Source organism: Enterobacter sp. 241F3 (assembly GCF_034106785.1).
Classification (GTDB): domain Bacteria; phylum Pseudomonadota; class Gammaproteobacteria; order Enterobacterales; family Enterobacteriaceae; genus Enterobacter; species Enterobacter vonholyi.
Window position 1 is genome coordinate 57,672 of the sequence record NZ_JAWNDD010000008.1, and the last position, 55,516, is coordinate 113,187.

The 55,516-nt window shown below is 55.5% G+C and carries 56 protein-coding genes (1 of these 56 running past the window's edge); 34 read left to right on the top strand and 22 right to left on the bottom strand.

The genetic code is table 11. The features are described 5' to 3' along the window. The 4 genes in view from ugpA to ugpQ are tightly spaced (at most 1 nt apart) and all read left to right on the top strand, a layout consistent with a single transcriptional unit that may run on beyond the window. Positions 1-218 carry the 3' portion of a sn-glycerol-3-phosphate ABC transporter permease UgpA gene (ugpA, locus tag UR504_RS18345; RefSeq protein ID WP_133293578.1) on the top strand. 670 nt of this gene lie to the left of the window's left edge, so 218 of the gene's 888 nt are visible here — the last part of the coding sequence; its start codon lies off the left edge, out of view; its stop codon occupies positions 216-218. Then, positions 215-1,060, top strand: coding sequence for a sn-glycerol-3-phosphate ABC transporter permease UgpE (ugpE, locus tag UR504_RS18350; protein ID WP_274241723.1), 846 nt, complete (start codon positions 215-217; stop codon positions 1,058-1,060). The genes ugpA and ugpE overlap by 4 nt, the downstream gene beginning before the upstream one ends. A 1-nt stretch (position 1,061) precedes the next feature. After that, positions 1,062-2,132: a sn-glycerol-3-phosphate import ATP-binding protein UgpC gene (locus UR504_RS18355; protein ID WP_274241724.1), complete on the top strand. Its 1,071-nt coding sequence runs from the start codon at positions 1,062-1,064 to the stop codon at positions 2,130-2,132. After that, positions 2,129-2,875: a glycerophosphodiester phosphodiesterase gene (gene ugpQ, locus UR504_RS18360; protein WP_274241725.1), complete on the top strand. Its 747-nt coding sequence runs from the start codon at positions 2,129-2,131 to the stop codon at positions 2,873-2,875. Before UR504_RS18355 ends, ugpQ begins: the two co-directional genes overlap by 4 nt. Here the strand turns inward: ugpQ and UR504_RS18365 are convergent. Then, on the bottom strand, positions 2,859-3,236 hold the full coding sequence (locus UR504_RS18365; RefSeq protein ID WP_111964217.1) for a DUF2756 family protein: 378 nt from the start codon (positions 3,234-3,236) through the stop codon (positions 2,859-2,861). The two genes, ugpQ and UR504_RS18365, sit on opposite strands and share 17 nt — an antisense overlap. A gap of 123 nt (positions 3,237-3,359) precedes the next feature. On the opposite strand from UR504_RS18365, the gene ggt reads away from it, so the two are divergent. Continuing rightward, positions 3,360-5,105 (top strand): gamma-glutamyltransferase, encoded by a 1,746-nt coding sequence (gene ggt, locus UR504_RS18370; RefSeq protein ID WP_274241726.1) that lies wholly within the window; start codon positions 3,360-3,362, stop codon positions 5,103-5,105. 86 nt (positions 5,106-5,191) lie between these two features. On the opposite strand, the gene yhhY is transcribed toward ggt, so the two are convergent. Then, the gene (gene yhhY, locus UR504_RS18375; RefSeq protein WP_021242744.1) at positions 5,192-5,680 is read right to left on the bottom strand and encodes an N-acetyltransferase; all 489 of its coding nucleotides are present in this window, start codon (positions 5,678-5,680) and stop codon (positions 5,192-5,194) included. A 255-nt stretch (positions 5,681-5,935) separates the two neighbouring features. Between yhhY and UR504_RS18380 the strand changes: the two genes are divergently transcribed. The 5 genes from UR504_RS18380 to gntU all read left to right on the top strand — a co-directional run bounded on the left by UR504_RS18380 (position 5,936) and on the right by gntU (position 10,887). Further along, a complete protein-coding gene (locus UR504_RS18380) occupies positions 5,936-6,973 on the top strand; it encodes an oxidoreductase (RefSeq protein WP_274241728.1) in 1,038 nt (345 codons plus the stop codon). A gap of 123 nt (positions 6,974-7,096) precedes the next feature. After that, on the top strand, positions 7,097-7,792 hold the full coding sequence (locus UR504_RS18385) for a pirin family protein (RefSeq protein WP_008503360.1): 696 nt from the start codon (positions 7,097-7,099) through the stop codon (positions 7,790-7,792). 101 nt (positions 7,793-7,893) lie between these two features. Beyond that, positions 7,894-8,889, top strand: coding sequence for a gluconate operon transcriptional repressor GntR (gene gntR / locus UR504_RS18390; RefSeq protein ID WP_021242747.1), 996 nt, complete (start codon positions 7,894-7,896; stop codon positions 8,887-8,889). Positions 8,890-9,015: 126 nt separating this feature from the next. Beyond that, entirely contained in the window at positions 9,016-9,543 is a 528-nt protein-coding gene (gene gntK, locus UR504_RS18395; RefSeq protein ID WP_008503362.1) for a gluconokinase, read from the top strand. 3 nt (positions 9,544-9,546) lie between these two features. Then, positions 9,547-10,887 carry a gluconate transporter gene (gene gntU, locus UR504_RS18400; protein ID WP_127729256.1) on the top strand — a complete coding sequence of 447 codons (1,341 nt, stop codon included), beginning with the start codon at positions 9,547-9,549 and terminating at the stop codon, positions 10,885-10,887. Between the two features lie 115 nt (positions 10,888-11,002). On the opposite strand, the gene plsB is transcribed toward gntU, so the two are convergent. After that, a complete protein-coding gene (plsB, locus tag UR504_RS18405; protein WP_115876928.1) occupies positions 11,003-13,423 on the bottom strand; it encodes a glycerol-3-phosphate 1-O-acyltransferase PlsB in 2,421 nt (806 codons plus the stop codon). 154 nt (positions 13,424-13,577) lie between these two features. Here plsB and UR504_RS18410 point away from each other — a divergent pair, with 154 nt between their 5' ends. The 4 genes from UR504_RS18410 to UR504_RS18425 all read left to right on the top strand — a co-directional run bounded on the left by UR504_RS18410 (position 13,578) and on the right by UR504_RS18425 (position 16,393). Further along, positions 13,578-13,946, top strand: coding sequence for a diacylglycerol kinase (locus UR504_RS18410; protein WP_111964212.1), 369 nt, complete (start codon positions 13,578-13,580; stop codon positions 13,944-13,946). A 108-nt stretch (positions 13,947-14,054) separates the two neighbouring features. After that, positions 14,055-14,663: a transcriptional repressor LexA gene (lexA, locus tag UR504_RS18415; RefSeq protein WP_111964211.1), complete on the top strand. Its 609-nt coding sequence runs from the start codon at positions 14,055-14,057 to the stop codon at positions 14,661-14,663. A 62-nt stretch (positions 14,664-14,725) separates the two neighbouring features. Further along, positions 14,726-16,063, top strand: coding sequence for an MATE family efflux transporter DinF (gene dinF, locus UR504_RS18420; RefSeq protein WP_302237964.1), 1,338 nt, complete (start codon positions 14,726-14,728; stop codon positions 16,061-16,063). 120 nt (positions 16,064-16,183) lie between these two features. Next, positions 16,184-16,393, top strand: a complete 210-nt coding sequence (locus tag UR504_RS18425; protein ID WP_024906712.1) for a CsbD family protein — start codon at positions 16,184-16,186, stop codon at positions 16,391-16,393. A 47-nt stretch (positions 16,394-16,440) separates the two neighbouring features. On the opposite strand, the gene zur is transcribed toward UR504_RS18425, so the two are convergent. Next, on the bottom strand, positions 16,441-16,953 hold the full coding sequence (gene zur / locus UR504_RS18430; RefSeq protein ID WP_008503369.1) for a zinc uptake transcriptional repressor Zur: 513 nt from the start codon (positions 16,951-16,953) through the stop codon (positions 16,441-16,443). Positions 16,954-17,068: 115 nt separating this feature from the next. On the opposite strand from zur, the gene UR504_RS18435 reads away from it, so the two are divergent. From UR504_RS18435 to pspG, 4 genes are all read left to right on the top strand, one after another. Further along, entirely contained in the window at positions 17,069-17,557 is a 489-nt protein-coding gene (locus tag UR504_RS18435; RefSeq protein WP_115876925.1) for a cupin domain-containing protein, read from the top strand. A gap of 172 nt (positions 17,558-17,729) precedes the next feature. Beyond that, complete coding sequence (locus UR504_RS18440) at positions 17,730-19,040, top strand: conjugal transfer protein TraF (RefSeq protein ID WP_302237960.1); 1,311 nt, start codon at positions 17,730-17,732, stop codon at positions 19,038-19,040. Between the two features lie 82 nt (positions 19,041-19,122). Then, on the top strand, positions 19,123-20,118 hold the full coding sequence (gene dusA, locus UR504_RS18445) for a tRNA dihydrouridine(20/20a) synthase DusA (protein WP_271369644.1): 996 nt from the start codon (positions 19,123-19,125) through the stop codon (positions 20,116-20,118). A gap of 136 nt (positions 20,119-20,254) precedes the next feature. Beyond that, a complete protein-coding gene (gene pspG / locus UR504_RS18450; RefSeq protein ID WP_111964222.1) occupies positions 20,255-20,497 on the top strand; it encodes an envelope stress response protein PspG in 243 nt (80 codons plus the stop codon). Positions 20,498-20,681: 184 nt separating this feature from the next. Here the strand turns inward: pspG and UR504_RS18455 are convergent, their stop codons facing one another. Continuing rightward, positions 20,682-21,665 carry a quinone oxidoreductase gene (locus tag UR504_RS18455; protein ID WP_133293585.1) on the bottom strand — a complete coding sequence of 328 codons (984 nt, stop codon included), beginning with the start codon at positions 21,663-21,665 and terminating at the stop codon, positions 20,682-20,684. A gap of 66 nt (positions 21,666-21,731) precedes the next feature. Here UR504_RS18455 and dnaB point away from each other — a divergent pair, with 66 nt between their 5' ends. Beyond that, the gene (dnaB, locus tag UR504_RS18460) at positions 21,732-23,144 is read left to right on the top strand and encodes a replicative DNA helicase (RefSeq protein WP_023310046.1); all 1,413 of its coding nucleotides are present in this window, start codon (positions 21,732-21,734) and stop codon (positions 23,142-23,144) included. 16 nt (positions 23,145-23,160) lie between these two features. Beyond that, entirely contained in the window at positions 23,161-24,240 is a 1,080-nt protein-coding gene (gene alr / locus UR504_RS18465) for an alanine racemase (protein ID WP_127729266.1), read from the top strand. Between the two features lie 51 nt (positions 24,241-24,291). Here alr and UR504_RS18470 read toward each other — a convergent pair whose 3' ends face one another. Further along, positions 24,292-25,434 (bottom strand): ENY2 family protein, encoded by a 1,143-nt coding sequence (locus UR504_RS18470; protein ID WP_240741471.1) that lies wholly within the window; start codon positions 25,432-25,434, stop codon positions 24,292-24,294. Positions 25,435-25,738: 304 nt separating this feature from the next. On the opposite strand from UR504_RS18470, the gene UR504_RS18475 reads away from it, so the two are divergent. Beyond that, positions 25,739-26,332 (top strand): response regulator transcription factor, encoded by a 594-nt coding sequence (locus UR504_RS18475; RefSeq protein ID WP_240741472.1) that lies wholly within the window; start codon positions 25,739-25,741, stop codon positions 26,330-26,332. Between the two features lie 80 nt (positions 26,333-26,412). On the opposite strand, the gene UR504_RS18480 is transcribed toward UR504_RS18475, so the two are convergent. The 6 genes from UR504_RS18480 to UR504_RS18505 form a co-directional block, all read right to left on the bottom strand. Beyond that, positions 26,413-26,703: a hypothetical protein gene (locus tag UR504_RS18480; protein WP_111967849.1), complete on the bottom strand. Its 291-nt coding sequence runs from the start codon at positions 26,701-26,703 to the stop codon at positions 26,413-26,415. Then, positions 26,704-27,111 (bottom strand): hypothetical protein, encoded by a 408-nt coding sequence (locus UR504_RS18485; RefSeq protein WP_115876918.1) that lies wholly within the window; start codon positions 27,109-27,111, stop codon positions 26,704-26,706. It lies immediately after the preceding gene. A 65-nt stretch (positions 27,112-27,176) separates the two neighbouring features. Then, positions 27,177-27,659 carry a ribonuclease domain-containing protein gene (locus UR504_RS18490; RefSeq protein WP_271369642.1) on the bottom strand — a complete coding sequence of 161 codons (483 nt, stop codon included), beginning with the start codon at positions 27,657-27,659 and terminating at the stop codon, positions 27,177-27,179. A 17-nt stretch (positions 27,660-27,676) separates the two neighbouring features. Beyond that, on the bottom strand, positions 27,677-28,126 hold the full coding sequence (locus UR504_RS18495) for a lysozyme (RefSeq protein ID WP_274241748.1): 450 nt from the start codon (positions 28,124-28,126) through the stop codon (positions 27,677-27,679). Beyond that, the gene (locus UR504_RS18500; RefSeq protein WP_271369641.1) at positions 28,126-28,728 is read right to left on the bottom strand and encodes a DUF2589 domain-containing protein; all 603 of its coding nucleotides are present in this window, start codon (positions 28,726-28,728) and stop codon (positions 28,126-28,128) included. The genes UR504_RS18495 and UR504_RS18500 overlap by 1 nt, the downstream gene beginning before the upstream one ends. A gap of 75 nt (positions 28,729-28,803) precedes the next feature. Continuing rightward, positions 28,804-29,361 carry a DUF2589 domain-containing protein gene (locus UR504_RS18505; protein ID WP_045335167.1) on the bottom strand — a complete coding sequence of 186 codons (558 nt, stop codon included), beginning with the start codon at positions 29,359-29,361 and terminating at the stop codon, positions 28,804-28,806. A gap of 206 nt (positions 29,362-29,567) precedes the next feature. Here UR504_RS18505 and tyrB point away from each other — a divergent pair, with 206 nt between their 5' ends. The 4 genes from tyrB to UR504_RS18525 all read left to right on the top strand — a co-directional run bounded on the left by tyrB (position 29,568) and on the right by UR504_RS18525 (position 32,607). Beyond that, entirely contained in the window at positions 29,568-30,761 is a 1,194-nt protein-coding gene (tyrB, locus tag UR504_RS18510) for an aromatic amino acid transaminase (protein WP_115876914.1), read from the top strand. A gap of 246 nt (positions 30,762-31,007) precedes the next feature. Beyond that, positions 31,008-31,721, top strand: a complete 714-nt coding sequence (aphA, locus tag UR504_RS18515; RefSeq protein ID WP_133293590.1) for an acid phosphatase AphA — start codon at positions 31,008-31,010, stop codon at positions 31,719-31,721. Positions 31,722-31,834: 113 nt separating this feature from the next. Next, on the top strand, positions 31,835-32,251 hold the full coding sequence (locus tag UR504_RS18520) for a secondary thiamine-phosphate synthase enzyme YjbQ (RefSeq protein ID WP_111964202.1): 417 nt from the start codon (positions 31,835-31,837) through the stop codon (positions 32,249-32,251). A 2-nt stretch (positions 32,252-32,253) separates the two neighbouring features. Further along, positions 32,254-32,607: an MmcQ/YjbR family DNA-binding protein gene (locus UR504_RS18525; protein WP_008503382.1), complete on the top strand. Its 354-nt coding sequence runs from the start codon at positions 32,254-32,256 to the stop codon at positions 32,605-32,607. A gap of 3 nt (positions 32,608-32,610) precedes the next feature. On the opposite strand, the gene uvrA is transcribed toward UR504_RS18525, so the two are convergent. Next, a complete protein-coding gene (uvrA, locus tag UR504_RS18530; RefSeq protein ID WP_045328845.1) occupies positions 32,611-35,433 on the bottom strand; it encodes an excinuclease ABC subunit UvrA in 2,823 nt (940 codons plus the stop codon). Between the two features lie 250 nt (positions 35,434-35,683). Here uvrA and ssb1 point away from each other — a divergent pair, with 250 nt between their 5' ends. Next, positions 35,684-36,214, top strand: coding sequence for a single-stranded DNA-binding protein SSB1 (ssb1, locus tag UR504_RS18535; protein ID WP_023310055.1), 531 nt, complete (start codon positions 35,684-35,686; stop codon positions 36,212-36,214). 60 nt (positions 36,215-36,274) lie between these two features. Here the strand turns inward: ssb1 and UR504_RS18540 are convergent, their stop codons facing one another. Beyond that, complete coding sequence (locus UR504_RS18540; RefSeq protein ID WP_008503385.1) at positions 36,275-36,556, bottom strand: YjcB family protein; 282 nt, start codon at positions 36,554-36,556, stop codon at positions 36,275-36,277. A gap of 644 nt (positions 36,557-37,200) precedes the next feature. On the opposite strand from UR504_RS18540, the gene UR504_RS18545 reads away from it, so the two are divergent. Beyond that, entirely contained in the window at positions 37,201-38,766 is a 1,566-nt protein-coding gene (locus UR504_RS18545) for an EAL domain-containing protein (protein ID WP_111964200.1), read from the top strand. A 6-nt stretch (positions 38,767-38,772) separates the two neighbouring features. On the opposite strand, the gene soxS is transcribed toward UR504_RS18545, so the two are convergent. Then, positions 38,773-39,099: a superoxide response transcriptional regulator SoxS gene (soxS, locus tag UR504_RS18550; protein ID WP_008503387.1), complete on the bottom strand. Its 327-nt coding sequence runs from the start codon at positions 39,097-39,099 to the stop codon at positions 38,773-38,775. A gap of 98 nt (positions 39,100-39,197) precedes the next feature. Between soxS and soxR the strand changes: the two genes are divergently transcribed. From soxR to UR504_RS18570, 4 genes are all read left to right on the top strand, one after another. Then, positions 39,198-39,656 (top strand): redox-sensitive transcriptional activator SoxR, encoded by a 459-nt coding sequence (soxR, locus tag UR504_RS18555; protein ID WP_008503388.1) that lies wholly within the window; start codon positions 39,198-39,200, stop codon positions 39,654-39,656. A gap of 288 nt (positions 39,657-39,944) precedes the next feature. Beyond that, positions 39,945-40,616, top strand: coding sequence for a glutathione S-transferase family protein (locus UR504_RS18560; RefSeq protein WP_111964199.1), 672 nt, complete (start codon positions 39,945-39,947; stop codon positions 40,614-40,616). A 293-nt stretch (positions 40,617-40,909) separates the two neighbouring features. Then, positions 40,910-42,259: a guanine/hypoxanthine transporter GhxP gene (gene ghxP / locus UR504_RS18565; protein WP_115876909.1), complete on the top strand. Its 1,350-nt coding sequence runs from the start codon at positions 40,910-40,912 to the stop codon at positions 42,257-42,259. A 150-nt stretch (positions 42,260-42,409) separates the two neighbouring features. Beyond that, positions 42,410-44,056, top strand: coding sequence for a Na+/H+ antiporter (locus tag UR504_RS18570; RefSeq protein WP_111964197.1), 1,647 nt, complete (start codon positions 42,410-42,412; stop codon positions 44,054-44,056). A gap of 75 nt (positions 44,057-44,131) precedes the next feature. On the opposite strand, the gene UR504_RS18575 is transcribed toward UR504_RS18570, so the two are convergent. Further along, a complete protein-coding gene (locus UR504_RS18575; RefSeq protein WP_111964196.1) occupies positions 44,132-45,019 on the bottom strand; it encodes a LysR family transcriptional regulator in 888 nt (295 codons plus the stop codon). A gap of 102 nt (positions 45,020-45,121) precedes the next feature. On the opposite strand from UR504_RS18575, the gene UR504_RS18580 reads away from it, so the two are divergent. Both UR504_RS18580 and UR504_RS18585 read left to right on the top strand, forming a co-directional pair. After that, entirely contained in the window at positions 45,122-45,532 is a 411-nt protein-coding gene (locus UR504_RS18580) for a CidA/LrgA family protein (RefSeq protein ID WP_021242769.1), read from the top strand. Further along, positions 45,525-46,214: an LrgB family protein gene (locus UR504_RS18585; protein ID WP_320740008.1), complete on the top strand. Its 690-nt coding sequence runs from the start codon at positions 45,525-45,527 to the stop codon at positions 46,212-46,214. The genes UR504_RS18580 and UR504_RS18585 overlap by 8 nt, the downstream gene beginning before the upstream one ends. A gap of 32 nt (positions 46,215-46,246) precedes the next feature. On the opposite strand, the gene actP is transcribed toward UR504_RS18585, so the two are convergent. The 3 genes from actP to acs all read right to left on the bottom strand — a co-directional run bounded on the left by actP (position 46,247) and on the right by acs (position 50,248). Further along, a complete protein-coding gene (actP, locus tag UR504_RS18590; protein WP_274241769.1) occupies positions 46,247-47,896 on the bottom strand; it encodes a cation/acetate symporter ActP in 1,650 nt (549 codons plus the stop codon). Beyond that, on the bottom strand, positions 47,893-48,207 hold the full coding sequence (locus UR504_RS18595) for a DUF485 domain-containing protein (protein WP_008503396.1): 315 nt from the start codon (positions 48,205-48,207) through the stop codon (positions 47,893-47,895). The genes actP and UR504_RS18595 overlap by 4 nt, the downstream gene beginning before the upstream one ends. Positions 48,208-48,289: 82 nt before the next feature. Continuing rightward, on the bottom strand, positions 48,290-50,248 hold the full coding sequence (acs, locus tag UR504_RS18600; protein ID WP_274241772.1) for an acetate--CoA ligase: 1,959 nt from the start codon (positions 50,246-50,248) through the stop codon (positions 48,290-48,292). Positions 50,249-50,671: 423 nt separating this feature from the next. Here acs and gltP point away from each other — a divergent pair, with 423 nt between their 5' ends. Beyond that, complete coding sequence (gene gltP, locus UR504_RS18605) at positions 50,672-51,985, top strand: glutamate/aspartate:proton symporter GltP (RefSeq protein WP_024906735.1); 1,314 nt, start codon at positions 50,672-50,674, stop codon at positions 51,983-51,985. Between the two features lie 53 nt (positions 51,986-52,038). Here gltP and UR504_RS18610 read toward each other — a convergent pair whose 3' ends face one another. From UR504_RS18610 to fdhF, 3 genes are all read right to left on the bottom strand, one after another. Continuing rightward, on the bottom strand, positions 52,039-52,713 hold the full coding sequence (locus UR504_RS18610; protein ID WP_271369635.1) for a tetratricopeptide repeat protein: 675 nt from the start codon (positions 52,711-52,713) through the stop codon (positions 52,039-52,041). Between the two features lie 121 nt (positions 52,714-52,834). After that, positions 52,835-52,987 carry a Hok/Gef family protein gene (locus UR504_RS18615; RefSeq protein ID WP_045909184.1) on the bottom strand — a complete coding sequence of 51 codons (153 nt, stop codon included), beginning with the start codon at positions 52,985-52,987 and terminating at the stop codon, positions 52,835-52,837. Between the two features lie 322 nt (positions 52,988-53,309). Continuing rightward, a complete protein-coding gene (fdhF, locus tag UR504_RS18620; protein ID WP_302237863.1) occupies positions 53,310-55,457 on the bottom strand; it encodes a formate dehydrogenase subunit alpha in 2,148 nt (715 codons plus the stop codon). Positions 55,458-55,516: the final 59 nt, after the last annotated feature.

Below are 55,516 nucleotides of genomic sequence, written 5' to 3' on the forward strand. Positions count from 1 at the left end.
TTTACGCCTTCTTCGACACCTTCCCGGTAATCGATGCGGCCACCGCAGGCGGCCCGGTGCAGGCGACCACCACGCTGATTTACAAAATCTATCGCGAAGGCTTCGCCGGGCTGGATCTCTCCGCCTCTGCCGCGCAGTCGGTTGTGCTGATGTTCCTCGTCATCATCCTCACGGTGGTGCAGTTCCGCTATGTCGAAAGTAAGGTGCGCTACCAATGATTGAGAACCGTCGCGGGCTGACGATTTTCAGCCATACCATGCTGATTTTAGGGATCATCGTCATCCTCTTCCCGCTGTACGTGGCCTTTGTCGCCGCCACGCTGGACACCAAAGCGGTGTTCGATACGCCGATGACGCTGATCCCCGGCGGCCACCTCTTTGAGAACATGAAGACCATCTGGACCCAGGGCGTGGGCGTCAACAGCGCACCGTTCTGGCTGATGATGCTCAACAGCTTCATCATGGCGTTTGGCATTACGGTCGGCAAAATTACGGTGTCGATGCTTTCGGCGTTCGCCATCGTCTGGTTCCGCTTTCCGCTGCGTAACCTCTTCTTCTGGATGATCTTCATCACGCTGATGCTGCCGGTTGAGGTGCGTATCTTCCCGACGGTGGAGGTGATCGCCAACCTGAAGATGCTCGACAGCTACGCGGGCTTAACCCTGCCGCTGATGGCCTCGGCGACCGCCACCTTCCTCTTCCGCCAGTTCTTTATGACCCTGCCGGACGAGCTGATTGAAGCCGCGCGCATCGACGGCGCCTCACCGATGCGCTTCTTCCGCGACATCGTGCTGCCGCTGTCGAAAACCAACCTTGCGGCGCTGTTTGTGATCACCTTTATCTACGGCTGGAACCAGTACCTGTGGCCGCTGCTGATTATTCAGGACGTCAATCTCGGCACCGCCGTGGCGGGCATCAAAGGCATGATTGCCGTCGGCGAAGGCACCACCCTCTGGAACCAGGTGATGGCGGCGATGCTGCTCACCCTTATCCCACCCGTAGTCATTGTTTTAGCCATGCAGCGCGCGTTTGTCCGCGGCCTGGTCGATAGCGAGAAATAAGATGGCAGGTTTAAAACTTCAGGCAGTAACCAAAAGCTGGGACGGCAAAACCCAGGTGATCCAGCCGCTGACGCTCGACGTGGCGGACGGGGAGTTTATCGTGATGGTCGGCCCGTCCGGCTGCGGCAAATCCACCCTGCTGCGCATGGTGGCGGGGCTGGAGCGCGTGACGTCTGGGGACATCTGGATTGACCGCCAGCGCGTCACCGAGATGGAGCCGAAAGACAGAGGTATCGCGATGGTCTTCCAGAACTACGCTCTCTACCCGCACATGAGCGTGGAGGAGAACATGGCCTGGGGGCTGAAAATCCGCGGCATGGGCAAAGGCCATATCGAGGAGCGCGTGAAAGAAGCCGCCCGCATTCTGGAGCTGGACGGCCTGCTCAAGCGCCGCCCGCGCGAGCTCTCCGGCGGCCAGCGCCAGCGCGTAGCGATGGGGCGCGCCATCGTGCGCGATCCGGCGGTATTCCTGTTCGACGAGCCGCTCTCTAACCTCGACGCCAAGCTGCGCGTGCAGATGCGTCTTGAGCTGCAGCAATTGCACCGTCGTCTGAAAACCACCTCGCTGTACGTTACCCACGATCAGGTCGAAGCCATGACCCTCGCCCAGCGCGTGATGGTGATGAACAAAGGCGTTGCCGAGCAGATTGGTACCCCGGTGGAAGTGTATGAGAAACCGGCTACCCGCTTTGTGGCGAGCTTTATCGGCAGCCCGGCGATGAACCTGCTGGAAGGGCGTATCAGCAGCGCGGGCTCGCACTTTGAGCTGGAAAGCGGGATGGCATTGCCAATCAACTGGTACTATCGTGGCTACGCCGGGCGTAAGATGACGCTCGGTATCCGCCCGGAACATATCGGTTTAACCTCTCAGGCGGAAGGCGGCGTGCCGCTGATCATGGACACGCTGGAGATGTTGGGTGCAGATAACCTGGCGCACGGGCGCTGGGGCGAGCAAAAGATGGTGGTGCGTCTGGCACATCAGGAGCGCCCTAAAGCAGGCAGCACGCTGTGGCTGCACCTGCCGGAAAATCATCTGCACCTGTTTGACGGTGAAACAGGACAACGAGTATGAGCAACTGGCCTTATCCCCACGTCGTCGCCCACCGCGGCGGCGGTAAGCTGGCGCCGGAAAACACGCTGGCGGCGATTGACGTCGGCGCGCGCTACGGTCACACGATGATCGAGTTCGACGCCAAGCTGTCGAAAGACGGCGAAATTTTCCTGCTGCATGACGATAACCTTGAACGCACCAGCAACGGCTGGGGCGTGGCGGGCGAGCTGCCGTGGCGCGATCTGCTGAAAGTTGACGCCGGAAGCTGGTACAGCGGCGAATTTAAAGGCGAACCGCTGCCGCTGCTGGCGGAAGTAGCCGATCGCTGTCGCCAGCACGGCATGATGGCCAATATCGAAATCAAACCGACCACCGGCACCGGGCTGCTGACGGGCAAAGTGATTGCCCTTGCCGCGCGCGAGCTGTGGGAAGGGATGACCGCGCCGCTGCTCTCCTCGTTTGAAATTGACGCACTGGAAGCGGCACAGGCGGCCGTGCCGGAGCTGCCGCGCGGGCTGCTGCTTGACGAGTGGCGCGAGGACTGGCGCGAGCTGACGACGCGCTTAGCGTGCGTCTCTATTCATCTCAACCACAAGCTGCTGGATGAGACGCGGGTGAAGATGCTGAAGGACGCGGGTCTGCATATTCTGGTTTACACCGTCAATAAACCCCAGCGCGCGGCCGAACTGCTGCGCTGGGGGGTGGACAGCATCTGCACCGATGCAATCGACCTGATCGGCCCGGACTTTAGTTCTGCGGATTAAGCATACTGCCATTCGACTGCGGCGGCAGCATATGCTGCTGTCCGCTGCCTGACGACGTCATTCCCCCTAACATCCCGCCGTTTTTATTTGGCAACGGCTGCTCGCGCACCTGCCCCTGCTGCACGCGCTGGGTGTTGGCGTTCATCTGATTTTGCAGGCTTTGCTGCTGCACCTGGGTCTGCGTTCTCAGCTGCTGATTCAGCATCCCTTTTTGCTGCTGCTGCTGGCTCATCATCTCGGTCTGCATACGCTGCTGGCTCGGGATGACGTAACCCTGCTGATTCGGGTTATTCATGGTGTTGAGTGGCTGTGCGAGCGCGGCAAAGGGGATCAGCGCCGTAAGAATCAATAAGCGTTTCATTGTCATTTCCTCCTCTTGAGGTCTCTCTTAAGTTTACCCTGATTTCACCATGACGATGATTTTTTAGGAGTTGTGAACCAGGCTTAAGCGGGGAATATGGATCCCTTCACCTGGAGAACAATAATGATGAAACCAACGTTTTTGCGCTGGGTCGCCCTCGCCGCGCTGATGGCTGGCGGTACATTTAGCGTGGCGGCGAACCCGCCCGCGGCGCCTCCGGTCTCTTACGGCGTGGAGGAAGATGTTTTTCATCCCGTGCGGGCAACCCACGGCATGGTGGCATCCGTGGATGCGCTGGCGACCCGCGTGGGCGTCGATATTCTCAGACAGGGCGGTAACGCGGTGGATGCCGCGGTCGCCGTCGGCTACGCGCTGGCGGTGACGCACCCGCAAGCGGGGAACCTGGGCGGTGGCGGCTTTATGATGCTGCGCACCAAAGACGGGAAAACCACCGCCATCGACTTCCGTGAAATGGCGCCTTCTCAGGCGTCACGGGACATGTTCCTTGATGACCAGGGCAACCCGGACAGTAAAAAATCCCTGACCTCGCATCTCGCGTCCGGCACGCCGGGCACCGTTGCTGGCTTCTCGCTGGCGCTGGAAAAATACGGCTCGATGCCGCTAAACAAGGTGGTGCAGCCTGCCATCAAGCTGGCGCGGGAGGGCTTTGTGGTGAATGACGCGCTGGCAGACGACCTCAAAACCTACGGTAGCGAAGTCATTCCGAATCACGAAAACAGCAAGGCGATCTTCTGGAAAGATGGCGAGCCGCTGAAGAAGGGCGATAAGCTGGTGCAGAAGAACCTCGCCAAAAGCCTGGAGCTGATTGCGGAGCACGGTCCGGACGCCTTCTACAAAGGGGCGATTGCCGACCAGATTGCGGAAGAGATGCAGAAGAACGGCGGGCTCATCACCAAAGCGGATCTGGCGGACTACAGGGCGGTGGAGCGCGAGCCGATTAGCGGCACCTACCGCGGCTATGAGGTCTTCTCCATGCCGCCGCCGTCTTCCGGGGGCATTCACATCGTGCAGATCCTCAACATTCTTGAAAACTTCGATATGCACAAGTTCGGCTTTGGCAGCGCGGATGCCATGCAGATAATGGCGGAAGCGGAAAAACGCGCCTATGCCGATCGCTCGGAATATCTCGGCGACCCGGACTTCGTGAAGGTGCCGTGGCAGGCGCTGACCAACAAGGCGTACGCCAAATCCATTGCCGATCAGATCGACATCAACAAGGCTAAGCCGTCGAGCGAGATCCGCCCCGGCAAGCTGGCGCCGTATGAAAGCAACCAGACCACCCACTTCTCGGTGGTGGATAAAGACGGTAACGCGGTGGCGGTGACCTATACGCTCAACACCACGTTTGGCACCGGGATTGTGGCGGGCAATAGCGGCATTCTGCTGAACAACGAGATGGATGACTTCTCCGCCAAGCCGGGCGTGCCGAACGTCTACGGGCTGGTCGGCGGCGATGCGAATGCGGTAGGGCCGAAGAAACGTCCGCTGTCGTCCATGTCGCCCACCATTGTCGTGAAAGATGGCAAAACCTGGCTGGTAACCGGCAGCCCGGGCGGCAGCCGAATTATCACCACAGTATTGCAGATGGTGGTGAACAGCATTGACTTTGGGATGAACGTCGCCGAAGCCACCAACGCCCCGCGCTTCCATCATCAGTGGCTGCCGGACGAGCTGCGCGTCGAGAAGGGCTTTAGCCCGGACACCATTAAACTGCTTGAGCAGCGTGGGCAGAAGGTGGCGGTGAAAGAGGCGATGGGCAGCACCCAGAGCATTATGGTAGGGCCGGACGGAGCGCTGTTTGGCGCATCAGATCCGCGTTCGGTGGATGATTTGACGGCGGGGTATTGATGTATTGCCCGGTGGCGCTGCGCTTACCGGGCCTACAACTGCACGAACGTAGGCCGGGCAAGGCGAAGCCGCCACCCGGCAAATCACTACTTCATTCTCGCCATATAATACGCGTCCACATATTCGCCGTTGCGCAGGGCAAATTTCTTGCCGGTCCCTTCGATTTCAAAACCAAAATTTTTATAGAGGGCAACTGCCGCGGGGTTATCGGCAAAGACCGTCAGTTCGATACGTTCAATGCGCAACCAGTTGTCACACAGGTTGATCATCTCGCTCATGAGCCTGCGGCCTACGCCGCGTCCCTGCATATCCGCAGCCACGCTGATGCCGAATGTGGCAACATGGCTGCGACGCGGGTTTTCCATTACGTCCAGCGCCATATGTCCAATAACGCGCTGGTCAAGACAGGCAACGAGATGGCGCCGGCCTGGTTTTGTCGCAACGCGTTCGTGCCACATTTCCATAGAAGGATGAGGGAGTTGTAGCGTGTCGTGATACACATCAGGATGCGACATGATGTCACGTAAAGCTTCTGCATCGCTGGGTTCGATATGGCGTATCACTATCTCACTCATTCCTTGTTCCTCAGTCAGTTAAAAGTCCCTTCCAACATCAATGACTTTAAAATTTGAGTCAACCGCTATTTTTTGCAAAAAGTATTGGACAAGTGCGAATGAGAATGATTATTATTGCTCTGCATTCAGGAAGACTCCTACGGGAACCTGAAAGCACGACATTGCTCACATTGCTTCCAGTATTACTTTAGCCAGCTTTTAGCTGGCTTTTTTTTGTTATGGTTAGACTCAGTAACCTTCCAAAAGGACTGAGCCATGACACTACATTGCGCATTTATTGGATTTGGTAAAAGCACCACCCGCTATCACCTGCCGTATGTCCTCAACCGTAAAGATACCTGGCATGTGGCCCATATCTACCGCCGCCGCGCGAAGCCGGAAGAGCAATCTCCGCAGTATTCCCACATCCACTTCACCAGCGATCTCGACGAGGTGCTTAACGACCCGCAGGTGAAGCTGGTGATTGTCTGCACCCACGCCGACAGCCATTTTGACTATGCCAAACGCGCGCTCAATGCGGGTAAAAACGTGCTGGTAGAAAAGCCGTTCACCCCGACTATTGCCGAAGCGAAAGAGCTGTTCGCGCTGGCGAAAAGCAAAGGCCTGACCGTTACGCCGTACCAGAACCGTCGCTTTGACAGCTGCTTCCTGACGGCGAAAAAAGCGATTGAAAGCGGCAAGCTCGGCAACATCGTGGAAATCGAAAGTCACTTCGATTACTACCGTCCGGTGGCGGAAACGCAGCCCGGACTGCCTCAGGATGGTTCGTTCTATGGTCTGGGCGTGCACACCATGGACCAGATCATCTCCCTGTTTGGCCGCCCGGACCACGTGGCGTATGACATTCGCAGCCTGCGCAACAAAGCCAATCCGGACGATACCTTCGAAGCCCAGCTGTTCTACGGCGATCTGAAGGCCATCGTCAAAACCAGCCACCTGGTGAAGATCGACTACCCGAAATTTATCGTTCACGGTACCCGGGGTTCGTTCATTAAGTACGGCATTGACCAGCAGGAGACCAGCCTGAAGGCCAATATCATGCCGGGCGAGCCGGGATTTGCCGCAGGCGATTCCGTGGGCGTGCTGGAGTATGTGAACGACGAGGGCATGACGGTCAAAGAAACGCTGAAGCCGGAAAGCGGCGACTATGGCCGCGTCTACGATGCGCTGTTTGAGACCCTCACAAACGGCACGGCGAATTACGTCAAGGAATCTGACGTTCTGACCAACCTCGAAATCCTTGAACGGGCCTTCGAACAGGCTTCTCCTGCCACGATAACCCTCGCGAAATAAGCAAAAACGGCTCCTCTGTGCTTGTTCATAATTTTTGAACAGAGGAGTCAATTTTCACCCTCTATGATCCCAGGCCGTTTGCGTCCACACTTACTCCATCGAAACGAACTGAGGGTGAAAACAATGATCTACTTACGCAAAGCAAACGAACGTGGTCACGCGAATCATGGCTGGCTGGACTCATGGCATTCATTCTCGTTTGCCGACTACTACGACCCGAACTTCATGGGCTTCTCCGCGCTGCGCGTGATTAACGACGACGTGATTGATGCAGGCCAGGGCTTCGGTACCCACCCGCACAAAGACATGGAAATCCTGACCTATGTGCTGGAAGGCGCGGTTGAGCACCAGGACAGCATGGGCAACAAAGAGCAGGTTCCGGCAGGCGAGTTCCAGATTATGAGCGCGGGTACCGGGGTGCGTCACTCCGAGTACAACCCGAGCAAAACGGAAAAACTGCACCTGTATCAAATCTGGATCATTCCAGAAGAGACCGGCATCACGCCGCGCTACGAGCAGCGCCGCTTCGACGCGAAACAAGGCAAACAGCTGGTGCTGTCCCCGGATGCGCGTGAAGGCTCCCTGAAAGTGCATCAGGATATGGAGCTGTACCGCTGGGCGCTGGCGAAAGATGAACAGTCTGTGCACCAGATCGCCGCCAACCGCCGCGTGTGGATCCAGGTGGTGAAAGGGGAGGTGTCCATCAACGGGACCAAAGCGACAACCGCCGATGGTCTGGCCATCTGGGACGAGCAGGCGATCTCCGTGCATGCCGACAGCGAAAGCGAAATTCTGCTGTTTGACCTGCCGCCGGTGTAATAAAACATAAATAAATCCCCATCCTTCCCTTTGACAGGGGAAGGATGGGCTTTGTCCGTGGTAAACTGAGCAAATCTCTCACTTCAAGATTTCTCAGGACGATGAAAAAGAAACGCCCCGTACTTCAGGATGTCGCCGATCGCGTCGGTGTGACCAAAATGACGGTCAGCCGTTTTTTACGTAACCCGGAGCAGGTTTCCGTGGCGTTACGTGGCAAGATTGCCGCTGCCCTTGATGAACTGGGTTATATCCCCAACCGCGCGCCCGATATCCTCTCCAATGCGACCAGCCGCGCGGTGGGCGTCCTGCTTCCTTCTCTGACCAACCAGGTATTTGCCGAAGTATTACGTGGAATCGAAAGCGTCACCGATGCGTTTGGCTACCAGACCATGCTCGCCCACTACGGATACAAGCCGGAACTCGAAGAGGAACGTCTTGAATCGATGCTTTCCTGGAACATTGACGGCCTGATTTTAACCGAACGTACCCACACTGCCCGCACGCTCAAAATGATTGAAGTGGCCGGTATTCCGGTCGTGGAGCTGATGGATAGCCAGTCGCCGTGCCTCGACATCGCCGTGGGGTTTGATAACTTCGAAGCGGCGCGTCAGATGACGGCGGCCATCATCGCCCGTGGGCATCGTCATATCGCCTATCTGGGTGCGCGTCTTGATGAACGTACTATCATCAAACAGAAGGGATACGAGCAGGCGATGCTTGACGCGAACTTAACCCCCTACAGCGTGATGGTGGAGCAGTCCTCTTCCTATACGTCGGGTATTGAGCTGATGCGTCAGGCGCGACGCGAGTATCCGCAACTGGACGGTATTTTTTGTACCAACGATGACCTTGCGGTCGGCGCAGCGTTTGAGTGCCAGCGTCTGGGGCTGAAGATCCCTGATGATATGGCGATCGCCGGTTTCCACGGCCATGACATCGGTCAGGTGATGGAGCCGCGTCTGGCGAGCGTCCTGACGCCGCGTGAACGTATGGGCCGCATTGGCGCAGAACGCCTGCTGGCGCGCATTCGTGGCGAGACGGTTACCCCGAAAATGTTAGATTTAGGTTTCACCTTGTCACCGGGTGGATCTATTTGAACTGACAAATTTGAAGTAGCTCACACTTATTCACTTCGCGCACGTTTGGATATTGCTTCTCTTTTGCCCCAGCAGGACAATGTTACCGATAACTGTTACCCGTAACAATTGACTGAGGGACACCCTTTGAGCACGACTAATCACGATCACCACGTCTACGTCCTGATGGGCGTTTCCGGTAGCGGGAAATCAGCCGTGGCCAGCGAAGTGGCGCATCAACTCCAGGCTGCGTTTCTTGATGGCGACTTCCTCCATCCGCGCAGCAACATCATGAAAATGGCCTCCGGCGAGCCGCTGAACGACGACGACCGCAAACCGTGGTTGCAGGCGCTGAATGACGCCGCGTTCGCTATGCAGCGTACCAATAAAGTCTCCCTGATCGTCTGCTCCGCGCTGAAAAAAACCTATCGCGACCTGCTGCGCGACGGCAACCCAAACCTCTCTTTCATCTACCTGAAAGGGGATTTCGAGGTGATTGAAAGCCGCCTGAAGGCGCGTAAAGGTCACTTCTTCAAAACCCAGATGCTGGTAACGCAGTTCGAAGCGCTGCAGGAGCCGGGTGAAGACGAGAAAGACGTCTTAGTGGTTGATATCGATCAGTCACTGGAGGGTGTTGTTGCCAGCACCATCGAGGTCATTAATAAAAGGCAGTAAGTTTTGAGTACATTAACGCTAGTTTTGACAGCAGTGGGTTCGGTATTGCTGCTGCTGTTTTTAGTGATGAAGGCGCGCATGCACGCCTTTGTTGCTTTGATGGTGGTTTCTATTGGTGCTGGTCTCTTTTCCGGTATGCCGCTCGACAAGATCGCCGCGACGATGGAAAAAGGGATGGGCGGTACGCTGGGCTTCCTGGCGATTGTGGTCGCGCTGGGCGCGATGTTTGGCAAGATTTTGCACGAGACGGGCGCGGTCGACCAGATTGCAGTGAAGATGCTGAAATCCTTTGGCCACAGCCGTGCGCACTACGCGATTGGCCTGGCAGGGCTGATTTGCGCGCTGCCGCTGTTCTTCGAAGTGGCCGTTGTGCTGCTGATAAGCGTCGCATTCTCCATGGCGCGCCATACTGGTACTAACCTCGTGAAGCTGGTCATTCCGCTGTTTGCGGGGGTGGCGGCGGCTGCGGCGTTTCTGCTGCCGGGGCCTGCGCCGATGCTGCTGGCCTCCCAGATGCACGCCGACTTTGGCTGGATGATCCTGATTGGCCTGTGCGCGGCAATCCCGGGGATGATTATCGCCGGTCCGCTGTGGGGCAACTTCATCAGCCGTTACGTTGAGCTGCATATTCCGGATGACGTCACCGAGCCGCACCTGGGCGAGGGCAAAATGCCGTCCTTCGGCTTCAGCCTGTCGCTGATCCTGTTGCCGCTGGTTCTGGTGGGTCTGAAAACCATCGCCGCGCGCTTTGTGCCGGTGGGGTCCACTGCCTACGAATGGTTTGAGTTCATCGGTCACCCGTTCACGGCGATCCTGGTGGCCTGTCTGGTGGCGATTTACGGCCTGGCGATGCGTCAGGGGATGCCGAAAGACCGGGTGATGGAGATCTGCGGTGCGGCGCTGCAGCCTGCGGGCATTATCCTGCTGGTGATCGGTGCCGGCGGCGTGTTCAAGCAGGTGCTGGTGGATTCCGGCGTTGGCCCGGCTCTGGGTGAAGCGCTGACCGGGATGGGCCTGCCAATTGCGGTGACCTGCTTTGTGCTGGCTGCGGCGGTACGTATCATCCAGGGTTCTGCTACCGTGGCGTGTTTAACCGCCGTGGGTCTGGTGATGCCGGTGATTGAACAGCTGAACTACTCCGGTGCCCAGATGGCCGCGCTTTCTATTTGTATCGCGGGCGGTTCGATTGTGGTCTCTCACGTTAACGACGCCGGCTTCTGGCTGTTCGGTAAGTTTACCGGTGCCACCGAAGCGCAAACTCTGAAAACCTGGACGCTGATGGAAACCATACTCGGCACGACGGGTGCGATTGTCGGGATGATTGCCTTTACGCTGCTCAGCTAAATGCAATGATTTAACAAGGCAAAAAAAAGGCCCGGTAGCGTTAACGCTTACCGGGCCTTTTATTATGCAGAACGTCAGGCCGGGTCAGGTGAAACCATCACCCGGGTTTTTAACATCACTCGCCCTGCGTGGCGCTCTCAATCGTCAAGCGCACGTCCGAGGTAATCAGCTCTGCGAGCATCTGGTAAACCTTCAGCGTCTCTTCCGGCTCGGCATCGCCTGTATCGCTGATGAAGCCTTCATCACGCAGCGTCAGTACCAGAGAACTAAAGACTGCTTTGTCGAAGAATTCAGGGGCGTTAATGCCGTGCAGAACGGACAGGCGCTGGGCCAGCGTCCGGCTTTCTTTCTCCAGTGTACCGCGGTTGATGGACGGGTTCGCACTCAGCAGCCAGAACGTAATGGCGTAGCGCTGCAGCGTTTCACGCGCACCGGCCGCCAGCAGCTGCAGGGTACGGGAGCGTGACGGATTGATGTGCAGCTCGTCGTTTGAAACAGCGATCAGCCCCTGGCGACGCATCTCTTCCGTCATCTTATCCAGTTCTGTCGCCAGCTCATCCTTACTCCAGCGCAGGAACAGCTCCGCTTTCAGCATCGGATAGATGGTCTCAAGATGGCGCAATAGCTCCTGACGGGAGATATGACGATGCTGGGTAATAATGGCGGCCATGAGCGACGGCAGCATCAGCATATGCGTGATGTTGTTGCGGTAGTAGGTCATCAGCACCGCCTGCTCGCGCGGCAGAATGATGATGTCGCCGATCGTGTCCTTTTCGACTTCAAACTTGTTCATCTGAAGCGCGTGATCGATAAGCTCACTGGCGGTCGCAGAAGGTACGGTCGAATCAACCGAATACGGCACGTTCCGCATCATATCCAGATAGCAATCCAGCTGCTCTGTGAGCTGTTCACGGGTCAGCGAGCGTTGGCGCGAAGCCAGCAGTGCCGTACAGCACAGGTTCATGGCATTAGCCGCACCGGCGTTGTTAATGCGCACCATCAGCTCGGACGCGATGCCGTTAACCGTTGGCGTTAGCCAGGCCGGACGCACCGCTTCGATAGGATCGATGGACTCGCGCCACTCCGGAACGTGATGGTTCAGGTACGTCATCAGCGGCATCGGCTCGCCGAAGTTAACGTAGCCCTGACCAAGATTGCGCAACTTGCTCAAGCCGCGCAGCATCTGCGGCAGGCTCTCTTTCTCTTTGGTCGCGCCACGCAGCTCTTTCGCGTACGTGCCCACTTCCATCACGTGCTCGTAGCCAATGTAGATAGGCACCAGCGTAATCGGACGGGTACCTCCGCGCAGCATGGCCTGGATGGTCATCGACAGCGTGCCGGTCTTCGGATCGAGCAGACGACCGGTACGGGAACGCCCGCCCTCCACGAAGTACTCCACGGAATAGCCGCGGCTGAACAGCTCGCCCAGATACTCGCGGAACACGGTGGAGTAGAGCTTGTTACCCTTGAAGGTACGACGAATAAAGAACGCGCCCAGGCGGCGGAAAATCGGACCTGCTGGCCAGAAATTCAGGTTGATACCGGCAGCAATGTGCGGCGGTACCAGCCCCTGATGATAGAGCACGTAGGAAAGGAGCAGGTAGTCCATGTGGCTGCGGTGGCAGGGGACATAGACAATCTCATGGCCATCATGCGCCAGCTGACGCACGCGCTCGGCGTTATGGACGTTGATGCCCTGATACAGGCGGTTCCACGTAAAGCCGAGAATACGATCGGAAAGGCGAATCATCTCGTAAGAGAAGTTCGCTGCAATCTCTTCCATCAGCGCAATGGCGTTCTGCTGGGCTTTCTCATGCGAAATTTTCTTGCTGCGCGCTTCATCTTCAACGGCGCGGGCAATCGCTTTGGAAGCCAGCAGCTTGTTGAACAGATCCTGACGCGCCGGGAGGCGTGGCCCTACGGCAGCGAGGCGCTGACGGGCGAAGTGCATACGCGCCACGCGCGCCAGTTTTTGCGCGATGATCTTGTCGGTGCCGTGCTCGTCCGCCATGCGACGCAGCGAAACGGAAGGGGAGAAACGCACAAAGCTGTCGCGTCCCAGCCAGGAGACCGCGAAGAACTTCTGGATGCCGTTAAGCATGCGCAGCGGCGGATTCTCTTCACCTTTTTCGCGGCCCGGACGACGACCAAACATCACCGATACCGGCACCATCTGCACATCCAGATCGGGGTTGCTGCGGTGCAGGTCGAGATAGTCATGGAACAGCTTGATGGACTCTTCTTTCGGCGTGTAATAGGTAAACACGCGCGGCCCGCCGTGGATGAACACGTAGCGCGGCAGCAGCGTACCGTCAACTTCCAGCGGTTCAAGCGGATCTGGTAAGTCATGCGCCAGACACTGGGCGCGAAGCGTCAGTAAGTCAGCCTTCGAGTTATAAGGCAAAACGTACATAATGGGACGCGACGTATCGAGCCCCAGTTCCAGCGCGGGTTCTGCTGGGATAGACTTGCTTTTTACCAGGATGCTTAATGGTAAATTAAGTAATTTGTAGTAAATTCGTGGCCAGCCGGACATAAACGATGTAAAGCCTCTGGTTAATAATGCAATTGCGGCGCAAGGATAACAGAAAGCGCGCAAAATTTCTGTTGTTACCCGTCATACTTCAGGCTGTAGCGAAACGCGCTACGGCTCCTGTTACTGACGCTCTTTTTTAAAAAAGGTTCTTTTAATGGCCAATAATACCACTGGGTTAACACGTATCATCAAAGCCGCCGGCTATTCATGGAAAGGTTTCCGTGCCGCATGGGCCAACGAGGCCGCGTTTCGCCAGGAGGGCGTCGCCGCTATCATCGCGGTGATCGTCGCCTGTTTCCTTGATGTTGATGCTATTACCCGCGTACTTCTTATCGGTTCTGTACTTCTGGTGATGATAGTGGAAATTCTTAATAGCGCTATTGAGGCCGTTGTGGATCGCATCGGTTCCGATTTCCATGAGCTTTCTGGCCGCGCAAAAGACATGGGATCTGCTGCCGTATTACTGGCGATTATCACTGCCGTTATCACCTGGGTCACGCTGCTTTGGTCACATTTCCGATGAGCCTCGAGGAATAATTAAGTCCCTGGTTTTTTGTGCAGTTTTTGGTTCCAAAATCGCCTTTGACTGTATATACTCACAGCATAACTGTATATACACCCAGGGGGCGGAATGAAAGCGTTAACGACCAGGCAGCAAGAGGTGTTTGATCTCATCCGGGATCATATCGGCCAGACGGGTATGCCACCTACGCGTGCGGAAATCGCGCAGCGTCTGGGTTTCCGTTCTCCGAATGCTGCCGAAGAACACCTGAAAGCGCTGGCGCGTAAAGGCGTGATTGAGATTGTATCAGGCGCGTCACGCGGTATCCGACTGCTTGTAGAAGAAGAGACGGGCATTCCGCTGGTAGGTCGTGTTGCTGCCGGTGAGCCTTTACTGGCACAGCAGCATATTGAAGGTCATTACCAGGTCGATCCAGCCATGTTCAAGCCGAGCGCTGATTTTCTGCTGCGCGTTAGCGGCATGTCGATGAAAGACATCGGTATTCTTGACGGCGATCTGCTTGCGGTACATAAAACGCAGGATGTGCGTAACGGCCAGGTGGTTGTCGCGCGCATTGACGATGAAGTCACCGTCAAACGTCTGAAAAAACAGGGTAACACCGTTCAGTTGCTGCCTGAAAACAACGAGTTCACCCCAATTGTGGTCGATCTCCGCGAACAGAACTTCTCTATCGAAGGTCTGGCAGTAGGCGTGATTCGTAACGGTGAATGGCTGTAATCTCTTCCTGACAGGCTACGCTTCCGCTGTAGCCTGTTCATCTACCTTTCCCGGTATTTCGCATGTCACTACTGACGGCATCAGATAAGGCATTGTGGCGTCTTGCCCTGCCGATGATTTTCTCCAATATTACCGTGCCTTTACTGGGACTGGTTGATACTGCCGTTATAGGCCATCTTGATTCACCAGTTTATCTTGGCGGCGTGGCGATTGGCGCGACGGCAACCAGCTTCCTGTTTATGCTGTTGCTCTTTTTACGCATGAGCACCACCGGTCTTACCGCACAGGCTTATGGTGCGAAAGATCCGCTGCGTCTGGCGCGTGCGCTGGTGCAGCCGCTGATACTCGCGCTTGGCGCGGGTGCATTAATCGTTGTATTGCGGACACCCCTGATCGATCTTGCGCTTCATATCGTTGGCGGCAGCGAGGCGGTACTGGATCAGGCGCGACGTTTCCTTGAAATCCGCTGGCTCAGCGCGCCAGCGTCGCTGGCTAACCTGGTTCTGCTGGGGTGGCTACTGGGCGTTCAGTATGCACGGGCGCCAGTGATTTTGCTGGTGGTGGGCAACCTTCTCAACATTGTGCTGGATATCTGGCTGGTGATGGGCCTGCATATGAACGTGCGGGGCGCGGCGCTGGCGACGGCGATTGCCGAATACGGGACCTTTATCATTGGCTTGTGGATGGTCTGGCGCGTGCTGTCGATGCGCGGGATCTCTCTGGCGCTGCTCAAAACCGCATGGCGCGGCAATATCCGTAAGCTGCTGGCCCTCAACCGTGACATCATGCTGCGCTCGCTGCTTCTTCAGCTCTGCTTCGGCGCGCTGACGGTTTTCGGGGCTCGACTGGGGCCAGAAATCGTGGCGGTCAACGCGATATTGATGACGCTTCTGACCTTTACCGCCTATGCGCTGGACGGTTTTGCCTACGCGGTTGAAGCGCATTCCGGGCAGGCGTACGGTGCGCGAGAAAGCGGGCAGCTTCGGGCTGTCTGGCGGGCAGCCTGCCGTCAGTCGGGACTGGTGGCGCTGGCCTTTGGTCTGGTTTACGCCTGCTTTGGTGAGCAGATCGTTGCATTGCTGACGTCTATACCTGCTCTGCGCGAGCTGGCGAGTCACTATCTCCTCTGGCAAGTCATCTTACCGGTGGTCGGCGTCTGGTGTTATCTGCTGGACGGCATGTTTATTGGTGCGACGCGCGGAGCGGAAATGCGCAACAGCATGGCGGTCGCGGCGGCAGGGTTTGGTCTGACGCTGCTAACGCTTCCCTGGCTGGGTAATCACGGTTTGTGGCTGGCCCTGGCCGTCTTCCTCTCGCTGCGCGGGTTATCGCTGGCGTTTATCTGGCACCGCCACTGGCAAAACGATACCTGGTTCTCTTCGCGCCACGATATATCGTGACGGTTAAAGATTCCGAATATGAAATTAACTACGGAATCCTTAACTACAATAATTATCACGTCCAGCAGAAAAGAACGTAACGGACGTTACGACCCGACGCTTAACTAAGAGGACACGATGATGAATAAAGACGAAATCGGCGGCAACTGGAAGCAGTTCAAAGGTAAAGCGAAAGAAAAGTGGGGTAAGCTGACTGATGACGATATGACCGTCATTGAAGGTAAACGCGATCAGCTTGTCGGTAAAATTCAGGAACGTTACGGCTACGCGAAAGATCAGGCGGAAAACGAAGTCAAAGACTGGGAAACCCGTAACGACTACCGCTGGTAACGCTGAATAACCCACAGGGCGGCTCTAAGCCGCCTTTTCTTTTGCCGTTAACGCGGCTTTTTCTTCACCAGAATAGAGTGGTCGTGCTGACAGGCGTCCTGATGACGACAGGCTTCCACCTCCACGCACGCGGAACAGAGCCCGTGGGCTTCAATCACGTTATGACGCAGGGCAAAGCCCATTTTCGCTGCCAGCGTATGCATAATGTCTTCCACGCCTTCCGCAGCCTCTTCTTTCACCACGCCGCAGCGGTCACAGATAAACATCGCCGATGTGTGGGTGGGCTGATCGAACAGATGGCACAGCACATAGCTGTTGGTGGATTCCACCTTGTGCACGAACCCTTGTTCAAGCAGGAAATCCAGAGCGCGATAGACCGTCGGCGGCTTTGCCTGCGGCTCGCTTTCGCGGAGCAGGTCGAGCAGATCGTAGGCGCTGATGGCACCCTGCTGCAGGCTCATCAGGCGTAATACTTCAAGGCGCTGCGGAGTCAGGCGCACATTGCGTTGCGCACACAGCTTTTCGGCCTGCGCTAACAGCTCTTTTGTGGACTTATCCATGTAGCACCCCGGATGTTATAGGACGGAAAACCCTCACTTTATCATGTTCTGGTAAAAACGCCGAGATCCGCCAGTCTGTGCTATACCTGACCCATTACAAACCGGGAAATAAACAATGAAAAAACCTGACTGTATTCGACACTGGCGAGACGTAGAAGTCGCGGATGATTCGACCTATCCAGATAGCGATGAGCTTTTTTCTATCGGCGCCCCGCTGGCTCGAAAGCTTGGGCTCGGGCGCATTGGCATCCATCATGAGCGCCTGCCGCCCGGGCGCAGGACGTCCTATCCGCACGCGGAGAGCGACGAAGAAGAGTTTATTTACGTGCTTGAAGGCCACCCTGACGCCTGGATTAATGGCTACTTGTGGAAGCTGGAGCCTGGCGACAGCGTAGGTTTTCCCGCCGGTACCGGCATCTGTCATACCTTTATCAACAACACGGACGACGAGGTTCGGCTCCTGGTCGTTGGCGAGGCCAACAAGAAGCATAACCGCATATACTATCCGCTTAACCCGGTTTATGCCGCTACCCGAGAGGATCGCTGGGTAGACCACCCGCCCCAGTTTTTTGGACCGCATGATGGAAAACCTGGGAAAAAATAATTTCCTCTTCTATAAATATTGAGGGCCGTCACAAAATATAACAGGCCGTAAGGGAGTTTTACTTAGGGATAGAAATAGCGGGTCTTTTACTACTTATTCACAGCAATAGTTCGTTCCTGTTTGGGTGATAACAGACAGGGGTTATTTCATAACAGACTATAACGGGCATACTGTGAAAAAAAATTTAAAATTTTCGGTGGTTAGTATCGCTGTTTCCTTGTTTATGGCAAATCAGGCGGGAGCAGCCAATACCTGGACAGAATCACGGAGCGACGCAATGGGTGGCACTGGCGTTGCCTCCGGGAGCTATGGCAGTGGGGCATTAATCAACCCCGCGCTGCTGGCAAAGGCAAAACCTGACGATGATGTGACGGTTATTTTGCCGTCCGTTGGTGTACAGGTAACGGATGAGGACAATCTTCAGGACGAGATTGATACCATCAACGACAAAATCAATCACTACAAGGATGTGGTTGATAATCTCACGCCAAGAGAAATTATAACCAATCCATTAGGTTCCATTAATCAATTCCAGGGCGCGGCCAAAGATCTGGCCGATGAGCTGGACTATCTCAAAGGCAAAACCGCACGCGCAACGGCTGGTGCAGGGCTTGCGGTGAGTATCCCTAACGATGTCCTTTCGGTAGCCTTCATGGCGAAAGGCTATGCCCATGGCCGGGTGAGCTCGTCTATCGATCAGCAGGATATTGATTACCTGCGCGGTATTCAACGCAGTAATGTGGTGGCTGCCGGTGTCGCCCTGGACGCTGCGCTGAACGGCACGGATCAGATCACTAAAAACCTCAACTCAACCGCGTCTGGCCGGGCAGCGATTGTCTCAGACTATGGTGTTGCCGTTGCCCGCCAGTTTGACCTCGGCGGCGTCCCTGTTTCCGTGGGCGTGACGCCAAAGCTGCAAAAAACCTGGGTCTATAACTACACCACGTCAATCTACGATTACGACAGTAACAAGTGGAACGACAGCCGCTACCGCACTGACGATACGGGCTTTAACGTGGATGCCGGTATTGCGGCCGATTTTGGCGAACACTGGACCGTTGGCGTGAGCGGACAAAACCTGATGTCGCGCGATATCGACACCAAAGATATCCGTATCCGCAACGGCCGTACGGGAGAAGTGGTGAGCTATAAAGACACCTATCAGATCCGCCCGCTGGTAACCGCCGGTGCCGCCTGGCACAACGACCTGGTGACGCTGACCGCCGATGGCGATCTGACCGAAACCAAAGGCTTCAAGAGCGAAGATACGTCGCAGTACGTGGGTGTCGGTGCCGAGGTGACGCCGCTGAGCTGGCTGGCGGTGCGTGCGGGTTATCGTGCAGACGTGAAGGGTAACGACAGCAATGTCTTTACCGGCGGTGTCGGTTTCGCGCCGTTTAGCACCGTGCATGTTGACCTGATGGGCCTGTACGGTGAAGACGAAACCTGGGGCGCAGGGGCTCAGCTGAGCATGACGTTCTAAAGTCCACCGGAGGCGCTGCGCCTCCGGCTTTTCTTTGTGCTATAGTAGCGCCCCTTTTCCACCAGATGCTTAAAACTTCGCCATGTCGTCAGAATCACAGACCGCTTTCCCCGCACACCGTTTCTCCATTGCGCCGATGCTCGACTGGACGGACAGACACTGCCGCTATTTCCTGCGCCAGCTCTCCCGCCATACGCTGCTGTACACCGAAATGGTGACCACAGGCGCAATCATTCACGGGAAGGGCGACTATCTGGCCTATAGCGAAGAAGAGCATCCGGTTGCCCTGCAGCTGGGCGGCAGCGATCCGGCCGCGCTGGCGCAGTGTGCGAAGCTGGCGGAAGCGCGCGGCTACGACGAGATCAACCTGAACGTTGGCTGCCCGTCCGACCGTGTGCAAAACGGTATGTTCGGTGCCTGCCTGATGGGGAATGCCCAGCTGGTAGCGGACTGTATCAAGGCGATGCGCGACGTCGTTTCCATTCCGGTGACGGTCAAAACCCGTATCGGGATTGACGACCAGGACAGCTACGAATTCCTGTGCAACTTCATCGATACGGTCTCCGGAAAGGGCGAATGCGAGATGTTCATCATCCACGCGCGAAAAGCCTGGCTCTCCGGCCTGAGCCCGAAAGAGAACCGCGAAATCCCGCCGCTGGACTACCCGCGCGTGTATCAACTGAAGCGTGACTTCCCGCACCTGACGATGTCGATCAACGGCGGCATTAAGTCGCTGGAAGAGGCCAAAGCGCATCTGGCGCATATGGATGGCGTGATGGTCGGCCGCGAGGCGTACCAGAACCCGGGCATTCTGGCGACGGTCGATCGCGAAATCTTTGGCATCGAAGGTTCAGACACCGATCCGGTTGGCGTCGTGCGTGCGATGTACCCTTATATTGAGCGCGAGCTGAGCAACGGTACGTATCTCGGCCACATCACCCGCCATATGCTGGGTCTGTTCCAGGGTATACCGGGCGCGCGTCAGTGGCGCCGCTACCTGAGCGAGAATGCGCATAAAGCCGGAGCCGATATTGAGGTGCTGGAACATGCGCTGCGACTGGTGGCAGACAAGCGATAACTTTCGCTAAAAGTTCGTCAAATTCACCACGCCCTGCGAGTTCTCGCGGGGCGTTTTGCTTTAAGAACAAAACGTTAGCTTTGGCATGGATCTTGTAATGCTTAATGCATTACTCGGGAACTCGTGGGAGAGCACCATGCTGGAACTACTTTTTGTGATTGGCTTTTTTGTTATGCTGTTAGCGACAGGCGTTTCGTTGCTCGGCATTCTGGCGGCTATCGTGGTGGCGACGGTGGTCATGTTTATTGGCGGACTGTTTGCGCTGACGATCAAACTGCTGCCGTGGTTACTGCTGGCCGTTGCTGTGGTGTGGGTGATTCGGTCGATTAAATCGCCAAAAGTGCCCGGTTATCAGCGCAATAACCGCTTTCGTTACTAAGGTATTGAGGGGTTCGTCACATAGTTGTAACTTTTCCGGCAGCATGGCTTAGAACAGAATAGGATTTACTTATCGAATCTGTCACTATGACTGCCGTTAAAGAATTCATCGTGCTGTACCCTACATACAGCCGAACTAAAAAAAGAAAGGGCTTCCCACGGGAAGCCCAATTTCTTTTTGGGGCTCAGGGAATCAACAGGCTCGACCCCTGCGTCGCCCGGCTCTCCAGCACCTCATGCGCGCGCTGCGCATCGGTCAGCGCGAATTTCTGCGCATCTGCCACGTCCACTTTGATGACGCCGCTGGCGATCAGCGAGAACAGCTCGTTGCTGGCTTCCTCAAGTTCTTCCCGGTTGGTGATGTAGCCCTGCAGGGAAGGGCGCGTGACGTACAGCGAGCCTTTCTGATTCAGAATACCGAGATTCACGCCGGTGACTGCACCTGACGCATTGCCGAAGCTCACCATCAGCCCACGACGCTGCAGACAGTCCAGCGACGCTTCCCAGGTGTCTTTCCCAACCGAGTCATACACGACGCGCACCTTTTTGCCGCTGGTGATCTCCTTCAGCCGTTCGACAATGCTCTCTTCACGATAGTTAATCACCTGCCAGGCGCCCGCCTGCAGCGCGCGTTGCGCTTTTTGGGCATTGCCCACGGTGCCGATCAGTTTTGCGCCCAGGGCTTTTGCCCACTGACAGGCGATGAGCCCGACGCCGCCCGCCGCGGCATGAAACAGGAACTGCTCGTCGGGTTTAATTTCATAGGTTTTACGCAGCAGGTAGTAAACCGTCAGACCTTTCAGGAACGAGGCCGCCGCCTGTTCGAAGGAGATAGCGTTAGGCAGCAGGGCGGCTTTATCCGCCGGGACGTTGTGGACGGAGCTGTAAGCGCCCAGCGCCGACTGCGCATATACCACACGGTCGCCCTCTTTAATATGCTTAACCGCGCTGCCCACTTTGACGACGACACCGGCTGCCTCGGTGCCGAGGCCGCTCGGCATTGACGGAGGCGGGTAGAGCCCGCCGCGAATATAGGTGTCGATGTAGTTTATGCCTATGGCTTTGTTTTCAACCTGCACTTCGTTTTCGCCAGGCGCGGTGGGGGTGAACTCCACCGCTTTGAGTACGTCTGGCCCACCGTGTTTCTGAAATTCAATGCGCGTTGCCATGCTCCCTCCGTAAGAAAAATATGGTAATCTTTCGACCCACTCTTTATCTCGGTAACTCCATTCACTATGGCAGGAAACAAACCCTTCAACAAACAGACTGAACCTCGCGAGCGTGATTTCCAGGTCGCAGGGTTAAAGGTCCCGCCGCACTCGATTGAAGCGGAACAGTCGGTGTTGGGCGGTTTAATGCTGGATAACGAGCGCTGGGACGACGTCGCCGAACGCGTCGTGGCGGAAGATTTCTACACCCGCCCGCACCGCCACATCTTTACCGAAATGGCGCGTCTGCAGGAATCGGGCAGCCCGATCGATCTGATCACGCTCGCGGAATCACTGGAGCGTCTTGGTCAACTCGACAGCTGTGGTGGGTTTGCCTATCTGGCGGAACTGTCAAAAAACACGCCTAGTGCGGCGAACATTAGCGCTTATGCCGATATCGTGCGCGAACGTGCCGTCGTCCGCGAGATGATTTCGGTGGCGAACGAGATCGCCGAAGCGGGTTTTGATCCGCAGGGTCGCACCAGCGAAGACCTGCTTGACCTTGCCGAGTCCCGCGTCTTCAAAATCGCCGAAAGCCGCGCCAACAAAGACGAAGGCCCAAAAAATATCGCCGATGTGCTCGACGCCACCGTCGCCCGTATCGAACAGCTGTTCCAGCAGCCGCACGATGGCGTCACCGGAGTGAATACCGGCTATGATGATTTGAACAAGAAAACCGCTGGCCTTCAGCCGTCGGATTTGATTATCGTCGCCGCGCGTCCGTCGATGGGTAAAACCACTTTTGCGATGAACCTCGTCGAAAATGCGGCGATGTTGCAGGATAAGCCGGTGCTTATCTTCAGTCTTGAGATGCCCTCCGAGCAGATTATGATGCGTTCTCTGGCATCGCTGTCTCGCGTGGATCAGACCCGCATTCGTACCGGCCAGCTCGATGATGAAGACTGGGCGCGCATCTCCGGCACCATGGGCATTCTGCTGGAAAAACGGAACATCTATATCGATGACTCCTCCGGCCTGACGCCGACGGAGGTTCGTTCCCGCGCGCGCCGTATCGCCCGTGAACACGGCGGCATCGGCCTCATCATGATCGACTACCTTCAGCTGATGCGCGTTCCGTCGCTTTCCGACAACCGTACGCTGGAGATTGCGGAGATTTCCCGCTCGCTCAAGGCATTAGCCAAAGAGCTGCACGTGCCGGTGGTGGCGCTGTCGCAGCTTAACCGTTCTCTGGAACAACGTGCCGACAAGCGCCCGGTCAACTCCGACCTGCGTGAATCCGGCTCCATCGAGCAGGATGCCGACTTAATCATGTTTATCTACCGTGATGAGGTTTATCACGAGAACAGCGACCTGAAAGGGATCGCCGAAATTATTATTGGTAAACAACGTAACGGCCCGATCGGGACGGTACGTCTGACCTTTAACGGACAGTGGTCGCGTTTCGACAACTATGCCGGTCCTCAATATGATGATGAGTAATTTCTAAGGAATTCAAATGCAAGCGGCAACTGTTGTTATTAACCGCCGCGCTCTGCGACACAACCTGCAACGTCTGCGTGAACTGGCGCCTGCCAGCAAGCTCGTTGCAGTCGTGAAAGCGAACGCTTACGGACACGGTCTTCTTGAGACCGCGCGAACGCTCCCCGATGCCGATGCCTTTGGCGTCGCCCGTCTTGAAGAAGCCCTCCGCCTGCGCGCGGGGGGGATTACCCAACCGATTCTTCTCCTCGAAGGTTTTTTCGAAGCCAGCGATCTGCCAACCATTGCTGACCAGCATCTGCACACGGCGGTACACAATGAAGAACAGCTGGCCGCACTTGAAACCGCCGAGCTGAGCGAGCCGGTGACCGTCTGGATGAAGCTAGACACGGGCATGCACCGTCTGGGCGTGCGTCCGGAAAGCGCGGAAGCGTTTTACCAGCGTCTATGCCGGTGCAAAAACGTGCGCCAGCCGGTGAATATTGTTAGCCACTTCGCCCGTGCCGATGAGCCCGAGTGCGGTGCAACCGAGCGGCAGCTGGATATCTTTAATACCTTCTGCGAAGGCAAGCCGGGGATGCGCTCGATCGCCGCATCCGGCGGTATTTTGCTGTGGCCGCAGTCGCACTTCGACTGGGCGCGACCGGGCATCATTCTTTACGGCGTATCACCGCTGGAGAACAAGCCCTGGGGGCCGGATTTTGGCTTCCAGCCGGTCATGTCGCTGGTCTCTAACCTGATTGCCGTGCGTGACCATAAAGCGGGTGAGCCGGTGGGCTACGGCGGTACCTGGACCAGCGAGCGTGATACCCGCCTTGGCGTGGTGGCGATGGGCTATGGCGACGGTTATCCCCGTGCCGCGCCGTCGGGTACGCCGGTTCTCGTCAACGGTCGCGAGGTGAAGATCGTTGGTCGCGTGGCGATGGACATGATTTGCGTCGATCTGGGGCCAGAAGCGCAGGATAAACCCGGCGACGATGTGGTGATGTGGGGGGAAGGTTTACCCGTTGAACGTATTGCTGAAATTACTAAAGTGAGTGCTTACGAACTTATTACCCGCCTGACGTCTCGGGTGGCGATGAAGTACGTCGACTGAAACGTGTACGTAACAGTCCAACGGCATACGCTGCCGTTGGACAAGTAACGCTTATTTCAACACGTTATAAATCGCCTGATTCGTTAAATAATCTGACGCCAGCCCTGACTCTGGACTGAAGCGCGCGCCCTGAATGGATGAGAAGCGTTTTCCTGTATTGCCCAGTGAGACATAGCGTTCTCCCCCATCGTTTTCCGAAATGGTGTACACCGTTTTCTGCATTTCGGCGAACAGCGGAGCGTTACGCTGAATGACCTGATGCAATTCCAGCAGCTGCACACCATCAAGATTGAGCTTTTTATCCAGCGTGACCCCCCATCTTTGCAGGCAAACTTCGGCAAAATGACGCACGATCGTGCCCGGTTCATGCACCACTTTTTCCCCGCTATTCCCATTAGCCGACGCATTTCCCACCAGCGTAGCGTGACGACCAGACATAGGATAAATATGTACCTTTGTCGTGCTATCGGTCTGTGGAATGACGCACGAGAAACCTTTTGAACGCTCGTGTCGGGCATAGAAAGCCACATACTCCTTCACGTTGCTGCCCAGAGTGACTTTTTCCGGCTGGAAATTACCCATTCCCGGAACCGGATCGACAGCAAAAATATTCACCGGAATAGTCGTCAAAAGGGGATCGGCCAGCATCGCATTCGCAAGCATATGGCAGCTAATTCCGCCCCGGCTCCATCCCACAAGGTTCACCTGAGTGGGCAGAATCTGGCCCTGACGGAAGGTTTTAATAATTTGCTGCTGCAGCGCCTGCTGGGTCACTTTACGGTCACCATAATCATACTTGCGCCACCAAAACGATCCGGTAACCTCAACGTCCTGAATCGGCACGCCCGCCTTTTTGAGCTGCTCATAGTTCTCTTTTGTGAGCTTTTCTCGCTGCCAGTCAACGTGCCCTTTAATAATATTGATCGCGTGCTGAACATTCTCATTCCAGCCGCTGCCCAGAAGCTGGGCCCGAAGCTGAGAATATTCTCCGCTTTTGACCCAAAGTTCATCGCTTTGAAGATTACCGCTTCCCGGGCCATCAAGAATGACCCATTCGGCGAACTCTTTACCCTTGTTATTGGCGGCCAGAGAAGAAATGAGCTCGCCGTTCCAGTAATTAGCATGAGACTCATCAAACTTATTAGAACCAGTACCACAGAAATACACTGTTAGTATTGTCATAAATGATCTCATTGAAATATTAATATGTAGGTGGATGGCACGCGTGCAGTTAAATAATACGTGTCGGCAATATTTCGAGAAATATGCTATTAAGCCCAGGGTATTTTTGATAGCGATAAGTTCGTTCTTAATTAAATATGGCTATGTTTAATGTGTAGCACTGCTTAACTTTGTGCTTAGGCATATGACATTTGCCTTATGCCGAATGCTGTTTTTACAGTTCTGCAATAGCACGCATACTTAATTTCGGAATAAGTTAGTTGAATAATCTAAGAAAATAGATTTCACACGGGGTTATGCTACAATGAACATATTAATGATCGATGAATTACCGATCTTCATTCACGGTATGAAAACAGAGCTGGAACGCGTAATGCCGGAATGCACTGTTTTTTCAGCGAACAACTTTGAAGATGCACACGCAATTTTAACCTCTATGCCAGTCAGCATTATTTTGCTGGATGGTGAAATGAAATGCCGTGATTTTATCACAAATTTGATGTCAAACTGGCCTGAGCTACCGATCGTGGTAATGTTACGAAAAACGACGGATAAGATATTCAACTTCTACATTCGTCAAAGCATTAAGGGCATTTTTACTAAGGATCTTCCCGCCGAGAAAATCAGCCAGATACTTAGCATGGTTTCCTCGGGTGTGGTCTGCTTTCCGGAGCAGGCCGTGATTCAGCGAGAACAACCCACTGGCGGTTTACCGATTCATACTCTGAGTCGTCGGCAGAAGGAAGTGCTCAAGCTGCTGGCGAATGGAGGAACAAATAAGCAGATCAGCAGACAACTGAATATCAGTGCTGGTACGGTCAAAGTACATCTGGAATCCATTTTTCACCGATTGCAGGTCAACAATCGAACACAGGCTGCAATGCTCTATTTTAAATATATGGGCAATTAGGCCGTTTTTGTAAGACGCAGGATTGGTATCAAACTATGTTTAGTGAAAAGCGCGACAGGCAGAATACTGTCGCGCTTTTTTTAATGATACTGAGATTTGAAATAGTATATCACGACCACCAGCGTTCCAAAGTCCTGCAATAGCCAGAAGGGAAAACTGTCACTCAGTATATCAGCCCCAGTAAGGATAAATTTCATGTTTAAACTGCTCTCACCAAAAAAGCCAAAGGCGAGGGCAGCTAAGCCGACTTTACACATTACCGGCAGAGCATGGACTCTTCGACTATAGGCTGCAAACAAAATGAGCAGCGAGGTGACAAGGTCGACGAGGATAATAAAGGGAAGAACCCAGCCATTCATTATGTTAAGCATTTACTCTCCATCGGGATTGTTATGGGTTAAATCAGGCGGAGAAAGTGACTCGTGCCTGACTTTGCTTTTGATGACGCTGGCGACATCAAAAATATCGCGCTGTTCGTGCCGGCGGAAAAAGTTTGCCAGCCAGACGATCAGACCATTACTCATTGCCCCGAGGATATAACCTAAACCAAGCGTGATATCGGCCTGGTTAAGGTCTATCTTTAACCAGCGGGCTGATAAGCCACCTAATGCGACGGCCGCACCCATGCTGATTCCGCCAAAAATAATGCCTGCCATAAATCGGCTGTGCTGATGCAGCCGCTGCGGTTGCCAGAAAAACGAAATACTGACGCCGCCAAATAAGCCTGAAAATGCCAGCAAGGCTTCGCTGATGAGGGTCGGGAGATAGATGTCAGACATACATTCATCCTCTGCAAGGATAAACCCCCTCGAAAAAGGGGATTTATTATCGTAACGGGCGCTTATTATTGGCAGGGATCCAGCTCAACAATATGCTGATACTTATCGGTAGTGATAAAGCGCTGTTGCCCTGACAGGCTGTAAATCAAACGTTCAGGAGAGCGATAGCCCTTTACGACATCCACATCCGCGCTAAGCCAGGGCTGATCGGCAGGAAGAGCGCTATGGCTGTATTTGTCGCCTCCGATCCATTTTTGATGAGTGAGTTTCAACCCCCAAAGTGACTCGCTTTCACTCCCCGACCAGCCGAGGCGTTTGGCTTCTTCCGACGTGATATAGCGGTCGGGCAGGCGGCCAAAATTTTTTATATGGCGAAGGGTTGTCGCCAGCTCGGTCACATTATTGACGGGCGGTACACCCTGAGAAGATAAAAAGGCGTTAACTTCCTTTATTTCATCTTCGCAGGTTGGTATGGCGGCAGTAGCCTGTAAAACGGCGAATAAGGAAGCAGAAAGAACGGCCATTTGCACTATGGATAATGATTTCATGTGTTTTTCCTGTCGAGTTAACTGAGAAATAACTTCATTTCCGCCTCGCGGCGACGCGTCAGACCAGCCAATACCTTCCCGCCTGCCTTATTCCAGCTTTTGAACTGCAGTGCGGCGCCCTGAACATCGCCCGCGTTGAATTTTTTGAGCAGCGTTGATTTCTTCAAATTGCCAACGCCGAGGTTGAAGGCGAAGGAAACCAGCGCGTCGAATTGCGCCTGCGTTGCTGACTGGTTCAGCAGCTTTTTCACGCCGTCCTCGGTGCGTTTCAGATCTTTGCGCAGCAGTTCTTTGGCTTCGCCGGTAGTAATTTTGGTGAGCTTTTCCATCTCCTCTTTGAGGATCAAATGGCCATAGCCGATGGTCCATAAACCTACGGCATCGCGATAACGCTCCAGCTTCAGTCCTTCAAACTGGCAAATCAGCTGAATACCCTTGTCACCTGTACGTTCTGGTTGTGTGTGCATTACGGAGTCTCCTCTGCTTTCGGACGGGGAATCACCTTGTTGGTGTATTCGTCAATCAAGCGCATAACGCTTTCCGGTGGCTCAAGCGCGGTAAACTGCATCTCCACATCGACGTGGCGGCTGTCACGCCCGCCTTTGTTATCGCTGGAAGGCGAAAGGCTGACGTGAAAGCGACCAAATTCGTTTTCACCAGACTGGCGGGAAGGTGCCTGCATGCCTTCTGTACGGATCGTCAGGTTGACCTTCATTTTCTCCAGCATCAGCCCGCGCGGCGTTGAAAGTGCGACCAAGGGCAGGTCAAAGTAGTGCTTTTCATCCAGTGCCAGCTGTATCGTGCGTGGAACCAACGAACCGTCCTCAGCAGGTTCGAAAAAGGGATCCAGCGCTTTCATATACTGCTGAGCAATCAGTTCGTTGGCCGCCGTGGCCGCGTACTGCATCCCGCGCGTAATATCTTCAAGCGAGATCGGCACGCCGGGAATATCGGCTGGCGGCGTAGGGGGCGTGTTTTCCTGTACAGGCGGCGTGCCTTCATCCTCTTTGCCCGTCCTGTTTTCCGGCTCTTCATCCTTGCCGCCGCGCAGCCATTTTTTAAAAGACATATTTCGCTCCTGGAAAAAGGGCTACCCGGGTAGCCCCTGCGTTACGGAATCGCACGTATGTCGCGGCGTGGAAGATTATTGCGCGGCGACAGGCTTGGTTTTGGCGTTGGTCAGGTAATCAATCACGCGCTGCAGAGCTTCAGGTGGTTCCTGGCGTTTAATCTGGGTATGAATGGAGTATTTCGCGCGTGTGTCGGTCGAACGGGTCTGCTCCGATTTATGGGAGACTTTGCCGGTCATTTTGGCTTTAAAGACACCCCAGCCGACGGACGCTTCCACGGAGGCCTCCGCTTCGGTACTGCTGGAACTGGCTTCGCTCTGGCTCACTTCCAGCTCAAAGTCGATGGTGCCGTCTTCGATACAGATGATAGGGTGCGTGATCGCCGCCAGCAGCGGAATGCTCATCTTGCGGGTCACGCTGCCTTTGTTCACGCCTTGTTCGTCTACCACGGTTTCGTCGTAGTCGAACTCGATCGCGACGGCTTTGCCGTCTTTAATGCAGACAGAGAGCAGGAAGTCGGTATAGGACTTGCTCGCCTGAACCTGTGCTTTGATCATCGCCTGCAGCGGACCGCCGATCATATGCTCCAGCGGCAGGGCGTTAATAACTGAACCAATAAATTGTGAATCCATGATGTGAACTCCTTGAATCAGTGAATGCGCGGTTGCGCAGGAGTCACATTACGGAAAGCGAGAAGGGGAAAATATTGGGTAAATGTCATGGCTAAAGGACGCAAAAAACCTATGCCGATCGCAGGATAATCCTAAGGGGTGGTGTTGCGTGATATTCCGGTTTATTGTTGAAATCCCTGCCTCATCGAATTCCGGAGAACCATCGCGTGTTTCAGAAAGTTGACGCCTATGCCGGCGACCCTATCCTCTCCTTAATGGAGCGTTTCAAAGAAGATCCTCGCAGCGACAAAGTGAACCTCAGCATCGGTCTGTATTACAACGAGGATGGCATCATTCCTCAATTAAAAGCCGTTGCCGAAGCCGAAGCGCGTCTGAACGCTGTTCCACACGGCGCTTCCCTTTATCTGCCGATGGAAGGGCTAAACGCTTATCGCAACACCATTACACCGCTGCTGTTCGGCGCCGATCACGCGGTGCTCGCGCAAAAACGCGTGGCGACCATCCAGACGCTGGGCGGCTCGGGTGCGCTAAAAGTGGGTGCAGACTTCCTGAAAAAATACTTTCCGGATTCAGGCGTGTGGGTCAGTGACCCGACGTGGGAAAACCACGTTGCGATCTTCGAGGGCGCAGGTTTTAAGGTCGAGACCTATCCATGGTTCGACAGCAAAACTAACGGCGTGCGCGTTGAAGCGCTGTTGGAAAAACTGAACACGCTGCCGGCGCGCAGTATTGTGCTGCTGCACCCATGCTGCCATAACCCGACCGGTGCAGATCTCACTAACGCCCAGTGGGATGCGGTGATTGAGGTACTGAAGGCCCGTGACCTGATCCCGTTCCTCGACATTGCCTACCAGGGATTTGGCGCGGGCATGGAAGAAGATGCTTACGCCATCCGCGCCGTAGCCAGCGCCGGGCTGCCTGCTCTGGTTAGTAACTCCTTCTCTAAAATCTTCTCCCTGTACGGTGAACGCGTTGGCGGTCTGTCCGTAGTGTGTGAGGATGCCGAAGCAGCCAGCCGCGTGCTCGGCCAGCTGAAAGCGACGGTACGCCGTATCTACTCCAGCCCGCCAAACTTTGGTGCGCAGGTGGTGGCGACGGTTCTCGGTGATGAGCAGCTGAAAGCGTCCTGGCTTGGCGAAGTGGAAGCGATGCGTAAGCGCATTCTTTCGATGCGTCAGGAACTGGTTAACGTCCTGAAAGAGGCGGTGCCGGGACATAACTTCGACTATCTGCTCAAGCAGCGCGGGATGTTCAGCTATACCGGACTGAGTGCGGCGCAGGTCGATCGCCTTCGCGAAGAGTTCGGCGTTTATCTCATCGGCAGCGGCCGTATGTGCGTGGCGGGTCTGAATTCCAGCAACGTTCATCGCGTGGCGCAGGCGTTTGCTGCTGTAATGTAAGTACTCACAACTCTTTTCCCCCTCTCCCTGTGGGAGAGGGTTGGGGTGAGGGCATCAGGCCGCACAAGAATCTTGCCCGGTTACCGGGCCTACACGTCACATCTGCGCTTTGTGATCATCTTCTTTTTATTCATCTTCATAAGTAAAAACTCCTTCCCTTCACCTCCCGCTGGGGTTATGGTCGGATAGTTTTTTGACCGTTCGCTCAAATTAAAACGATAACAAACTGAATTTTCAGGGGAAAATATGCGCAAGATCACACTGGCGCTCAGCGCCGCCTGCTTATTGTTCTCGCTTAATAGCGCCGTCGTCGCGCGAGCTTCTGCCCCGACGCCGCTTTACACCGGTACCACTGCCGCCATGCTTGCCGAGCAGGCGCCCATTCACTGGGTTTCCGTGGCTCAAATCGAAAACAGCCTGATGGGCCGTGCGCCAATGGCCGTGGGTTTTGACATTGACGATACCGTTCTCTTCTCCAGCCCGGGCTTCTGGCGCGGAAAAAAAATGTATTCGCCCGACAGCGAAGCGTATCTGAAGAACCCGGAATTCTGGGAAAAAATGAATAACGGCTGGGACGAATTCAGCATCCCGAAAGAGGTTGCCCGGGCGCTTATTGCCATGCACGTGAAGCGCGGGGACAGCATTTACTTTGTGACCGGCCGCAGTCAGACCAAAACGGAAACCGTCTCCAAAACCCTGCAGGATGATTTTCAGATCCCGGTAGCCAGCATGAATCCGGTGATTTTTGCCGGTGACAAAGAAGGGCAAAACACCAAAACCCAGTGGCTGGAAAAGAAAAATATCAAAGTATTCTACGGCGATTCGGATAACGACATCACTGCCGCGCATGACGTGGGTGCCAGAGGGATCAGGGTATTGCGTGCCTCTAACTCGACCTATCGACCGCTGCCGATGGCCGGAAAGTTTGGCGAAGAGGTCATTGTGAACTCTGAGTATTAAACCGCAGGCGACGAGTTTGACTCTTTTTTAAGCAAATCTCGTCGCTGCGGGTTTTACCTTTCGGCTTCTTGCTGCACACTTAGAAAGATTCATCTTTCATTACGGAGCAGCACATGTGGTATCAACAGACCCTGACCTTAAGCGCGAAACCACGCGGATTTCATCTGGTGACGGACGAAGTCATCGGGCAAATCCGCGACCTGCCGCGGGTCAAAACGGGTTTGCTGCATCTGCTCCTTCAGCACACGTCTGCCTCTCTCACGCTTAATGAAAATTGCGATCCCACCGTCCGGTCAGACATGGAGCACCATTTTCTGAAGAGCGTCCCGGACAACGCTCCTTATGAGCATGACTATGAGGGGGCAGACGATATGCCTTCGCATATTAAATCCTCCCTGTTGGGCGTATCGCTTATGCTGCCGGTTCACAACGGGCGGCTGCTGTTGGGAACGTGGCAGGGGATCTGGCTGGGAGAGCATCGCATTCACGGTGGTTCGCGTAAAATTATCGCCACGCTACAAGGGGAATAAAGATGACAATTTCGGAGATACTTCAGTACTGCATGAGCAAGCCCGGCGCGGAGCAGAGCGTCCATAGCGACTGGAAAGCCACGCAGGTTAAGGTGGGGGATGTGCTGTTTGCGATGGTGAAAGAGGTGGAAGGCCGTCCGGCGGCGTCGCTGAAAACCAGCCCTGAACTGGCGGATTTGCTACGTCAACAGCATGATGACGTGAGGCCGAGCCAGCACCTCAATAAGGCGCACTGGAGCACCGTCTATCTGGATGGATCGATTCCAGGCTCGCAAATTTACTACCTGGTGGACGCGTCCTATCAGCAGGCGGTTGAGCTGCTGCCGGAAACGACCCGACAGCAGCTCTCCGTGTGACAATTACAGCAACGGTTTAAGGAAGCGCGCGGTGTGCGAGGCTTCGCACTCTGCAACCGTCTCTGGCGTACCTGAGACGAGGATTTCACCGCCGCCGCTGCCGCCTTCCGGGCCGAGATCGACAATCCAGTCCGCGGTTTTAATCACGTCCAGGTTATGTTCGATGACCACGATAGTGTTGCCCTGATCGCGCAGCTGATGCAGCACGTCGAGCAGCTGCTGGATATCGGCAAAGTGCAGGCCGGTGGTCGGCTCGTCCAGAATGTAGAGCGTCTGACCGGTGCCGCGTTTTGACAGCTCGCGCGCCAGCTTCACGCGCTGCGCTTCGCCGCCGGACAGCGTGGTTGCCGACTGCCCCAGACGAATGTAGGTCAGGCCCACGTCCATCAATGTCTGCAGCTTACGCGCCAGCGCAGGAACGGCATCAAAGAATTCGCGCGCCTCTTCGATGGTCATGTCCAGCACTTCGTGGATGGTCTTGCCTTTGTACTTAATCTCCAGCGTTTCTCGGTTATAGCGCTTGCCTTTGCACTGGTCGCACGGCACGTAGATATCCGGCAGGAAGTGCATCTCAACCTTGATCACACCGTCACCCTGGCACGCTTCGCAGCGGCCACCGCGTACGTTAAAGCTGAAACGTCCTGGCGTATAGCCGCGGGAGCGTGCTTCCGGCACACCGGCAAACAGTTCACGTACGGGCGTGAAGACGCCGGTATAGGTTGCCGGGTTAGAGCGCGGGGTACGGCCAATCGGGCTCTGGTCAATGTCGATAACTTTATCGAAATGCTCCAGCCCCTGGATGTCACGGTACGGCGCCGGCTCGGCCAGCGTCGCGCCGTTCAGCGCCGTCTGCGCAATCGGGAACAGCGTATCGTTGATTAGCGTCGATTTACCGGAACCGGATACGCCGGTGATACAGGTAAACAGGCCAACAGGCAGCGTCAGGGTGACGTCTTTCAGATTGTTGCCGCGCGCGCCGGTCAGCTTCAGCACTTTTTCAGGATCTGCCGCTACGCGCTGTTTTGGCACCTCAATCTTACGCTTGCCGCTCATGTACTGGCCGGTCAGCGATTCGGGCACCGCCATGATGTCCTTCAGCGTCCCTTCTGCAACCACCTGCCCGCCGTGTACGCCTGCGCCCGGACCAATATCGATCACGTGATCAGCCGCGCGGATCGCATCTTCATCGTGCTCGACCACGATTACCGTGTTGCCGAGGTTGCGCAGGTGGACCAACGTGCCGAGCAGACGCTCGTTGTCGCGCTGGTGCAAGCCGATGGACGGCTCATCCAGTACGTACATCACGCCTACCAGACCCGCGCCAATCTGGCTCGCCAGACGAATACGCTGGGCTTCACCGCCGGAGAGCGTTTCTGCCGAGCGGGATAACGTCAGGTAGTTCAGGCCGACGTTCACCAGGAACTTCAGGCGATCGCCAATCTCTTTCAGCACTTTTTCGGCAATTTTCGCGCGCTGGCCGGAGAGCTTCAGGTTATTGAAGAAGTCCATCGCGTGGCCGATGCTCATGTCTGAGATGGTCGGCAGCGCCGTGTTTTCCACAAATACGTGGCGCGCTTCGCGGCGCAGGCGCGTTCCTTCACAGGTGGCACAGGAGCGGTTGCTGATGAACTTCGCCAGCTCCTCGCGCACCGCGCTGGATTCGGTCTCTTTGTAGCGGCGCTCCATGTTGTGCAGCACCCCTTCGAACGGGTGGCGACGCACGGAGGTATCACCGCGATCGTTCATGTATTTGAACTCGATGTTCTCTTTGCCGGAACCGAACAGGATCACTTTGTGCACGTTCGGGCTCAGGCTGGCCCACGGCGCTTCAACGTCAAACTTGTAGTGTTCTGCCAGCGATTTCAGCATCTGGAAGTAGTAGAAGTTACGCTTGTCCCAGCCGCGAATGGCGCCACCCGCCAGCGACAGTTCCGGGTTCTGGATCACGCGATCCGGATCGAAATACTGCTGCACGCCCAGGCCGTCACACGTCGGGCACGCGCCCGCCGGGTTGTTGAACGAGAACAGGCGCGGTTCCAGCTCGCGCATGCTGTAGCCGCAAATCGGGCAGGCAAAGTTGGCGGAGAAGAGCAGCTCTTCCGCTTTTGGATCGTCCATGTCGGAGACCACGGCCGTGCCGCCAGAGAGTTCCAGCGCCGTTTCAAAGGATTCCGCCAGACGCGTGGCGAGATCGTCGCGCACCTTAAAGCGGTCAATCACCACTTCGATGGTGTGCTTCTTCTGCAGCTCCAGCTTGGGTGGATCGGACAGGTCACACACTTCGCCGTCGATACGGGCGCGGATATAGCCCTGGCTTGCCAGATTTTCCAGCGTTTTGGTGTGTTCGCCCTTACGCTCTTTGATGATTGGCGCAAGGAGCATCAGGCGTTTGCCTTCCGGCTGCGACAGCACGTTATCGACCATCTGGCTCACGGTTTGCGCCGCCAGCGGGACGTCGTGGTCCGGGCAGCGCGGCTCGCCCACGCGGGCATACAGCAGACGCAGGTAGTCATGAATTTCGGTAATGGTACCGACCGTTGAGCGCGGGTTATGCGACGTGGACTTCTGCTCAATAGAAATAGCAGGTGACAACCCTTCAATATGGTCGACATCCGGTTTTTCCATCAGCGACAGGAACTGACGCGCGTACGCCGAGAGCGATTCAACGTAACGACGCTGTCCTTCGGCATACAGAGTGTCGAAAGCCAGTGAGGATTTGCCAGACCCCGAAAGCCCGGTCACGACAATGAGTTTGTCGCGAGGGATTATGAGGTTGATATTCTTGAGATTGTGGGTGCGGGCGCCCCGAACTTCGATCTTATCCATTCACCTTTCCCGGTTGGAACACGGATTGCCTGGTTTGTTTGAAGGACAAACGGCTGTCAGAAACGGCTAATTATGACACAATTTGACCTGTTTGAATATACAGTATTGGAATGCATTTTCTGATTCGCTGTGTAACAATGTTGAGTTGCGGGAGAACTCTGGAACGTGCTACGCAACTATCAAAGTGCAGCATGGAAATGGTACACTCGCGCGTTTACACTATTAAGAAACGTATTCAGGAGACACGAACATGGCCAGCAGAGGCGTAAACAAGGTGATTCTCGTCGGTAATCTGGGCCAGGACCCGGAAGTACGCTACATGCCGAGTGGTGGCGCAGTTGCCAACATTACGCTGGCTACTTCCGAATCCTGGCGTGATAAAGCGACCGGTGAGATGAAAGAGCAGACCGAATGGCACCGTGTTGTGCTGTTTGGCAAACTGGCCGAAGTGGCCGGAGAATATCTGCGTAAAGGTTCTCAGGTCTATATCGAAGGCCAGCTGCGTACCCGCAAATGGACCGATCAGTCCGGTGCTGAGAAGTACACGACTGAAGTAGTGGTCAACGTGGGCGGCACCATGCAGATGCTGGGTGGCCGTCAGGGCGGTGGCGCACCTGCAGGTGGCGGTCAGAGCCAGCAGCAGGGCGGTTGGGGTCAGCCTCAGCAGCCGCAGGGTGGCAACCAGTTCAGCGGCGGAGCACAGTCTCGTCCGCAGCAGCAGTCTGCTCCGGCGCCGTCTAACGAACCGCCAATGGATTTCGACGACGACATTCCGTTCTGATTTCCGCGTGCTAAACAAAAAACCCAGACCATCGTCTGGGTTTTTTTATTCCGTAAGGGATCAGGTAATCACCATCGGCCAGTCTGGCGGCGTGTGGCTCATCGCCTCAACCATCACCACTTTAATGTTTTCCCAGACGGCAGCGATATCCAGCAGGGTGATACCAAGCAGACCCGTTGCAAACCAGCAGGCAGCGCCCAGCCCCAGCAGGGTGCTGATGACAGCAAGACCCGCATAGTCAGATTTACGAAACTGAATGTTCAGCGTGCTGGCTAAAAACATCAGTACCGCACTCAACAAAGGCCAGCGCAGGAGAACCATGCTGGTAGTAATGGTTGCCATAAAACCCATCCTCTACAAATCAGACGAACTGCATGAAACAGTGTTTCTCGTTACAAAATATGTGTGAACTATATCACAATTGATGATTTATTCGCCAGTGCCTGTGCGATCAAAAAAGAGGATTTTATTCCCCAGGAAAAGCGATTCTGTAGGCAGGACCAGCCTCGGCGCATGAGGAGATGAACCCACAACGTGCCGGAAACGCCCGTCGGGCAAGTGGGGATACCGCAAATTCGGTTTTTATAACAGGGGCGTTATTCTCCGCCATTACTGAAAATAGTGTGGTAAAGACCGATTATTTATAAATCAACAAACACAGTACCTGGAGCAAATAGCATAAAACGTCATGACGATGTTGTACTTTTTTCATGCTGTTAGACGTTTGGCTTAATCAACGATCGTCTGTTGTGTTATCTTTCCGTCGGCCCCGGCGGGCTGGATAATTATTTCCCTTAATTGAAACGGAACGAATACTTACAGTTTAACTTACGGGAAAATATTATCGTCATAACGAAATTTAAGATTTTTAATACTAAAAGTCAGTTGCTAACTTTGCATGATTCATGCAACGTAATCACCTGTTTAACAAAGCATCCGGCCTTCATTACTACAGGCGTACAACATGCAGGGATATAGGGCGGGAAATGAATCGTAGCGCGCGGCGCAAAATGCTCAGGGTGGTAGGGATCATCATGGTAGTTATGCTGCCGGTGATGCTTGCCCTATGGTTTGCCCAGCTACGCGCCGTGTCTGAAACAAGCGCACAGCTACGCACATTTGCTGAACTGGCTTTAGACAAAACAGAGCTGGTTATTCAACAGGTTGAGCTGGCCCGGGACGAGGCTGAAAAATATCAGGGTGAGCTTTGCACGCCGGGACACCGTCAATATATGCTGAACGTTGTTCGTGGCCGCCTGTTTGTCGCCGATTTAATTTACGCTGAAGGTCAGAATTTTCTTTGTTCGACCGTTTTTACACCGGATCATCCCTACGCCATTCCTGTCGCTAATTACACGCGTAAACCTGACGTCGCTATCTATTATTATCGCGATACCCCATTTTATACTGGCTATAAAATGACATATATGCAGCGCGGAAATTATGTGGTGGTCGTCAATCCGCTTTCATACAGCGAAGTCATGTCAGCGGATCATTCTCTCTCGTGGGGTGTGTACGACACGGTAACCAATGCTTTCTTTTCGGTTAGCCAGAAAGCCAATGTTTCTTTATTAAATTCGATGATTCGAGATAAGGAATCGGTATTTCAAAAAGATAACCGCTTTTATACGATCGTAACGTCCCCCAAAAGACCTATTGCGGCCATTGTGTCGACATCGAATAAACGCTTTTATGAAACGCTTTATCACCAGGCGACGTTGACGCTACCGCTGGGCATGATCTGCAGCATTATTATTTTGCTGGTATGGTCCCGTACCCATCGTGAGCTTAATTCGCCGGGGCGCTTACTGCACCGGGCGCTGAACAAGCGACAGCTTTGCGTCCACTATCAGCCGATTATTGATATCAAGAACAACCAGTGTGTGGGTGCGGAAGCGTTGTTACGCTGGCCGGGTTTTAACGGGCAGGTGATGAGCCCGGCTGAGTTTATTCCGCTGGCGGAAAATGAGGGAATGAGCGAGCGGATTACGGACTATGTCGTTGAGGAGGTGTTCAACGATCTGGGCCATTTCCTGGCGGAGCATCCGCATCTCTATATTTCGATTAACCTGTCGGCCACGGATTTCCACTCCTCGCGGCTGATCGCCATGATTTCCGACAAGGCTCGCCACTACGCCGTCCGCGCGCAGCAAATCAAAATTGAAGTGACGGAACGTGGTTTTATCGATGTGCCAAAAACCACGCCGGTGATTCAGGCTTTCCGTCAGGCGGGTTATGAAGTCGCGATCGATGACTTCGGTACCGGCTACTCGAACCTGCACAACCTCTACTCGCTGAACGTGGATATCCTGAAGATCGATAAATCGTTTATCGATACCTTAACGACCAACAGTACCAGCCACCTGATCGCCGAGCATATTATCGAGATGGCGCAGAGCCTGCGCCTGAAAACCATTGCGGAAGGGGTAGAGACGGCAGAGCAGGTGAGCTGGCTGTTGAAGCGCGGCGTCCAGTTTTGTCAGGGATGGCACTTCGCGAAAGCGATGCCGCCCCAGGAATTTATGACCTGGCAGCAGCAGCCTTTGCACTGAGAGTGATTAATTCAACTGGTGGCGATAGTCGCTCGGCGTACGGTCAAACTCGCGGCGAAACACGCGGGAAAAGGTTTGTTGCGACACATAGCCAAGGTCCATCGCGATATCAAAAATGGGCCGCTGCGTTGAGCGTAGCGCCTGCGCTGCCAGCAGAAGTCTGCGCTGGCGAATGTACTCACCCAGCGTCTGATGCATGACCGTGCGGAACATTCTCTGTAAATACCATTTCGAATAGCCCGACTTTTTCGCGACCACATCAATGTTCAACGGTTGGTCGATATGGTCATCAATCCATTCAATAAGCGTCTGAATAATCTGCTGATGCGACATAAGGTTGCCCCTCTGTAGATACAACTATCTCGGTTAATTCGTCGTTTTCTCTGCGGGGGAGTATAATTCCTCAAGTTAACTTGAGGTAAAGAGGTTTTATGGAAAAGAGATTGCCGCGAATTAAAGCGCTTTTAACTCCCGGTGAAGTGGCGAAGCGAAGCGGCGTTGCGGTATCGGCGCTCCACTTCTATGAAAGCAAAGGGTTAATCAAGAGCATCCGTAACGGGGGTAACCAGCGTCGCTATACTCGCGACGTGCTCCGCTACGTGGCGATAATCAAAATTGCGCAACGAATCGGAATTCCCCTGGCCACGATCGGTGAGGCCTTTGGGGTACTGCCGGAAGGGCACACGCTGAGTCCGAAAGAGTGGAAAGAGCTGTCGTCCCAGTGGCGTGAAGAGCTGGACAGGCGTATTCACACGCTGGTCGCTCTGCGTGACGAGCTGGATGGCTGCATCGGCTGCGGCTGCCTGTCGCGCAGCGACTGCCCGCTGCGTAACCCCGGCGACAAACTGGGCGAGCAGGGGACGGGGGCGCGGCTGCTGGAAGAGGATTGAGATTGCGCGGCAAAAAGCACATAAAGAACTAAAGCGCCACATAAGGGCGCTTTAGTTTTTCCCGGTCTTTGTCTTTCACTCTATCCCGCTGGTTCACGGGAGGGTTTCCCCCGACGTCAGCACCCCTCAGTGTCGAGCTGGTTGGGGAGGTTCCGGATTGTGCTGACACTTTAATTCTATGCAAGACCCGTTTTTTCGCCAGCGTCGCTGACCGGTTTTTAGCCGAATTTTTTTCGCGGTGTTGTTCAATTTTCTATAGTTAAAAAGTATGAATAACAGGAGAAAGCCATGCTCACGGTACACCACCTTAACCAGTCGCGCTCGCACCGCGCGATCTGGGCGCTGGAAGAACTCGGCCTGCCTTATGAGATCGTTCACTATCAGCGCCAAAAAAACATGCTGGCGCCGGAGGCTCTCAAAAAGGTACATCCGTTGGGTAAATCACCGGTTATCGAAGATAACGGGCTGATCCTTGCGGAGTCTGGCGCCATTCTGGAGTACCTGCAGGAAACTTACGATCCCGAGTCGCGGCTTAAGCCTTTAGATCCGGCGCATAAGGTGCAGTACCGCTTCTGGCTGCACTACGCGGAAGGATCGCTGATGCCGCTGTTGCTAATGAAGCTGGTCTTCAGCAGCCTCGGCAAACCGCCGGTGCCGTTTGGTATCAGAACCCTGGGGAAAGCGCTGGGGCAGGGGGTGCAGAAAGCGTACCTCAACCACCAGCTGGAAACCCATGCGCGCTTTATTGAATCACATCTGGCTAAAAACAGCTGGTTTGCCGGGGATACGCTCAGCATGGCCGACATCCAGATGAGCTTTCCGATTTTTGCCCTGCTGGCGCGCGGCGGTATTAACAACCTGCCGCATATTCAGGCGTGGAAAAGTAAGGTTGAGAACAGCCCTGGCTGGCAAAGAACCCTGGAACAAGGGGGGCCGTTATCCATCCCGGGTGAGGATTAAATGTAAACAAATTGCGCATTGACGATAACGTTTGCGCATCCTCTGTTTATTTCTTCAGCGTCATAAGTGAATTTTAGCGAAAAACGATAAAGTTCAGTTGAAAAGGGCGGGGATTAGGCTAGATAATCGTTTGCCTTAATTTGACCACCCGTTTGTAAGCGCGGAGCTAAACGTTTGCTTTTTCTGTGACGCCCTTTCGTCGCAAACGCAACACAAGGATTTGACGTTTAGCTGGCAGTGGCGTCTCCACCTCGCTTACGGACTTCCTAAAAAACTCTCAGGGGATGTTTTCTATGTCTACGCCATCTGCGCGTACTGGCGGTTCACTTGACGCCATGTTTAAAATTTCGGCCCGCGGCAGCACCGTGCGTCAGGAAATCGTTGCCGGTTTGACAACGTTTCTGGCGATGGTTTATTCCGTCATCGTTGTGCCGGGCATGCTGGGCAAAGCGGGCTTCCCGCCAGCGGCTGTCTTTGTAGCGACCTGCCTTGTGGCCGGCGTGGGCTCTATCGTGATGGGCCTGTGGGCGAACCTGCCGCTGGCGATTGGTTGCGCCATCTCCCTGACCGCGTTTACCGCGTTCAGCCTGGTGCTGGGTCAGCACATCAGCGTACCGGTTGCGCTGGGCGCCGTGTTCCTGATGGGTGTGCTGTTTACCATTATTTCAGCGACCGGCATCCGTAGCTGGATCTTGCGCAACCTGCCGCAGGGCGTAGCGCACGGTACCGGCATCGGCATCGGCCTGTTCCTGCTGCTGATCGCCGCCAACGGCGTCGGTCTGGTCATCAAGAACCCGCTGGACGGCCTGCCGGTGGCGCTGGGCCATTTCGCCAGCTTCCCGGTGATCATGTCGCTGATCGGCCTGGCGGTGATTATCGGTCTGGAAAAACTGAAAGTCCCGGGCGGCATTCTGCTGACCATTATCGGCGTGTCGATTGTGGGCCTGATTTTCGATCCGAACGTCCACTTCTCCGGCATTTTCGCCATGCCGTCGCTGAGCGATGACAAAGGCAACTCCCTAATTGGCAGCCTGGATATCGTTGGCGCGCTGAACCCGGTGATCCTCCCAAGCGTGCTGGCGCTGGTGATGACCGCCGTGTTTGACGCGACCGGTACTATTCGTGCGGTGGCCGGTCAGGCGAACCTGCTGGATAAAGACGGTCAGATTATTGACGGCGGCAAAGCGCTGACCACTGACTCCCTGAGCAGCGTCTTCTCTGGTCTGGTGGGTGCGGCGCCTGCGGCGGTGTACATCGAGTCCGCGGCGGGTACGGCGGCAGGCGGTAAAACCGGCCTTACGGCGATCACCGTCGGCGTGCTGTTCATGCTGATCCTGTTCCTCTCTCCGCTCTCGTACCTGGTTCCGGCGTACGCGACCGCGCCAGCGCTGATGTACGTTGGCCTGCTGATGCTGAGCAACGTGGCGAAAATCGACTTTGCGGATTTTGTGGACGCGATGTCTGGCCTGATTACTGCGGTCTTCATCGTACTGACCTGTAACATCGTGACCGGCATTATGATCGGCTTCGCGTCGCTGGTGATCGGTCGTCTGGTCTCCGGTGAATGGCGCAAGCTGAACGTTGGCACCGTTGTTATCGCCGTTGCGCTGGTGGCGTTCTACGCGGGCGGCTGGGCAATCTAAGTTGTCCTTTGATGCGAAAACGGGTGGCTCAGGCCGCCCGTTTTTATTTTCAGGACTCATCCTGTTGCCTTTTGCGTTACTCTGGGGAAGATAGAATAAAAGGCACGACGCCTTCCGGAGTACATAAGCAACACAGCAAACAGGGAACGCATGGAAATCTTCTTCACAATACTCATCATGACCCTTGTGGTCTCGCTATCCGGGGTGGTTACACGCGTACTGCCCTTTCAGGTCCCCCTGCCATTAATGCAAATTGCCATCGGCGCGCTGCTGGCGTGGCCGACGTTTGGCCTGCACGTGGAATTTGACCCCGAACTGTTCCTCGTGCTGTTTATTCCGCCACTGCTGTTTGCCGATGGCTGGAAAACGCCCACGCGCGAATTCCTTGAGCACGGGCGAGAGATCTTCGGCCTGGCGCTTGCGCTGGTGGTGGTCACCGTCGTCGGGATTGGTTTCCTGATCTACTGGACGGTGCCGGGCATTCCGTTAATACCGGCTTTTGCGCTGGCCGCCGTGCTGTCGCCAACCGATGCCGTGGCGCTGTCCGGCATTGTGGGTGAAGGCCGTATTCCGAAGAAAATCATGGGGATTTTACAGGGGGAGGCGCTGATGAACGACGCCTCCGGCCTGGTCGCCCTGAAGTTTGCCGTGGCCGTAGCGATGGGTACGATGGTCTTTACCGTCGGCGGCGCAACGCTGGAATTCTTCAAGGTGGCGATTGGCGGTATTCTCGCAGGCTTCGTGGTGAGCTGGCTGTACGGCCGCTCGCTGCGCTTCCTCAGCCGCTGGGGCGGCGATGAACCCGCTACGCAGATCGTACTGCTGTTCCTGCTGCCGTTTGCCTCTTATCTGATTGCCGAACATATCGGCGTGTCGGGCATTCTGGCAGCGGTTGCGGCAGGGATGACCATTACCCGTTCCGGCGTAATGCGCCGCGCGCCGCTGGCCATGCGCCTGCGTGCAAACAGCACCTGGGCCATGCTGGAGTTTGTCTTTAACGGCATGGTGTTCCTGCTCCTGGGTCTGCAGCTGCCTGGCATTATGGAGTCCTCGCTGGTGGCGGCGGAGGCCGACCCGAACGTTGAGGTCTGGATGCTGTTTACCGACATCGTGCTGATCTACATGGCGCTGATGCTGGTGCGCTTCGGCTGGCTGTGGACGATGAAAAACTTCAGCGTCCGCTTCCTGAAGAAAAAACCGATGGAGTTCGGCTCGTGGACAACGCGTGAACTGCTGATTGCCTCTTTTGCGGGCGTACGCGGGGCGATCACCCTTGCCGGTGTGCTCTCCATTCCGCTGCTGCTGCCGACAGGCGATGTCTTCCCGGCGCGCTACGAGCTGGTCTTCCTGGCGGCGGGCGTGATTCTCTTCTCACTGTTTGTCGGCGTGATTATGCTGCCGATCCTGCTGCAGCATATTGATGTCGGCGATTCGACCCAGCAGCACAAGGAAGAGCGCATTGCGCGTGCCGCCACCGCCGAAGTGGCCATTGTCGCCATCCAGAAAATGGAAGAGCGTCTGGCCGCAGATGCGGAGGAGAACATCGACAATCAGCTGCTGACGGAAGTGAGTTCCCGCGTGATTGGTAACCTTCGTCGCCGCGCGGACGGGCGTAACGATGTGGAAAGCTCGCTGCAGGAGGAGAACCTGGAACGCCGGTTCCGCCTGGCGGCGCTGCGCTCAGAGCGCGCCGAACTGTATCACCTGCGCGCCACGCGCCAGATCAGCAACGAGACGCTGCAAAAGCTGCTGCACGATCTGGACCTGCTGGAAGCGCTGTTGATAGAGAATCAGTAGCGCTGTTTTGCCGGGTGGCGGCTTCGCCTTACCCGGCCTACGGTTCGAACGTAGGCCGGTAAGTGCCACCGGGCACTATTCAGACCGCACCCAAAACCCCTCACAACACTGCAGCCACGCCTGCGCGCTCTGCGACAAATAGACCCCTTCACGCCAGATCATCCCTAACTGCCAGTGCAGATCGCTCTCCAGTGGGATCCAGCGCAGTGTGTTTTTATCCAGACGCTCGCAAATCGGCTGCGGCAGAATGGCAATCCCCACGCCGGCCTGCACCATCGCCGCCAGGAAATCCCACTGTCCGCTGCGTACCGCAATGCGTGGCTTGACGTTATGCTGGTTAAACAGCGTCATCAGCTGGCGGCTGAGAGCGAAGTCTTCGTTGTAGATCAGCAGAGGATGCTCGCCGAGCAGTTCAGGCTTCACCGAGTCTAACTTCAGCCAGTCGCCGGAGCGGGGAACCAGCACGCACAGCGGGTGGCTAAAGAGCGGAAGCGTCGCCAGGCCGCTCTCTTCCTCAACGGGGAGGGCAGTCATGGCCACGTCGAGCTCGCCGTTAGTGACGGCCTGCTGGACGGTTAACCCACCAAACTCCGAGATTTTCAGCTCTACGCCGGGATAGCGCTGGCGAAACAGGCTAATCGGCCCGGCCATCATCATCCCCACCATCGGTGGAATGCCGAGGCGAAGCACTCCTTTGGTCAGATGATTAATATCGTCCAGCTCTGCTTTCAGCTGGCGGAACTCCGCCAGAATCGCCAGCCCACGCTCGAACACCACGCGTCCGGTGTCGGTCAGCAGCAGCTTGCGCCCGTCGCGGATCAATAGGGTACAGTTCAGTTCATCTTCGAGGTTTTTCAGCATCTTGCTGATGGTGGGCTGGGTAACAAACAACTTCTCCGCTGCGCGGGTAAAACTTTGCTGACGAACCACTTCGACAAAATAGCGCAGCGTTCTTATGTCCATGATTATTCCTCGAAACTATACCTTTGATGATTTTAATTCATTTCAGTCCACACCGTGCGCTCACTATACTGGCGCCTCGTCTCATTTTTGAGGAAAACCCCCATGGCCGTGGCGTTAAGCCGTGTTACGCCTGCCGTTGTACAACGACTCCAGGTCCCGGTTCAGGTACTGCTCTACGCGGGACTGTTTGTTTTCGCCGAATATCTTGTCGGCTGGCTCCATCTGCCGCTGCCTGCCAACCTGGTGGGGATGCTGCTGATGCTGACGCTCATTCTCTGTCGCGTGATCCCCCTTAACTGGGTGCGCGCCGGGGCGCGCTGGCTGCTGGCGGAGATGCTGCTGTTCTTTGTCCCTGCCGTGGTGGCGGTGGTGAACTATGCGCAGCTGCTGATGGTGGACGGCTGGCGAATCTTTGCGGTCATCGCGCTGAGTACGTTGATGGTGCTGGGGGCGACCGCCTGGGTTGTGGATAAAGTCTACCGGTTTGAAATCAGCAGGCACAAACATGACTAACTTTCAGATCAGCGTCCTGTGCCTGATCGCGACGCTTGGGATCTACTTTGCCAACAAGCGGCTGTATCGCCGTTTTCATGCCCTGCCGCTGATGCCGCTGGTCTTTACGCCGCTCCTGCTGGTGCTGATGCTGGTCTTCGGCCATATCTCCTGGCAAAACTATATTGGTGAAGCCCACTGGCTGCTGTGGCTGCTCGGCCCGGCGACCATCGCCTTTGCCGTGCCCGTTTACGACAACCTGGCGATTATCAAACGCCACTGGATGTCGCTCAGCGCCGGCGTGATTACCGCCACGGTGGTCGCGGTCTGTAGCTCCGTCTGGCTGGCGCGGCTGTTTACGCTGCCCGACGAAATTCAGCGCAGCCTGGCCGTACGCTCGGTGACCACGCCGTTCGCGCTGGCGGCGGCTAAACCCCTCGGCGGACAGCCGGACCTGGTGGCGCTGTTTGTGGTGGTGACGGGCGTCTTTGGGATGGCGGTGGGCGATATGCTGTTTCTGCGGCTTTCTATTCGGGAAGGGATGGCCAAAGGCGCGGGGTTTGGCGCGGCGTCGCACGGCGCGGGCACGGCACGTTCCTATGAGCTGGGCCAGCAGGAGGGCGTTGTCGCGAGCCTGGTCATGATGCTGTCGGGCGTGGTAATGGTGCTGGTTGCGCCGCTGGTGGCGTGGGTGATGTTTTAAGCTCCCCGGCCAGAATGACCGGGGAGAAAGGCTTAGTGCGCGCGGCCCTGCTCAACGCCGAGACCGGTTTGTGAACGGATAAACTGGGCGCGGAATTTCTCACGCTCCAGGTTACCCTCCGGCGAATTGTCGGTGGCCGAGAAGACCCAGATACCGATAAACGCCACGGCAATAGAGAACAGCGCCGGGTATTCATACGGGAAGATGGCGCTTGCGTGACCGAGGATCTGCACCCAAATGGTTGGGCCCAGAATCATCAGGATCACCGCCGTCAGCAGCCCCAGCCAGCCGCCAATCATCGCCCCACGGGTGGTCAGTTTCGACCAGTACATGGAGAGCAGGATGATCGGGAAGTTACAGCTGGCCGCAATCGAGAAGGCCAGCCCCACCATAAAGGCGATGTTTTGCTTCTCGAACAGAATGCCCAACAGAATCGCCACGACGCCCAGCACCAGCACGGTGATTTTCGAGACCTTCAGTTCATCGCGCTCGCTCGCGCCTTTGCGGAAGACGTTGGCGTAGAGGTCGTGCGACACCGCCGACGCGCCGGCCAGCGTTAAACCCGCAACCACCGCAAGAATGGTGGCGAAGGCCACGGCGGAGATAAAGCCGAGGAACAGGTTGCCGCCCACCGCATCCGCCAGATGCACCGCCGCCATGTTGTTACCGCCAATCAGCGCGCCCGCCGCGTCTTTAAACGCCGGGTTCGCCCCCACCAGCATGATCGCGCCAAAGCCGATGATGAAGGTCAGAATATAGAAGTAGCCCATGAAGCCGGTAGCGTAGAAGACGCTCTTGCGCGCTTCACGCGCATCGCTCACGGTGAAGAAGCGCATCAGTATATGCGGCAGACCCGCGGTACCGAACATCAGGCCGAGACCAAGCGAGAGTGCGGATATCGGGTCTTTCACAAGCCCGCCCGGGCTCATAATGGCTTCCCCTTTCGGGTGGACCGCCATCGCTTCGGTGAACAGGTTATTGAAGCTGAACCCGACGTGCTTCATCACCATAAAGGCCATAAAGCTGGCGCCGAACAGCAGCAGAACGGCTTTGATGATCTGCACCCAGGTGGTCGCCAGCATGCCGCCGAACAGCACGTACATCACCATCAGCACGCCCACCAGCACTACCGCGATGTGGTAGTTCAGGCCGAACAGCAGTTCGATCAATTTACCCGCGCCGACCATCTGCGCAATCAGGTACAGCGCCACTACCACCAGCGAGCCGCAGGCGGAGAGGGTACGAATCGGCCCCTGCTTCAGGCGATACGAGGCCACGTCGGCGAAGGTATAGCGGCCCAGGTTTCGCAGGCGCTCGGCAATCAGGAACAGAATGATCGGCCAGCCGACGAGGAAGCCGAGGGAGTAGATCAGGCCATCATAGCCGGAGGTGTACACCAGCGCGGAGATCCCGAGGAACGAGGCGGCGGACATAAAGTCACCCGCAATCGCCAGCCCGTTCTGGAAGCCGGTAATATTGCCGCCTGCGGTGTAGTAATCGTTACGGGAGCGCACGCGTTTCGACGCCCAGTAGGTGATGTACAGCGTCAGCACCACGAAAATCAGGAACATCACAATCGCCTGCCAGTTGGTTGGCTGGCGCTGTACCTCGCCGGTAATGGCATCCGCCGCGTGGGCGGCAAAGGGAAGTGTGGCGGCTAGCGCCGTCAGGACTCGCTTCATGATGCTTTTACCTCTTGCAGTACCGCTTTATTAAGGCGATCGAATTCACCGTTCGCGCGCCAGACGTAAACGCCGGTCAGCACAAATGAAATCACGATGACGCCAATGCCAATCGGAATACCGCGCGTCACGCTGGTGCCCTCGTGTAACGGGGTGCCCAGCCAGTGCGGCGCAAAGGCAATCAGCAGAATAAAGCCGACATAGATAATCAGCATGATGATGGAAAGGGTGAAGGCAAACCGTTGCCGCTTATCGACGAGCTCCCTGTAGTGCGCACTATTCTCTATCTGCTGACAAATATGGTCATTCATCACAGAGTCTCCAAAGGTAAGGTTGGTTTGTTTTTATCCCCTCTCCCCTATGGGGAGAGGGTGAGGGGAGAGGGAGAAATCACTAGGAAGGCATTGCGATGGTCTGCTTCTCTTCGAGCAGTTTTTCCACCACGCCAGGATCCGCGAGCGTTGAGGTATCACCGAGGTTGCTGGTGTCCCCTGCCGCGATTTTGCGCAAGATACGACGCATAATTTTGCCGGAGCGGGTTTTCGGCAGAGAGTCGGTCCAGTGCAACACGTCCGGCGTGGCCAGCGGGCCAATCTCTTTACGCACCCAGTTGCGCACTTCGGTATACAGCTCTGGCGACGGCTCTTCCCCGTGGTTCAGGGTGACGTACGCGTAAATCGCCTGGCCTTTAATGTTGTGCGGAATGCCCACAACAGCCGCTTCGGCAATCTTCGGATGCGACACCAGCGCCGATTCAATCTCAGCTGTGCCCAGACGGTGGCCGGAGACGTTCAGCACGTCGTCCACGCGTCCGGTAATCCAGTAATATCCATCTTCATCACGGCGCGCGCCGTCGCCGCTGAAGTACATGTTTTTAAAGGTCGAGAAGTAGGTCTGCTCGAAGCGATCGTGATCGCCAAACAGGGTACGCGCCTGACCCGGCCACGAGTCCGTGATCACCAGATTGCCTTCGGTGGCGCCTTCCTGCGGGTTACCTTCGTTATCCACCAGCGCAGGCTGCACGCCGAAGAACGGACGGGTTGCCGAGCCTGCTTTCAGCTGCGTGGCGCCCGGCATTGGGGTGATCATAAAGCCGCCGGTTTCGGTCTGCCACCAGGTGTCCATGACCGGGCATTTCTCGTTGCCGATTTTCTTCCAGTACCACTCCCAGGCTTCCGGGTTGATGGGCTCACCCACGGAACCGAGGATGCGCAATGAAGAGCGGTCAGTGCCTTCGATGGCTTTATCGCCTTCCGCCATTAATGCGCGGATCGCCGTTGGCGCGGTGTAGAGAATATTGACCTGATGCTTGTCGACCACCTGACACATCCGCGCCGGAGTCGGCCAGTTCGGTACGCCCTCAAACATCAGCGTCGTTGCGCCACAGGCCAGCGGGCCGTACAGCAGGTAGCTGTGTCCGGTAACCCAGCCCACGTCGGCTGTACACCAGTAGATGTCGCCCGGATGGTAATCAAAGACGTATTTGAAGGTGGTGGCCGCGTAGACCAGATAGCCGCCGGTGGTGTGCAGCACGCCTTTCGGCTTACCGGTCGAGCCGGAGGTGTAAAGAATGAAGAGCGGATCTTCTGCGTTCATCTCTTCCGGCTGATGCTGGTCGCTCGCCTTTTCAATCAGGTCGCTCCACCACAGGTCACGCCCCTCGTTCCAGTCGATTTTGCCGCCGGTACGCTTAAGGACGATAACGTTGCTGACCGTTTTAACGTTCGGGTTTTTCAGCGCTTCGTCGACGTTTTTCTTCAGGGGGATTCCGCGTCCGGCGCGCACGCCTTCATCGGCGGTGATCACCAGTTTTGAACTGGAATCGACAATACGGCCCGCAACCGCTTCTGGTGAGAAACCGCCAAAAATAACGGAGTGGATCGCACCAATACGCGCGCAGGCCAGCATGGCTACCGCCGCTTCCGGCACCATCGGCATATAGATAGCGACCACATCGCCTTTTTTAATGCCTTTTTCCAGCAGGACGTTGGCGAAGCGGCACACGTCGCGGTGCAGTTCTTTATAGGTAATGTGTTTGCTCTGGGAGGCATCATCGCCTTCCCAGATAATCGCCGTCTCGTTTCCGTGCTCGGCAAGGTGACGATCAAGGCAGTTCGCCGCCAGGTTCAGGGTGCCATCTTCAAACCATTTAATGGAGACATTGCCGGGCGCAAAGGAGGTGTTCTTCACCTTCTGATAAGGTTTGATCCAGTCAAGGATATGACCCTGCTCACCCCAGAAGGTGTCCGGGGCGGTGATAGATTGCTGATATTTCTCGTGGTACTGCTCCGGGGTGATCAGGCAACGGTCCGCAATATTTGCGGGAATGTCATGTTTGTGTATTTGGCTCATGGCTTTTTTTCTCCTTGTAAGATGTTAATAATATGTCGCAAAAACGTTAATTGTAGGGGCTTTACAAGCTTTGTTTATTATTTGGGCTGCAGATCACGCATTGTTTGAAGAGTATGAAAATTGAGCGAATGAATCTTTGAAGGAAAATAATTTATGCTGACGATTATTCACATTTATGTTTAAAAAAGCGTTTTTATAACAAAAGGTTATTTATCAGAATTAGAACAAACTGCCGTCATCGTCGCTTTTGTGAGTGAAACGCGTCGTTCTTTAAGGCTTGCGCAACAGGTCGCGCAAATGATACTCATACGCCGCGTTAAAAAATCCCATAAACCAACGCAACACAATTCATACCCTTTCAGTATGTCTCCATATTCATGCAGTTTGAGTGAATAAGGCGCTTCATTGAGGAAGTCAGTTTATATGAAAAACGTTAAAGTCAGCCTGGCCTGGCAGATCTTAATCGCCCTTGTGCTGGGCATCTTGCTGGGCAGTTACCTTCACTATCACAGCGACAGCCGCGAATGGCTGATTGCGAACCTGCTCTCACCGGCAGGGGATATCTTCATTCATCTGATCAAGATGATTGTGGTTCCGATTGTGATCTCGACGCTGGTGGTCGGTATTGCGGGCGTCGGCGATGCGAAGCAGTTAGGTCGTATTGGTGCAAAAACCATTATCTATTTCGAAGTGATCACTACGGTTGCGATCATTCTTGGTATCACTTTGGCGAACGTGTTCCAGCCGGGTTCCGGGATCGATATGTCGCAGCTGGCAACGGTGGATATTTCGAAATACCAAAGTACGACCGCTGACGTGCAGAGCCATGCGCATGGCCTGATGGGCACAATCCTGTCGCTGGTGCCGACCAACATCGTGGCGTCGATGGCGAAGGGCGAAATGCTGCCGATCATCTTCTTCTCGGTACTGTTTGGTCTGGGGCTCTCTTCTCTGCCCGCGACGCACCGTGAACCGCTGGTGACCGTGTTCCGCTCTATTTCCGAGACCATGTTTAAAGTGACCCACATGGTGATGCGTTACGCGCCGGTAGGGGTGTTTGCGCTTATCGCCGTCACCGTGGCGAACTTCGGTTTTGCCTCCCTGTGGCCGCTGGCGAAGCTGGTGATCCTGGTGCACTTCGCCATCCTGTTCTTCGCACTGGTGGTGCTGGGCATCGTGGCGCGTCTGTGCGGGCTGAGCATCTGGATCCTGATCCGTATCCTGAAAGATGAGCTGATTCTGGCCTACTCCACGGCAAGCTCTGAGAGCGTGCTGCCGCGTATTATTGAGAAGATGGAAGCCTACGGCGCGCCTGCCTCTATTACCAGCTTCGTGGTGCCGACCGGTTACTCCTTTAACCTGGATGGTTCGACGCTATACCAGAGTATCGCCGCTATCTTTATTGCCCAGCTGTACGGCATTGACCTGTCGCTGTGGCAGGAGATCGTCCTGGTACTGACGCTGATGGTGACGTCTAAAGGTATCGCAGGCGTACCGGGCGTTTCGTTCGTGGTGCTGCTGGCGACGCTGGGCAGCGTCGGCATTCCGCTGGAAGGTCTGGCCTTTATCGCCGGTGTGGACCGTATCCTCGACATGGCGCGTACGGCGCTGAACGTGGTGGGTAATGCGCTGGCGGTGCTGGTTATCGCCAAGTGGGAACACAAATTCGATCGTAAAAAGGCGCTGGCGTATGAACGCGAGGTGCTGGGTCGTTTTGATAAGACTGCTGACCAGTAATGTAACGTTGTCTTCCCTCTCCCCTTTGGGGAGAGGGTTAGGGTGAGGGGATTTTATTCCCCGCTCAACGCATCAAACTCTTCGCACCCCGTATCAAACCCTTCCGTACAGCTCAGGTTCAACCAGTACAGTGCTTTCTGTTTATTGGGCGTGATAAAGCCTTTCTCACCCTGCCTGAACAGCATCCCAGCCCAATACTCGGCATAGCCGGTACGCGAAAGGGCTGAACTCCGCTTGAACCAGGAGGCAGCCTGCACGTCATCCTGCGCTACCTCGCCGCCGTTGGCATAAATCAGCCCCAGGAGCAGTTGGGCATCGACCGCAGAGTCGCTGTCGATATCTTCGGTCGCCGTTTGCAGCAGTCTGATGGCCTGGGAATAGTCAGTTTTCCCCGCCTGAGTATTCACCAGAATGCGCGCCAGCATGATCGCACCGCGTTTGCTGCCAGCAATGTTTGCCTGTTGGGCCAGGGCTTTGGCCTGTGCGTAATCACCTTGCGTAAAGAGGATTTGCGAGAGCAACCCCATGGCGTCGACATCGCCGCCTTTCGCGGCTTTCTCGGCCCACAGCGCGGCCTGCTTGCTGTCGCCGGAGCTGAAGTACGTATCGGCAAGATAATACTGGGCGCGGGCATCGCCGGCTTCCGCCTGTTTCCGATACTGGCTGCCTATCTCATCCGCGCGGGCAAAGGACGTTAAAAACAATAACAACAGAAAAATGGCTTTCATGGATTCTTATCATCTGGGTACACGCCGCGCAGTATAATCGCGGGCGCAAAAGAAAAAAACGGGTGCATTAAGACCTCAGCATCCTACAAGCCGGGCGGAACCGTTGTTCCGCCCGTAGAGATTAGCCTGGGTTGCAGGCTAATTTAGCCGCCACCTCCTGATGCTCACTCTTTATTGAAAACTCGCAGAGCTTACCGCGAGTAATAAAGGTAAAGATCACTATCGTCAGGCAAACAATAAAGACGATGCCTAACGCAGTTTTTAATGGCGTCATGCCTTTTACTCCTTGTCAAAAAAAGAATAAGAGGCTACTCTCAACCTGTTGGTAGTTGAGGGAGTAGCCTCGGGTAAATGAAAATTTCCCGGGGCTTTCCACTTTCTGTCCCTCAACAATGCTCAAGACAGAAAGTCTTAAGCACCCGCCGCATATCTTATCTCTCTGAATTAAAATGCAAAGATGTAATTGTATTCTGCGTAAATTACATTATTTCTGCGAGCCGCTTTACAGAATAATAATTTCTATTTTTTATGAATTAATGGGAAATAAAAAGGGAGTGAATATATCACTCCCTTTATTCAACGATCAATTAACGGCTCTAACCCATTGCGCTTTCGCGCAGTCGGGCTTTTAGCTTGTTATATTCCTCTATCACGTATTGTTCCGCCGCGTGCTGATCCACAATCGGCTCAACGTTGACGGCACAGTATTTATACTCCGGCGTTTTGGTTATCGGGCTTAAGTTCTCCGTCACCAGCTCGTTGCAGGCACCAATCCACCACTGGTAGGTCATATAGACCGCCCCTTTGTTCGGGCGATCGCTGACCTGCGCGCGGGTGATGATCCGCCCTTTGCGCGAGTTCACCCACACCAGGGCTTCGTCCTCAATACCAAGGCGTTCAGCATCTGCGGTGTTGATTTGGGCATAGCCCGGTTCGTCCGCCAGCGCGGCCAGCGCGGCGCAGTTACCGGTCATTGAGCGGCAGGAGTAATGGCCCACTTCACGTACGGTGGAGAGCACCATCGGATACTCGTCGGTGAGTTTATCGATCGGCGCGACCCAGTCGCAGGTGAAGAACTGCGCCAGCCCGTTCGGGGTGTCGAATTTCTCCTTAAAGAGATAGGACGTCCCTTGATCGGCCTCCGACTCATCCCGGCACGGCCACTGGATGTACCCCAGCTCACCCATTTTTTCATAGGTGGCGCCGTAGAAGTCCGGACACAGGCTGCGCAACTCGTCCCATATCTCCTGGGTGTTGCTGTAGTGCATCGGGTAGCCCATGCGGGTGGCGATTTCGCTGATGATCTGCCAGTCCGTTTTCAGATCCCACTTCGGCTCGACCGCCTTAAAGAAGCGCTGGAAGCCGCGGTCCGCCGCCGTGTAGACGCCTTCATGCTCGCCCCAGGAGGTCGACGGTAAAATCACATCCGCCGCCGCCGCGGTTTTGGTCATGAAGATATCCTGGACAATCACCAGCTCCAGATCCTCAAACCCTTTACGCACTGCAGAAAGCTCGGCGTCGGTCTGAAGCGGATCTTCACCCATGATGTAGGCCGCACGCACTTCGCCATGCGCCGCGCGGTGCGGCAGCTCGCTGATGCGATACCCGGTGTGTTCCGGCAGGCTTTCCACGCCCCAGGCCTTCGCGAACTTGGCGCGGTTTTCCGGGAACTTCACGTACTGGTAGCCCGGATAAGTATCCGGCAGCGCGCCCATATCGCAGGCGCCCTGCACGTTATTCTGACCGCGCACCGGGTTCACGCCAACGTGGGCCTTGCCAAGGTTTCCCGTCAGCATCGCGAGGCTGGTCAGGGAACGCACGGTTTCCACGCCCTGGTAGAACTGGGTCACGCCCATGCCCCAGAGGATGGCGGCGGTTTTCGCCCCGGCATACATCCTGGCCGCCTGACGAATCTCCTGCGCGCTGACGCCGGTTATCGCTTCGACGGATTCAGGCGTATAGCCCTCGACTATTTTCTTATACTCTTCAAAGCCTTCTGTTCGGGTCGCGACAAACGCCTGGTCGTACAGGTTCTCCTCAATAATGACGTGTCCCATTGCGTTTAACAGCGCGATGTTTGAGCCGTTTTTCAATGCAATGTGCATATCCGCAATGCGCGCGGTTTCAATTTTGCGCGGATCGCAGACGATGATCTTCGCCCCATTCTGTTTAGCGCGAATAACGTGGTTCGCGACGATAGGGTGGGAATCCGCCGGGTTATAACCAAAGATGAAGACGAGATCGGTATTATCTATCTCGTTGATGGCGTTACTCATTGCGCCGTTACCGACCGACTGGTGCAGACCTGCAACCGATGGGCCGTGTCAGACGCGAGCGCAGCAGTCGACGTTATTGGTACCAATAACGGCGCGCGCGAATTTTTGCATCACATAGTTGGTTTCATTTCCCGTCCCGCGGGAAGAGCCGGTAGTCTGAATGGCATCCGGGCCATATTTGGCCTTGATGGCGCTCAGGCGCGTGGCGACGTAATCCAGCGCCTCGTTCCAGGAGACGGCTTCCAGCTTGCCGCCGCGCTCGCGGCGGATCATAGGGGTTTTCAGGCGCGGGGTAAGGATTTGGGTATCGTTAATAAAATCCCAGCCGTAGTAACCTTTCAGGCACAGCGTGCCCTGATTGGTTTTCCCCTGTGCGGCCTCCGCCCGGACGATTTTGCCGTTATCGACCACCAGGTGGATCTTGCAACCTGAGGCACAATAAGGGCAAACCGTGACGACTTTTTTCATCAGTCTGCTCCAGTTAATCGAATCGTTCGCACCCACTATGCAGCTTCTATGCCATGTTT

What these genes read in the sequence shown, in the direction of transcription:
- lexA (WP_111964211.1), top strand. Translation starts at nt 14,055, where the DNA reads ATGAAAGCGTTAACGACCAGGCAGCAAGAGGTGTTTGATCTCATCCGG.
- UR504_RS18365 (WP_111964217.1), bottom strand. Translation starts at nt 3,236, where the DNA reads ATGAAACGCTTATTGATTCTTACGGCGCTGATCCCCTTTGCCGCGCTC.
- UR504_RS18610 (WP_271369635.1), bottom strand. Translation starts at nt 52,713, where the DNA reads ATGAAAGCCATTTTTCTGTTGTTATTGTTTTTAACGTCCTTTGCCCGC.
- ugpE (WP_274241723.1), top strand. Translation starts at nt 215, where the DNA reads ATGATTGAGAACCGTCGCGGGCTGACGATTTTCAGCCATACCATGCTG.
- UR504_RS18410 (WP_111964212.1), top strand. Translation starts at nt 13,578, where the DNA reads ATGGCCAATAATACCACTGGGTTAACACGTATCATCAAAGCCGCCGGC.
- dnaB (WP_023310046.1), top strand. Translation starts at nt 21,732, where the DNA reads ATGGCAGGAAACAAACCCTTCAACAAACAGACTGAACCTCGCGAGCGT.
- ugpQ (WP_274241725.1), top strand. Translation starts at nt 2,129, where the DNA reads ATGAGCAACTGGCCTTATCCCCACGTCGTCGCCCACCGCGGCGGCGGT.
- UR504_RS18385 (WP_008503360.1), top strand. Translation starts at nt 7,097, where the DNA reads ATGATCTACTTACGCAAAGCAAACGAACGTGGTCACGCGAATCATGGC.
- UR504_RS18505 (WP_045335167.1), bottom strand. Translation starts at nt 29,361, where the DNA reads ATGGATTCACAATTTATTGGTTCAGTTATTAACGCCCTGCCGCTGGAG.
- yhhY (WP_021242744.1), bottom strand. Translation starts at nt 5,680, where the DNA reads ATGAGTGAGATAGTGATACGCCATATCGAACCCAGCGATGCAGAAGCT.
- UR504_RS18495 (WP_274241748.1), bottom strand. Translation starts at nt 28,126, where the DNA reads ATGCACACACAACCAGAACGTACAGGTGACAAGGGTATTCAGCTGATT.
- soxS (WP_008503387.1), bottom strand. Translation starts at nt 39,099, where the DNA reads ATGTCGCATCAGCAGATTATTCAGACGCTTATTGAATGGATTGATGAC.
- dinF (WP_302237964.1), top strand. Translation starts at nt 14,726, where the DNA reads ATGTCACTACTGACGGCATCAGATAAGGCATTGTGGCGTCTTGCCCTG.
- UR504_RS18580 (WP_021242769.1), top strand. Translation starts at nt 45,122, where the DNA reads ATGGCCGTGGCGTTAAGCCGTGTTACGCCTGCCGTTGTACAACGACTC.
- UR504_RS18525 (WP_008503382.1), top strand. Translation starts at nt 32,254, where the DNA reads ATGACAATTTCGGAGATACTTCAGTACTGCATGAGCAAGCCCGGCGCG.
- UR504_RS18585 (WP_320740008.1), top strand. Translation starts at nt 45,525, where the DNA reads ATGACTAACTTTCAGATCAGCGTCCTGTGCCTGATCGCGACGCTTGGG.
- UR504_RS18475 (WP_240741472.1), top strand. Translation starts at nt 25,739, where the DNA reads ATGATCGATGAATTACCGATCTTCATTCACGGTATGAAAACAGAGCTG.
- UR504_RS18490 (WP_271369642.1), bottom strand. Translation starts at nt 27,659, where the DNA reads ATGAAATCATTATCCATAGTGCAAATGGCCGTTCTTTCTGCTTCCTTA.
- soxR (WP_008503388.1), top strand. Translation starts at nt 39,198, where the DNA reads ATGGAAAAGAGATTGCCGCGAATTAAAGCGCTTTTAACTCCCGGTGAA.
- gltP (WP_024906735.1), top strand. Translation starts at nt 50,672, where the DNA reads ATGAAAAACGTTAAAGTCAGCCTGGCCTGGCAGATCTTAATCGCCCTT.
- dusA (WP_271369644.1), top strand. Translation starts at nt 19,123, where the DNA reads ATGTCGTCAGAATCACAGACCGCTTTCCCCGCACACCGTTTCTCCATT.
- UR504_RS18615 (WP_045909184.1), bottom strand. Translation starts at nt 52,987, where the DNA reads ATGACGCCATTAAAAACTGCGTTAGGCATCGTCTTTATTGTTTGCCTG.
- UR504_RS18355 (WP_274241724.1), top strand. Translation starts at nt 1,062, where the DNA reads ATGGCAGGTTTAAAACTTCAGGCAGTAACCAAAAGCTGGGACGGCAAA.
- UR504_RS18435 (WP_115876925.1), top strand. Translation starts at nt 17,069, where the DNA reads ATGAAAAAACCTGACTGTATTCGACACTGGCGAGACGTAGAAGTCGCG.
- ssb1 (WP_023310055.1), top strand. Translation starts at nt 35,684, where the DNA reads ATGGCCAGCAGAGGCGTAAACAAGGTGATTCTCGTCGGTAATCTGGGC.
- UR504_RS18595 (WP_008503396.1), bottom strand. Translation starts at nt 48,207, where the DNA reads ATGAATGACCATATTTGTCAGCAGATAGAGAATAGTGCGCACTACAGG.
- uvrA (WP_045328845.1), bottom strand. Translation starts at nt 35,433, where the DNA reads ATGGATAAGATCGAAGTTCGGGGCGCCCGCACCCACAATCTCAAGAAT.
- ggt (WP_274241726.1), top strand. Translation starts at nt 3,360, where the DNA reads ATGATGAAACCAACGTTTTTGCGCTGGGTCGCCCTCGCCGCGCTGATG.
- UR504_RS18485 (WP_115876918.1), bottom strand. Translation starts at nt 27,111, where the DNA reads ATGTCTGACATCTATCTCCCGACCCTCATCAGCGAAGCCTTGCTGGCA.
- UR504_RS18380 (WP_274241728.1), top strand. Translation starts at nt 5,936, where the DNA reads ATGACACTACATTGCGCATTTATTGGATTTGGTAAAAGCACCACCCGC.
- UR504_RS18540 (WP_008503385.1), bottom strand. Translation starts at nt 36,556, where the DNA reads ATGGCAACCATTACTACCAGCATGGTTCTCCTGCGCTGGCCTTTGTTG.
- pspG (WP_111964222.1), top strand. Translation starts at nt 20,255, where the DNA reads ATGCTGGAACTACTTTTTGTGATTGGCTTTTTTGTTATGCTGTTAGCG.
- plsB (WP_115876928.1), bottom strand. Translation starts at nt 13,423, where the DNA reads ATGTCCGGCTGGCCACGAATTTACTACAAATTACTTAATTTACCATTA.
- UR504_RS18545 (WP_111964200.1), top strand. Translation starts at nt 37,201, where the DNA reads ATGAATCGTAGCGCGCGGCGCAAAATGCTCAGGGTGGTAGGGATCATC.
- UR504_RS18480 (WP_111967849.1), bottom strand. Translation starts at nt 26,703, where the DNA reads ATGCTTAACATAATGAATGGCTGGGTTCTTCCCTTTATTATCCTCGTC.
- UR504_RS18575 (WP_111964196.1), bottom strand. Translation starts at nt 45,019, where the DNA reads ATGGACATAAGAACGCTGCGCTATTTTGTCGAAGTGGTTCGTCAGCAA.
- UR504_RS18500 (WP_271369641.1), bottom strand. Translation starts at nt 28,728, where the DNA reads ATGTCTTTTAAAAAATGGCTGCGCGGCGGCAAGGATGAAGAGCCGGAA.
- zur (WP_008503369.1), bottom strand. Translation starts at nt 16,953, where the DNA reads ATGGATAAGTCCACAAAAGAGCTGTTAGCGCAGGCCGAAAAGCTGTGT.
- UR504_RS18470 (WP_240741471.1), bottom strand. Translation starts at nt 25,434, where the DNA reads ATGAGATCATTTATGACAATACTAACAGTGTATTTCTGTGGTACTGGT.
- UR504_RS18560 (WP_111964199.1), top strand. Translation starts at nt 39,945, where the DNA reads ATGCTCACGGTACACCACCTTAACCAGTCGCGCTCGCACCGCGCGATC.
- UR504_RS18455 (WP_133293585.1), bottom strand. Translation starts at nt 21,665, where the DNA reads ATGGCAACGCGCATTGAATTTCAGAAACACGGTGGGCCAGACGTACTC.
- ghxP (WP_115876909.1), top strand. Translation starts at nt 40,910, where the DNA reads ATGTCTACGCCATCTGCGCGTACTGGCGGTTCACTTGACGCCATGTTT.
- UR504_RS18520 (WP_111964202.1), top strand. Translation starts at nt 31,835, where the DNA reads ATGTGGTATCAACAGACCCTGACCTTAAGCGCGAAACCACGCGGATTT.
- gntR (WP_021242747.1), top strand. Translation starts at nt 7,894, where the DNA reads ATGAAAAAGAAACGCCCCGTACTTCAGGATGTCGCCGATCGCGTCGGT.
- alr (WP_127729266.1), top strand. Translation starts at nt 23,161, where the DNA reads ATGCAAGCGGCAACTGTTGTTATTAACCGCCGCGCTCTGCGACACAAC.
- UR504_RS18570 (WP_111964197.1), top strand. Translation starts at nt 42,410, where the DNA reads ATGGAAATCTTCTTCACAATACTCATCATGACCCTTGTGGTCTCGCTA.
- acs (WP_274241772.1), bottom strand. Translation starts at nt 50,248, where the DNA reads ATGAGCCAAATACACAAACATGACATTCCCGCAAATATTGCGGACCGT.
- actP (WP_274241769.1), bottom strand. Translation starts at nt 47,896, where the DNA reads ATGAAGCGAGTCCTGACGGCGCTAGCCGCCACACTTCCCTTTGCCGCC.
- UR504_RS18425 (WP_024906712.1), top strand. Translation starts at nt 16,184, where the DNA reads ATGAATAAAGACGAAATCGGCGGCAACTGGAAGCAGTTCAAAGGTAAA.
- aphA (WP_133293590.1), top strand. Translation starts at nt 31,008, where the DNA reads ATGCGCAAGATCACACTGGCGCTCAGCGCCGCCTGCTTATTGTTCTCG.